This window comes from Nocardia sp. bgisy134, from assembly GCF_965341865.1.
Lineage (GTDB): Bacteria > Actinomycetota > Actinomycetes > Mycobacteriales > Mycobacteriaceae > Nocardia.
This window is the reverse complement of record NZ_CBDQZP010000007.1, coordinates 55,883-112,050: the sequence shown is the minus strand read 5'-3', so window position 1 is coordinate 112,050 and position 56,168 is coordinate 55,883. Positions and strand designations below refer to the sequence as shown.

The 56,168-nt window shown below is 69.3% G+C and carries 54 protein-coding genes (1 of these 54 cut by a window edge); 35 read left to right on the top strand and 19 right to left on the bottom strand.

The annotated features are described in order from the left end of the window. Nucleotides 1-86 precede the first annotated feature (86 nt). A complete protein-coding gene (locus ACRWNM_RS14700) occupies nucleotides 87-833 on the top strand; it encodes a tyrosine-protein phosphatase (protein ID WP_431967651.1) in 747 nt (248 codons plus the stop codon). Between the two features lie 9 nt (nucleotides 834-842). Here the strand turns inward: ACRWNM_RS14700 and ACRWNM_RS14695 are convergent, their stop codons facing one another. Both ACRWNM_RS14695 and ACRWNM_RS14690 read right to left on the bottom strand, forming a co-directional pair. Beyond that, nucleotides 843-2,063: a class I adenylate-forming enzyme family protein gene (locus ACRWNM_RS14695; RefSeq protein WP_431967649.1), complete on the bottom strand. Its 1,221-nt coding sequence runs from the start codon at nucleotides 2,061-2,063 to the stop codon at nucleotides 843-845. 98 nt (nucleotides 2,064-2,161) lie between these two features. Further along, a complete protein-coding gene (locus ACRWNM_RS14690; protein WP_431967647.1) occupies nucleotides 2,162-2,965 on the bottom strand; it encodes an enoyl-CoA hydratase/isomerase family protein in 804 nt (267 codons plus the stop codon). 38 nt (nucleotides 2,966-3,003) lie between these two features. On the opposite strand from ACRWNM_RS14690, the gene ACRWNM_RS14685 reads away from it, so the two are divergent. The 4 genes from ACRWNM_RS14685 (at nucleotide 3,004) to ACRWNM_RS14670 (ending at nucleotide 6,613) form a co-directional block, all read left to right on the top strand. After that, the gene (locus ACRWNM_RS14685; RefSeq protein ID WP_431967645.1) at nucleotides 3,004-4,029 is read left to right on the top strand and encodes a glutathione S-transferase family protein; all 1,026 of its coding nucleotides are present in this window, start codon (nucleotides 3,004-3,006) and stop codon (nucleotides 4,027-4,029) included. Between the two features lie 129 nt (nucleotides 4,030-4,158). After that, complete coding sequence (locus tag ACRWNM_RS14680; protein WP_431967643.1) at nucleotides 4,159-4,890, top strand: hypothetical protein; 732 nt, start codon at nucleotides 4,159-4,161, stop codon at nucleotides 4,888-4,890. Further along, the gene (locus ACRWNM_RS14675; RefSeq protein WP_431967641.1) at nucleotides 4,887-5,837 is read left to right on the top strand and encodes an ABC transporter ATP-binding protein; all 951 of its coding nucleotides are present in this window, start codon (nucleotides 4,887-4,889) and stop codon (nucleotides 5,835-5,837) included. The genes ACRWNM_RS14680 and ACRWNM_RS14675 overlap by 4 nt, the downstream gene beginning before the upstream one ends. Then, nucleotides 5,834-6,613, top strand: a complete 780-nt coding sequence (locus ACRWNM_RS14670) for an ABC transporter permease (protein ID WP_431967639.1) — start codon at nucleotides 5,834-5,836, stop codon at nucleotides 6,611-6,613. Before ACRWNM_RS14675 ends, ACRWNM_RS14670 begins: the two co-directional genes overlap by 4 nt. Here the strand turns inward: ACRWNM_RS14670 and ACRWNM_RS14665 are convergent. Next, on the bottom strand, nucleotides 6,548-6,889 hold the full coding sequence (locus ACRWNM_RS14665) for a hypothetical protein (RefSeq protein ID WP_431967637.1): 342 nt from the start codon (nucleotides 6,887-6,889) through the stop codon (nucleotides 6,548-6,550). The two genes, ACRWNM_RS14670 and ACRWNM_RS14665, sit on opposite strands and share 66 nt — an antisense overlap. A gap of 159 nt (nucleotides 6,890-7,048) precedes the next feature. Here ACRWNM_RS14665 and ACRWNM_RS14660 point away from each other — a divergent pair, with 159 nt between their 5' ends. The 4 genes from ACRWNM_RS14660 (at nucleotide 7,049) to ACRWNM_RS14645 (ending at nucleotide 16,501) form a co-directional block, all read left to right on the top strand. Next, the gene (locus tag ACRWNM_RS14660; RefSeq protein WP_431967635.1) at nucleotides 7,049-10,783 is read left to right on the top strand and encodes an ABC transporter ATP-binding protein; all 3,735 of its coding nucleotides are present in this window, start codon (nucleotides 7,049-7,051) and stop codon (nucleotides 10,781-10,783) included. Between the two features lie 106 nt (nucleotides 10,784-10,889). Beyond that, a complete protein-coding gene (locus tag ACRWNM_RS14655) occupies nucleotides 10,890-14,699 on the top strand; it encodes a multifunctional oxoglutarate decarboxylase/oxoglutarate dehydrogenase thiamine pyrophosphate-binding subunit/dihydrolipoyllysine-residue succinyltransferase subunit (protein ID WP_431967633.1) in 3,810 nt (1,269 codons plus the stop codon). A gap of 251 nt (nucleotides 14,700-14,950) precedes the next feature. Then, complete coding sequence (locus tag ACRWNM_RS14650; RefSeq protein ID WP_431967631.1) at nucleotides 14,951-15,532, top strand: TerD family protein; 582 nt, start codon at nucleotides 14,951-14,953, stop codon at nucleotides 15,530-15,532. 9 nt (nucleotides 15,533-15,541) lie between these two features. Beyond that, complete coding sequence (locus ACRWNM_RS14645) at nucleotides 15,542-16,501, top strand: NAD-dependent epimerase/dehydratase family protein (RefSeq protein WP_431967629.1); 960 nt, start codon at nucleotides 15,542-15,544, stop codon at nucleotides 16,499-16,501. Here the strand turns inward: ACRWNM_RS14645 and ACRWNM_RS14640 are convergent. After that, nucleotides 16,449-17,093, bottom strand: coding sequence for a TetR/AcrR family transcriptional regulator (locus ACRWNM_RS14640; RefSeq protein WP_431967627.1), 645 nt, complete (start codon nucleotides 17,091-17,093; stop codon nucleotides 16,449-16,451). The genes ACRWNM_RS14645 and ACRWNM_RS14640 overlap by 53 nt on opposite strands. 61 nt (nucleotides 17,094-17,154) lie before the next feature. Here ACRWNM_RS14640 and ACRWNM_RS14635 point away from each other — a divergent pair, with 61 nt between their 5' ends. The 4 genes from ACRWNM_RS14635 to ACRWNM_RS14620 all read left to right on the top strand — a co-directional run bounded on the left by ACRWNM_RS14635 (nucleotide 17,155) and on the right by ACRWNM_RS14620 (nucleotide 22,392). Beyond that, nucleotides 17,155-18,678: a flavin-containing monooxygenase gene (locus tag ACRWNM_RS14635; RefSeq protein ID WP_431967625.1), complete on the top strand. Its 1,524-nt coding sequence runs from the start codon at nucleotides 17,155-17,157 to the stop codon at nucleotides 18,676-18,678. 5 nt (nucleotides 18,679-18,683) lie between these two features. Continuing rightward, complete coding sequence (locus tag ACRWNM_RS14630; RefSeq protein ID WP_431967623.1) at nucleotides 18,684-19,514, top strand: SDR family NAD(P)-dependent oxidoreductase; 831 nt, start codon at nucleotides 18,684-18,686, stop codon at nucleotides 19,512-19,514. A gap of 6 nt (nucleotides 19,515-19,520) precedes the next feature. Further along, complete coding sequence (locus tag ACRWNM_RS14625) at nucleotides 19,521-20,438, top strand: alpha/beta hydrolase (RefSeq protein ID WP_431967621.1); 918 nt, start codon at nucleotides 19,521-19,523, stop codon at nucleotides 20,436-20,438. Nucleotides 20,439-20,598: 160 nt separating this feature from the next. Beyond that, nucleotides 20,599-22,392: an AMP-dependent synthetase/ligase gene (locus ACRWNM_RS14620; protein ID WP_431967619.1), complete on the top strand. Its 1,794-nt coding sequence runs from the start codon at nucleotides 20,599-20,601 to the stop codon at nucleotides 22,390-22,392. A 254-nt stretch (nucleotides 22,393-22,646) separates the two neighbouring features. Here the strand turns inward: ACRWNM_RS14620 and ACRWNM_RS14615 are convergent, their stop codons facing one another. Continuing rightward, nucleotides 22,647-23,510 (bottom strand): alpha/beta fold hydrolase, encoded by an 864-nt coding sequence (locus ACRWNM_RS14615; protein ID WP_431967617.1) that lies wholly within the window; start codon nucleotides 23,508-23,510, stop codon nucleotides 22,647-22,649. A gap of 84 nt (nucleotides 23,511-23,594) precedes the next feature. On the opposite strand from ACRWNM_RS14615, the gene ACRWNM_RS14610 reads away from it, so the two are divergent. The 3 genes from ACRWNM_RS14610 to ACRWNM_RS14600 all read left to right on the top strand — a co-directional run bounded on the left by ACRWNM_RS14610 (nucleotide 23,595) and on the right by ACRWNM_RS14600 (nucleotide 26,800). Further along, nucleotides 23,595-24,149: a CGNR zinc finger domain-containing protein gene (locus ACRWNM_RS14610; protein ID WP_431967615.1), complete on the top strand. Its 555-nt coding sequence runs from the start codon at nucleotides 23,595-23,597 to the stop codon at nucleotides 24,147-24,149. 88 nt (nucleotides 24,150-24,237) lie between these two features. Then, the gene (locus ACRWNM_RS14605; protein WP_431967613.1) at nucleotides 24,238-26,073 is read left to right on the top strand and encodes a molybdopterin-dependent oxidoreductase; all 1,836 of its coding nucleotides are present in this window, start codon (nucleotides 24,238-24,240) and stop codon (nucleotides 26,071-26,073) included. Nucleotides 26,074-26,176: 103 nt separating this feature from the next. Next, on the top strand, nucleotides 26,177-26,800 hold the full coding sequence (locus ACRWNM_RS14600) for a Uma2 family endonuclease (RefSeq protein ID WP_431967611.1): 624 nt from the start codon (nucleotides 26,177-26,179) through the stop codon (nucleotides 26,798-26,800). Between the two features lie 37 nt (nucleotides 26,801-26,837). On the opposite strand, the gene ACRWNM_RS14595 is transcribed toward ACRWNM_RS14600, so the two are convergent. The 3 genes from ACRWNM_RS14595 to ACRWNM_RS14585 all read right to left on the bottom strand — a co-directional run bounded on the left by ACRWNM_RS14595 (nucleotide 26,838) and on the right by ACRWNM_RS14585 (nucleotide 30,424). Then, complete coding sequence (locus ACRWNM_RS14595; protein WP_431967609.1) at nucleotides 26,838-28,319, bottom strand: DHA2 family efflux MFS transporter permease subunit; 1,482 nt, start codon at nucleotides 28,317-28,319, stop codon at nucleotides 26,838-26,840. A 49-nt stretch (nucleotides 28,320-28,368) separates the two neighbouring features. Next, on the bottom strand, nucleotides 28,369-29,049 hold the full coding sequence (locus ACRWNM_RS14590; protein ID WP_431967606.1) for a PadR family transcriptional regulator: 681 nt from the start codon (nucleotides 29,047-29,049) through the stop codon (nucleotides 28,369-28,371). Between the two features lie 487 nt (nucleotides 29,050-29,536). Continuing rightward, nucleotides 29,537-30,424, bottom strand: a complete 888-nt coding sequence (locus tag ACRWNM_RS14585; protein WP_431967604.1) for a glycine betaine ABC transporter substrate-binding protein — start codon at nucleotides 30,422-30,424, stop codon at nucleotides 29,537-29,539. A 187-nt stretch (nucleotides 30,425-30,611) separates the two neighbouring features. Between ACRWNM_RS14585 and ACRWNM_RS14580 the strand changes: the two genes are divergently transcribed. The 5 genes from ACRWNM_RS14580 to ACRWNM_RS14560 all read left to right on the top strand — a co-directional run bounded on the left by ACRWNM_RS14580 (nucleotide 30,612) and on the right by ACRWNM_RS14560 (nucleotide 34,767). Continuing rightward, a complete protein-coding gene (locus ACRWNM_RS14580; RefSeq protein WP_431967975.1) occupies nucleotides 30,612-31,544 on the top strand; it encodes an ABC transporter substrate-binding protein in 933 nt (310 codons plus the stop codon). A 31-nt stretch (nucleotides 31,545-31,575) separates the two neighbouring features. Further along, entirely contained in the window at nucleotides 31,576-32,745 is a 1,170-nt protein-coding gene (locus tag ACRWNM_RS14575; RefSeq protein ID WP_431967602.1) for an ABC transporter ATP-binding protein, read from the top strand. Between the two features lie 49 nt (nucleotides 32,746-32,794). Further along, nucleotides 32,795-33,457 (top strand): ABC transporter permease, encoded by a 663-nt coding sequence (locus ACRWNM_RS14570; protein ID WP_431967600.1) that lies wholly within the window; start codon nucleotides 32,795-32,797, stop codon nucleotides 33,455-33,457. Next, nucleotides 33,454-34,158: an ABC transporter permease gene (locus ACRWNM_RS14565; RefSeq protein WP_431967598.1), complete on the top strand. Its 705-nt coding sequence runs from the start codon at nucleotides 33,454-33,456 to the stop codon at nucleotides 34,156-34,158. Before ACRWNM_RS14570 ends, ACRWNM_RS14565 begins: the two co-directional genes overlap by 4 nt. A 183-nt stretch (nucleotides 34,159-34,341) precedes the next feature. Continuing rightward, complete coding sequence (locus ACRWNM_RS14560) at nucleotides 34,342-34,767, top strand: CBS domain-containing protein (RefSeq protein WP_431967596.1); 426 nt, start codon at nucleotides 34,342-34,344, stop codon at nucleotides 34,765-34,767. 81 nt (nucleotides 34,768-34,848) lie between these two features. Here the strand turns inward: ACRWNM_RS14560 and ACRWNM_RS14555 are convergent, their stop codons facing one another. From ACRWNM_RS14555 to ACRWNM_RS14540, 4 genes are all read right to left on the bottom strand, one after another. Next, entirely contained in the window at nucleotides 34,849-36,045 is a 1,197-nt protein-coding gene (locus ACRWNM_RS14555) for an NAD(P)-dependent malic enzyme (protein ID WP_431967595.1), read from the bottom strand. 437 nt (nucleotides 36,046-36,482) lie between these two features. Beyond that, nucleotides 36,483-38,162: an FAD-binding protein gene (locus ACRWNM_RS14550; RefSeq protein WP_431967593.1), complete on the bottom strand. Its 1,680-nt coding sequence runs from the start codon at nucleotides 38,160-38,162 to the stop codon at nucleotides 36,483-36,485. A 51-nt stretch (nucleotides 38,163-38,213) separates the two neighbouring features. Beyond that, nucleotides 38,214-38,453: a hypothetical protein gene (locus tag ACRWNM_RS14545; RefSeq protein WP_431967591.1), complete on the bottom strand. Its 240-nt coding sequence runs from the start codon at nucleotides 38,451-38,453 to the stop codon at nucleotides 38,214-38,216. A 23-nt stretch (nucleotides 38,454-38,476) separates the two neighbouring features. Then, nucleotides 38,477-39,331 carry a PHP domain-containing protein gene (locus ACRWNM_RS14540; protein ID WP_431967589.1) on the bottom strand — a complete coding sequence of 285 codons (855 nt, stop codon included), beginning with the start codon at nucleotides 39,329-39,331 and terminating at the stop codon, nucleotides 38,477-38,479. An 83-nt stretch (nucleotides 39,332-39,414) separates the two neighbouring features. On the opposite strand from ACRWNM_RS14540, the gene ACRWNM_RS14535 reads away from it, so the two are divergent. Next, nucleotides 39,415-40,491: a magnesium and cobalt transport protein CorA gene (locus ACRWNM_RS14535; protein ID WP_431967587.1), complete on the top strand. Its 1,077-nt coding sequence runs from the start codon at nucleotides 39,415-39,417 to the stop codon at nucleotides 40,489-40,491. A 20-nt stretch (nucleotides 40,492-40,511) separates the two neighbouring features. On the opposite strand, the gene ACRWNM_RS14530 is transcribed toward ACRWNM_RS14535, so the two are convergent. The 3 genes from ACRWNM_RS14530 to ACRWNM_RS14520 are packed head-to-tail and all read right to left on the bottom strand — an operon-like array spanning nucleotide 40,512 to nucleotide 42,555. Next, nucleotides 40,512-41,090: a suppressor of fused domain protein gene (locus ACRWNM_RS14530; RefSeq protein ID WP_431967585.1), complete on the bottom strand. Its 579-nt coding sequence runs from the start codon at nucleotides 41,088-41,090 to the stop codon at nucleotides 40,512-40,514. 4 nt (nucleotides 41,091-41,094) lie between these two features. After that, entirely contained in the window at nucleotides 41,095-41,586 is a 492-nt protein-coding gene (locus ACRWNM_RS14525) for a general stress protein (protein WP_431967583.1), read from the bottom strand. 12 nt (nucleotides 41,587-41,598) lie between these two features. Next, nucleotides 41,599-42,555, bottom strand: a complete 957-nt coding sequence (locus ACRWNM_RS14520; protein ID WP_431967581.1) for an HpcH/HpaI aldolase/citrate lyase family protein — start codon at nucleotides 42,553-42,555, stop codon at nucleotides 41,599-41,601. A gap of 26 nt (nucleotides 42,556-42,581) precedes the next feature. On the opposite strand from ACRWNM_RS14520, the gene ACRWNM_RS14515 reads away from it, so the two are divergent. From ACRWNM_RS14515 to ACRWNM_RS14475, 9 genes are all read left to right on the top strand, one after another. Further along, entirely contained in the window at nucleotides 42,582-43,865 is a 1,284-nt protein-coding gene (locus tag ACRWNM_RS14515; RefSeq protein ID WP_431967579.1) for a magnesium transporter MgtE N-terminal domain-containing protein, read from the top strand. After that, complete coding sequence (locus tag ACRWNM_RS14510; protein ID WP_431967577.1) at nucleotides 43,858-44,484, top strand: DUF1003 domain-containing protein; 627 nt, start codon at nucleotides 43,858-43,860, stop codon at nucleotides 44,482-44,484. Before ACRWNM_RS14515 ends, ACRWNM_RS14510 begins: the two co-directional genes overlap by 8 nt. Nucleotides 44,485-44,604: 120 nt before the next feature. Then, the gene (locus ACRWNM_RS14505) at nucleotides 44,605-46,101 is read left to right on the top strand and encodes a lytic murein transglycosylase (protein WP_431967575.1); all 1,497 of its coding nucleotides are present in this window, start codon (nucleotides 44,605-44,607) and stop codon (nucleotides 46,099-46,101) included. A 120-nt stretch (nucleotides 46,102-46,221) separates the two neighbouring features. After that, nucleotides 46,222-47,064, top strand: coding sequence for a lytic transglycosylase domain-containing protein (locus ACRWNM_RS14500; protein WP_431967573.1), 843 nt, complete (start codon nucleotides 46,222-46,224; stop codon nucleotides 47,062-47,064). Between the two features lie 19 nt (nucleotides 47,065-47,083). Continuing rightward, nucleotides 47,084-48,220, top strand: a complete 1,137-nt coding sequence (locus ACRWNM_RS14495; RefSeq protein WP_431967571.1) for an Mrp/NBP35 family ATP-binding protein — start codon at nucleotides 47,084-47,086, stop codon at nucleotides 48,218-48,220. A gap of 87 nt (nucleotides 48,221-48,307) precedes the next feature. Further along, a complete protein-coding gene (locus ACRWNM_RS14490; protein WP_431967569.1) occupies nucleotides 48,308-48,727 on the top strand; it encodes a DivIVA domain-containing protein in 420 nt (139 codons plus the stop codon). Next, the gene (locus tag ACRWNM_RS14485) at nucleotides 48,694-49,359 is read left to right on the top strand and encodes a DNA-3-methyladenine glycosylase I (RefSeq protein WP_431967567.1); all 666 of its coding nucleotides are present in this window, start codon (nucleotides 48,694-48,696) and stop codon (nucleotides 49,357-49,359) included. The genes ACRWNM_RS14490 and ACRWNM_RS14485 overlap by 34 nt, the downstream gene beginning before the upstream one ends. 102 nt (nucleotides 49,360-49,461) lie before the next feature. After that, complete coding sequence (locus ACRWNM_RS14480) at nucleotides 49,462-49,629, top strand: DUF3117 domain-containing protein (RefSeq protein ID WP_011211259.1); 168 nt, start codon at nucleotides 49,462-49,464, stop codon at nucleotides 49,627-49,629. A gap of 19 nt (nucleotides 49,630-49,648) precedes the next feature. Further along, nucleotides 49,649-50,473 (top strand): putative RNA methyltransferase, encoded by an 825-nt coding sequence (locus ACRWNM_RS14475; protein ID WP_431967565.1) that lies wholly within the window; start codon nucleotides 49,649-49,651, stop codon nucleotides 50,471-50,473. 19 nt (nucleotides 50,474-50,492) lie between these two features. On the opposite strand, the gene glgA is transcribed toward ACRWNM_RS14475, so the two are convergent. Beyond that, nucleotides 50,493-51,662: a glycogen synthase gene (glgA, locus tag ACRWNM_RS14470; RefSeq protein WP_431967973.1), complete on the bottom strand. Its 1,170-nt coding sequence runs from the start codon at nucleotides 51,660-51,662 to the stop codon at nucleotides 50,493-50,495. A gap of 137 nt (nucleotides 51,663-51,799) precedes the next feature. Here glgA and glgC point away from each other — a divergent pair, with 137 nt between their 5' ends. Further along, a complete protein-coding gene (gene glgC, locus ACRWNM_RS14465) occupies nucleotides 51,800-53,014 on the top strand; it encodes a glucose-1-phosphate adenylyltransferase (RefSeq protein ID WP_431967563.1) in 1,215 nt (404 codons plus the stop codon). An 83-nt stretch (nucleotides 53,015-53,097) separates the two neighbouring features. Here the strand turns inward: glgC and ACRWNM_RS14460 are convergent, their stop codons facing one another. The 3 genes from ACRWNM_RS14460 to ACRWNM_RS14450 all read right to left on the bottom strand — a co-directional run bounded on the left by ACRWNM_RS14460 (nucleotide 53,098) and on the right by ACRWNM_RS14450 (nucleotide 54,546). Next, nucleotides 53,098-53,307 (bottom strand): hypothetical protein, encoded by a 210-nt coding sequence (locus ACRWNM_RS14460; protein ID WP_431967561.1) that lies wholly within the window; start codon nucleotides 53,305-53,307, stop codon nucleotides 53,098-53,100. Nucleotides 53,308-53,448: 141 nt separating this feature from the next. Next, nucleotides 53,449-53,691, bottom strand: a complete 243-nt coding sequence (locus tag ACRWNM_RS14455; protein WP_431967559.1) for a hypothetical protein — start codon at nucleotides 53,689-53,691, stop codon at nucleotides 53,449-53,451. 222 nt (nucleotides 53,692-53,913) lie between these two features. Beyond that, nucleotides 53,914-54,546, bottom strand: coding sequence for an O-methyltransferase (locus tag ACRWNM_RS14450; RefSeq protein ID WP_067845300.1), 633 nt, complete (start codon nucleotides 54,544-54,546; stop codon nucleotides 53,914-53,916). A 341-nt stretch (nucleotides 54,547-54,887) separates the two neighbouring features. Between ACRWNM_RS14450 and sigE the strand changes: the two genes are divergently transcribed. The 3 genes in view from sigE to ACRWNM_RS14435 are tightly spaced (at most 58 nt apart) and all read left to right on the top strand, a layout consistent with a single transcriptional unit that may run on beyond the window. Continuing rightward, nucleotides 54,888-55,505: an RNA polymerase sigma factor SigE gene (gene sigE / locus ACRWNM_RS14445; protein WP_431967971.1), complete on the top strand. Its 618-nt coding sequence runs from the start codon at nucleotides 54,888-54,890 to the stop codon at nucleotides 55,503-55,505. Nucleotides 55,506-55,563: 58 nt separating this feature from the next. Beyond that, a complete protein-coding gene (locus ACRWNM_RS14440) occupies nucleotides 55,564-55,986 on the top strand; it encodes a hypothetical protein (protein ID WP_431967557.1) in 423 nt (140 codons plus the stop codon). A gap of 10 nt (nucleotides 55,987-55,996) precedes the next feature. Then, nucleotides 55,997-56,168, top strand: the 5' end (the start) of a protein-coding gene (locus ACRWNM_RS14435) for a S1C family serine protease (RefSeq protein WP_431967555.1). 1,391 nt of this gene lie beyond the right edge of the window; the window shows 172 of its 1,563 coding nt (coding positions 1-172); it begins with the start codon at nucleotides 55,997-55,999; its stop codon lies off the right edge, out of view.

Here is a 56,168-nt window from a genome sequence, read left to right as displayed (position 1 = left end):
CTCGCGATGTAACTGGTTCACCCCGTGTTCGGCGTTCGATCCGGGAACGACACCACCGCGATATGGGCGGCCGATAGCCTGGATCGGTGACTCTCCCGCCTCCCGCCGATCAGTTCTTCCTCTCCGGCACGTTCAACTTCCGCGACACCGGTGGTCTGCGCACCGCCGAGGGCGCCAAGGTGCGCCCCGGCGTGCTGCTGCGCTCGGCCCAGCTCAGCGGACTCGATGAGCGCGGCCACCACAGTCTGCGCGAACTGGGCGTGGCCGAGGTCTTCGATCTGCGCGGTATCCGGGAGATCGACCACATGGGGCACGACAACCTGCCCGACGGCGTGCGGCGCAGCGTCACGCCCTTCGACTCGCGGATGGGCGAGGCGCCCCCGCACGAAACGCGCACCGAGTCGGCGTTCGAGCACATGCTCGAGGTCTACCGCGAGTTCCCGGCGCTGCCGGAGGCGAACACGGCGATCACCGCCATCGCGCAATCCATCGTGGACGGCGACGGCGCGGTGCTGGTGCACTGCGCGGCGGGCAAGGACCGCACCGGCTGGGCCGTGGCGACGCTGCTGCGGGCGGTGGACGTGGTCGAGGAGGATGTGCTCGCCGACTTCATGATCAGCAACGAGGCCGTCGAGCCGCTGCGCGCACTGATCGAGCCCACCCTGCCGCCGGGCGCGCGCTTCTCCGAGGACCTGCTCGGCGTGCGCGAGGAGTACCTGGCGATGGCACTGGAATCGGTCCGGCAGTTGCACGGCGACTTCGACCGCTACCTCGAGGTCGTCGGGCTGACATCCGGGCTGCGCGCGCGTCTGCGCGACCGGATGCTGGAATAACCCATCGCCTCAGGCGATTTCGCTCCGGACCAGGCCGTGGTCGTCGATCGAGACCTGGTCACCGGTGTGGAACCAACTGCCCGTGAACCGATGCGCGGTGGTCTCCGGATCGTTCCAGTACCGACGCGTGACATTCGGTCCACGACAGAGCAATTCACCGTGACCCGCCGCGGCCCGCGGACCCCACAGCGCCAATTCGGTACCGCCGAAAGCGAATCCGAGTACGCGGCCCGCGTCGGCGGGCGCTTCGGTGTCGTCCACCGCGAGGCCGATGCCGCTGGTCTCGGTGGAGCCCCACACCGACCAGTGCCTGGCCGAGGGGAACGCCTCGCGCAGCGCGGCGGCGAGATCACCAGGTGTCCGCTCGGCGTGGTGGCCCGCACTGCTGACCCGGCTGATGCCCTCGGTGGGCACGCCGTCGGCGCGCAGCGCGGCCAGCTCGGGGAGCAGTCCGGCGAAGATGCGCGGCGTGCCCGACACCATGTCGACCCGTTCGGCCACAAGGGCTTCCGCGAGTCCGCGGCCGTCCGGTGCGAGCACCACGGTGCCGCCCACCGCGAAGGTGGGCAGCAACTGGTCGACGCACCCGCTGGCGTGCGCCAGCGGCGGCAGCACCAGATTGCGCACGCCGTCGGTGGGCAGATCCAGCGCGGCGACGACCGACCGGACCGCCGAGAGCAGGTTCTCGTTGGTCAGCTCGACGCCCTTGCGAGTGGCGCTGGTGTAACAGAGCAGCGCGAGATCGTTCAGCGCCGCACCGTCATCGATGAACGCGGCGCCGTCCGGCAGCTCGGCCTCGCCGCCGCGAGCGCCGCCGAGCACGAAATCCGCACTGCTGTCGGTGATCACCTGCGCGGCCACCCGCGCGGGCAGCCCGTCGGGCACCAGCACCGGCACCGCGCCGCTGAGCAGAGCGCCGAGGAACGCCTGCACCCAGCGGACGCCCGCCGGCATGTGGATGGCGACCCGGTCGCCGTACCCGACACCGTGTTCCTGCAGGCCGCCCGCGATACGGGAGGCCGAGTGCCACAGCTCCCGGTAGGTGAGCCGGGGCCCACCGAGCTCGACGACCGCCTCGCGCGACGCGAAGGCGTGCACCTGTAGATCGAGTAGCTCGGTGAGCGCCGGGGTGAGGTTGCCGTAGCGCAGCACGCCGTCGGCGCCGCGGGCCAGCGGGTTGCTGCACGCAGGCGAATGAGTGAGGGGGTATTCGACCAAGAGCTGCGACATGTGTCCTCCGCGCGGGTGCCTCTAGCTGCCAGGCACCTGCGACTATATGACGCCGATCACAATTTCGCCGGAATAGTCGATTTACCGTGTCCCCGCCGTCACTGGCCGGTGTACGTCGCCTTGCCCGGACCGACCTCGAGGAAGCTCCGCACGGCGCCGCGCAGATCGTCGGTGGCGAACAGCTCGCCGGACACCTCGGGAGTCACCGAATCGGCGTGCGCCACACCGCCGGAACGCCAGGCCGCGACGATCTGCTTGGTCGCCGCGTGCGCTTTGGTCGGCCCCTGCGCCAGCCGGTGCGCGAGTTCCCTTGCGGCGCTGTCGACGTCCTCGTGCACGGCGTTCACCACGCCCCAGTCGGCCATGGTCTTCGCGTCGTAGAGATCACCCGTCATGACGAACTCGCGGGCGCGGCCCGATCCGGCGCGCTCGGCCAGGCGCTGCGGGCCGCCCATCGACGGGGTCAGTCCGACAACGGTCTCCACCAGACCGAACTTCGCCTTCGGCGCGGCCAGGATGATGTCGCAGGCCAGCGCGATTTCGAAGGCGGCGGTCAGGGTGAGGCCGTGCGCGGCGAACAGCACCGGACACGGCAGCGCCTCCAGCGGGTGGATGATCTGCGCGAACAGCGAGCGCCACAGCTCGGCGCCCTCCTCGGTGGTCAATCCGTCGAATACGTGCACGTCGACGCCACCAGAGACCACCTTGCCCTCGGCGCGCAGCAGCAGCGCGCGCGGCGGGTTCGCGGTCAGTGCGGCGATGTCGTCGACCAGCGCGTCGAACATGGCCTGATCGAAAAGGTTCAGCGGCGGGTTGGCCAGCGTCAGGACGGCTACCTCGGCGCCGCCGTCGGTGGTTTCGCGTTCCAGCCGAGTCGCCTTCGTTTCACTACGTTCGGTCATTGCGTCAGCCTAAGACCTGAATCTGCCAGACTGGCGAGGTGACCAAGGCGGCATCGGAAAGCGGTTCCTACGTCGAACCGGGCGAGTTCAAGCGGGACACCCGTTACATCACCACCCGCATCACGGCCGACGGGCGCGACGGCTACCCGGTGGCGCCCGGCCGATACCGGCTGGTCGCGGCCCGCGCGTGCCCATGGGCCAACCGCACCCTCATCGTGCGCAGGCTGCTCGGTCTGGAGGACGTGCTCTCGCTCGGCCTGTGCGGCCCCACCCACGACAAGCTGAGCTGGACTTTCGATCTCGATCCCGGCGGCGTGGACCCGGTGCTCGGCATCCCGCGGCTGCGCGACGCCTATCTGGCTCGTTTCCCCGACTATCCGCGCGGCATCACGGTCCCCGCCGTGGTCGACATTCCGACCGGCGAGGTGGTGACCAACGACTACGCCAAGATGACGCTGGACTTCTCCACCGAATGGACCGAATTCCACCGGCCGGGCGCGCCCGCGTTGTACCCGGAGCCGCTGCGCGCCGAGATCGACGAGATCAACGACGTCGTCTTCCGCGATGTGAACAACGGCGTCTACCGCTGCGGCTTCGCGGGCGCCCAGGACGCCTACGACGCCGCCTACGACCGGCTCTTCGCCCGCCTGGACTGGCTCTCGGATCGGCTTGCCGGACAACGCTTCCTGGTCGGCGACACGATCACCGAGGCCGATGTGCGGCTGTTCACCACGCTGGTCCGCTTCGACGCCGTCTACCACGGTCATTTCAAGTGCAACCGGCAGAAGCTGAGCGAGATGCCGGTGCTGTGGGCCTACGCCCGCGACCTCTACCAGACCCCAGGCTTCGGCGACACCATCGATTTCGAGCAGATCAAGACCCACTACTACGTGGTGCACACCGACATCAATCCGACGAAGGTGGTGCCCAAAGGTCCCGACCTGAGCAACTGGCTGACCGCGCACGGACGCGAGGAGCTGGGCGGCCGCCCGTTCGGCGACGGCACTCCGCCGCCACCGCCGCCGCTCTCGGAGCGGGTGCCCGCGCTGCGCGGACCGGCGTAACCCGGTCGTTTCGGTCGGCAGGCCCCGGGAACCCGGGAGATGATCCGGTTCGTTGTCGTGTTGGTCCGACGACGGCTCGGTGCCATAGAGTTCTGCCAGCGAAGGCAGAGGACTTAAGGGGTGTTGCCGATGAGGCACGGCGCGTTCGAGAAGACCGTGATCGCCTTGCTCGAGAACGGATCGAAGCTGCAGGCGCCCGCGGTCGAGAAGTACATCGATCGAGTCCGGCGCGCCCATCCCGATGAGACCCCGGCCCAGATCATCGACCGGATCGAGCGGCAGTACCTGCTCGCGGTGACCGGCAGCGGCACAGCGGCGGGCGCGACCGCGGCCATGCCCGGCGTGGGCACGGTCGCCTCGCTGGCGACCATCACCGCGGAGACGGCGTTCTTCCTGGAGGCCTCGGCGCTGTACACGCTGGCGATCGCCGCCGTGCACGGCATCGCGCCGGAGGCCAAGGAACAGCGCAGGGCGCTGGTGCTCGCGGTGGTGCTCGGCGACACCGGCATGGAGATCGTGGAGCGCTCGGTCGGGCAGTCGGCCAAGAACTGGGGCACGCTGCTCGCCAACCGAATTCCCGGCCTGTCCAGCATGAACGACTCGCTGATGAAGCGGTTCCTCGTGCGGTTCCTCACCAAACGCTTGGCGCTGATGGCGGGCAAGGTGATCCCGATGGGCATCGGCGCGGTGATCGGCGGCGTCGGTAACCGTACCCTCGGCAAGACCACGGTCCTCAACGCGCAGAAGGCATTCGGGCCCGCGCCCGCCTTCTGGCCGCTCAACCGGCAGCTGGTCGTCGACGCCGATCCGCTGCCCGCGCTCGACGCCACCCCGCCGCACTTCCCCGCCGGACCGAAATGACCGCAGCCAAGCCCGCTCTGGTCGTGCGCGGCCTGAGCAAGCGGTACGAGCTGGGTCCGGCCGTGGAGAACGTGAACTTCAGCGTCCCGGTGGGCGGCACCGCCGCGCTGGTCGGTCCGGCGGGCGCGGGCAAGACCACGATTCTGCGGATTCTGCTCGGGCTGCTCGAACCTTCTTCGGGGAGCGCGGAGATCGGCCTGTCCCCGGTGGGCGGGATGCTCACGCCGCGCGGACTGCATCCGGCGCGCGCCGCCCGCGATCACCTGCTGGTGTACGCGGCAGCGGCCGGGGTGCCGGACGCGCGGGTCGACCCGGTGCTCGAGTCGGTCGGGCTGGACGCGGCCGCGCGCGTCAAGACGGGTGCGCTCACCGTCGGCCAGCAGACCCGGCTGGCGCTGGCCACCGCGCTGCTCACCGATCCGAGGGTGCTGATCCTCGACGAGCCCACCGAGGGACTCGACGCCGCCGAACGCGGCTGGCTGCACGATTTCCTGCGCAGGCACACGCGCCGCGGCGGCACGGTGGTGCTGTCCAGCGCGAGCCTGGCCGCGGTGGTGGCGATGGCCGATCAGCTGATCGTGCTGAGCGAGGGCGCGGTCGTCTACCAGGGCACTCCGGCGAAACTGCGCCGCCATCACCCCGACCGGCTCGTCGTCGCCGCATCCACTCCGGTGGCGCTCGCCACGATGCTCGCCGCACGCGGCTACACCGACGCGGTGATCCGCCCCGACGGGCGGCTCGCGGTGGCCGAGGCGAGCGAAGCGGAGATCGTCGACGCGGCCAAGGCCGCCGGGGTCCGGCTGGACAGCGTCACGCCGGATCCGATCCACCCCGACCGCGTGCTCGCCTCGCTGACGAAACCGAGCAGAACCGCGGCGCCGATGTTCCCGGCGCCGGGCACGCACGCACCCCATCCGCAGCCGACGCCCTACGGGATTCCGCGATGATCACTCTGCCCCCGGACCTCGTCCCGCCGGTGAACTCCGAGGTGCGCAAGGTCTACACGCTGCGCTGGTGCCTGGCGCTCGGCGTGCTGCTGCCCGCGATCGCGCTGGTCGCCTCCACGGTGACCTCGGTGATGGCCGGGCCCGCGGACCCGGATTCCGCGCTGGCCACCGGTGCCGCGACGATCGGGCTGTATCTGGCGCTCACCGCGACGATCCTGGCCGCCGCGGTCTTCGGCGCGGCGGGCGCGGGCGGCGAGTTCCGTTATCGGACGATGCCGGTGACCTCGCAGTTCACCGCCGACCGTGATCGGCTGGCAGCGGCCAAACTGCTGGTCACCGGTGGGTACACGCTCGCTGTCGCGGTACTGGTCGAGCTCGTCGCGTTCGGCTGCCTGCTGGCCTTCGGCCGCGGCAAGTTCGAGTTCGGCACGCGACTGCTGACGGTGTTCGGCACCGGCCTGCTCGCGGCGGTCTGCTGGTCGCTGCTCGGCGCCGGACTCGGGCTGCTGCTACGCCAATCGACCGGCGCTGTCGCGCTGATCCTCGGCTGGCTGCTCGTCATCGAGCCGCTGATCTGGTTGGTGGCCAACGGCATCGGGCTCGGCGGCGTGGTCACCTTGCTGCCCGGGTCGGCGACCGTCGCCACGGTGGCGGCCGACTCCTTCCCGGACAGCGACATCCTCGCCCCGGCCCCGGCCGCCTTCGTCGTGCTACTGCTGTGGACGATCGGAATCGCCGGCGCGGGCTGGTGGCAACTGCGCAGCCGCGACATGTGATCCGCGGCCGTCACCGGCGGGCGTGATCCCGCGCCCGCCCCGCAGCATCCGGAGAACCTCCGCGACGCCGTGCTCGATCTGGTTCAGCCGCGAATCCATACCGTCCAGCCGCGAATCCACCATGTCGAGCCGCGCCTCGATCTTGCAGAATCGCTTGTCGACCTTGCGGAATCCGTGGCGTACCTGGCGTTGCAGTTCGCCGACCTGTTCGTAGACGTCGTCGACGTCGTGTCGGAGCTGGTGAAAGCGACGTGTGAAATCCCCCTGCGTTGTCATGGCGGCGAGATTAGAACCGCGGCGAAGGACGCGCCAAGCGCCGCGGACAGACTCCGGGAACAAGCGGTGTGTCGCCGCGCGTCATTACCTTCGAAGGCGTACCTCCGGCCGTGCGCAGGCTGACGAGGGAGTTCAAGGAGCGGACGGTGAACAGCGCAATTGACTGAGCGGAGCACGACGGGGCGGGGTTGGATACGGCGGCTGTGGGACGAGAGCAGGTCGCATCCCGGCACCATCGCGGGCGTCCTGGCCGCGGTGTTGGCGGGCGCGCTGGTGGAGGTGACCGCACCGCTGCTCACCAAGCGCGCGGTCGACGCGGCCGGCGTCGGCGACACCGGGGTGATCGGGGTGATCGCGGCCCTGCTCGCGCTGCTCGCCGCCGGACGGTTCGGCGCCGCGTTCGGCAGGCGGCTGCTCGCGGGCAGGCTCTCGCTCGACGTCCAGCACGGCCTGCGGGTGCGGTTGCTCGGTTCGCTGCAACGACTGGACGGCGCGGGTCAGGACGCGCTGCGCACGGGACAGGTGGTCTCCCGGTCGATCACGGACCTCCAGTTGGTTCAGGGGCTGCTCGCGATGGTGCCGCTCTCCGGGATGGCGCTGTTGCAGTTCCTGCTCGCCGCAGGCGTGATGCTGTGGCTCTCGCCGCCGCTGGCGGTGGTCGCCCTGCTGGTGGTGCCAGGCATCGCCGCGGTGGTGTACCGGATGCGGCCGCGGCTGTTCGCGGCGACCTGGTCGGCCCAGCAGCGGGCCGCCGACCTGGCCCAGCACGTCGAGGAGACGGTCACCGGGGTGCGGGTGGTGAAGGGCTTCGGGCAGGAAGCCCGAATGGTCGACGTGCTGGAAGGACACGGCCGCAAGCTCTACGCCGAACGCATGCGCGCCGCGCGGGTGGATGCCCGCTTCGCGCCGGTGGTGGCCGCGATTCCGCAGGCCGGGCTGGTCGGGGTGATCGCTTTCGGCGGGTGGCTCGCGCTCGAGGGCTCGATCGGGCTCGGTACTTTCCTCGCCTTCGCCGCCTACGTGGCCACCATGACCTCGGCCACCCGCGCCATGTCCTCGGTGGTCATCCTGGCGCAACTCACCCGGGCCGCCGCCGAACGCGTCTTCCAGGTCATCGACACCGCGCCGGTGATCGCCGACCCGCCCGCACCCGCCGCGCTGCCGGACGGCCCACTGGGCGTCGAGATCGACTCGCTCACTTTCGGATTCGACCCCGGCTTGTCGATCCTGCGCGATCTCGACCTGACCGTGCGCCCTGGCGAGACGGTCGCGATCATCGGCCCGGCGGGTTCGGGCAAGACGACCCTGTCGCTGCTGCTGCCGCGCTTCTACGCGCCCGACGCCGGACGCATCCGGCTCTTCGGAGCCGGACCCGCCGAGTCACCGGTGGACATCGCCGACGTCGCCGCCGCCGACCTGCGCGCCGCCGTCGGCGTGGTGTTCGACGACCCGTTCCTGTTCTCCGACACGATCGCCGCCAACATCGCGCTCGGCCGGACGGACGCCACCGACGCCGAGATCAGGCAGGCCGCCAAGCTGGCCGCCGCCGACGAGTTCATCGGCGAACTGCCGGATGGATACGACACCGTCGTCGGAGAGCGCGGCCTCACCCTTTCCGGCGGCCAGCGCCAGCGCATCGCGCTGGCCAGGGTGCTGCTCGCCCGCCCGCGCGTCCTGGTCCTCGACGACGCCACCTCGGCGGTGGACGCGGTCACCGAAGCCGCCATCTTCGACACGCTGCCCGACCGAGGCGGCCGCACCACGATCATCCTGGCGCACCGCGAATCGACGCTCGCCCACGCCGACCGGGTGATCCGCCTGCCCGCGCCGGCCCAGCCGCCACCCGCGACGGACGAACCCGGCGAATCGGCCCGCGCACCCCGGGTCGCGGGCCGGATGGGCGGCGGCTTCGGCGCGGCGGCCGACTTGGCCGAAACCCCCGAGTTGCGCCGGACCATCGAGCTGTTGCCGCCCGCCACCGAAGAACCCGGCCTGGACGACCGCGAGTTGCGCGAGCCCGATCCCGGTTTCCGTTTGGCGCGACTGCTGCGCCCGGTCCGCCTCCTGGTGCTGACCGTGGTGAGCCTGCTCGCACTGGACGCGCTCGTCGGCGTCGCCTTCCCCGCGCTGGTGCGCTACGCCATCGACACCGGCGTGAGCGCCGGGCAGCCCGACGCGCTGCGGATCGCGGGGGCGCTCGGCGTCGCGCTGGTCGCGGCCGGTTTCGCGGTCGGCGCCACGACTATCGTGCTCACCTCGCGCACCGGCGAGCGCGTCCTCTACGGCCTGCGCGTGCGCAGCTACGCGCATCTCCAGCGGCTCGGCCTCGACTACTACGAGCGGGAACTGTCCGGCCGGATCATGACCAGGATGACCACCGACGTGGACGCGCTGTCCAGCTTCCTGCAGACGGGCGTGGCCACCACCCTCATCGGCGCGCTCACCCTGCTCGGCATCGTGGTGGCGCTGCTGGTCATCGACGTCTCGCTGGCCGTGGTCGCGCTGCTGGCGCTGCCGCCGCTGGTCGTGACGACGGTGTTGTTCCGGCGCGTCTCCTCCACCGCGTACACCGTGTCACGGGAACGCGTCTCCACGGTGAACGCCGATTTCCAGGAGAACGTCACCGGCCTGCGCGCGGTGCAGGCCAACCGGCACGAACCCCGCGCCGCGCGGCGGTTCGCCGAATACTCCGAGCGCTATCGCAATGCCAGGATGCGGGCGCAGCGGGCGATCGCTCTGTACTTCGCCTTCGTCATCGCCTGGGCCGATCTGGCGCTGGCCGCGGTGGTGTTCGTCGGCGCACGCGAGGTCGCGGTGGGTGCGACGACGGCAGGCACGCTGGTCGCTTTCGTGCTCTACCTGGAACTGATGTTCGGGCCGATCACGCAGCTGTCCCAGGTCTTCGACGGCTACCAGCAGGCCAGGGTCGGTCTGCGCCGGATCGGCGAGCTGCTGCGCACCCCGTCGTCGATCGCGGCGGATCCGCCGGACGCCGTGGCGATCACCGACGGTCTGCGCGGCGAGGTCGCGCTCGATCACGTGCACTTCCGTTATCCGGGGACCGAGAACCCGGCGCTGCACGATATCGACCTGCGCATTCCGGCCGGGTCCACGCTGGCGCTGGTCGGGCCGACGGGCGCGGGCAAGTCGACGATCGTCAAGCTGCTGGCCCGCCTCTACGACCTGCCGCGTTCGACTCTCGACGCGGGCACGGAATCCGCCGCCGCCTCCGCCGCCGCGCCGAGCGATGCCGGGCTCACCGAAGAGAGGTCGCGAGGGGCGATCGTCGTCGACAGCGTGGACATCCGCGAATACCGCCTCGCCGACTACCGTTCCCGGCTCGGCATCGTCCCCCAAGAAGCTCACCTCTTCACCGGCGACGTCGCCAGCAACATTGCATTCGGACAACCTTCCGCAACAGAGGCGGAGATCCGCGCCGCGGCCGCGGCTGTTGGCGCGACCGACATGATCGCCGCGCTGCCCCTCGGACTGCGGCAACCGGTCGGCGAACGCGGGCGCGGGCTGTCGGCGGGACAGCGGCAGTTGATCGCGCTGGCCCGGGCCGAACTGGTCGGTCCCGACTTGTTGCTGCTCGACGAGGCCACCGCGACGCTTGACCCGGAGACCGAGGCGTCCGTGCTGGTAGCGAGCAGATCGCTGACCCGAGGACGCACCACGGTGGTCGTCGCGCATCGTCTCGGCACGGCCGCGCGGGCCGATCGGATCGCGGTCGTCGAGCGCGGCCGGATCACGGAATTCGGCACCCACGCGGACCTGCTCGCGGCCGGCCGAACTTATACCCGACTCTGGACGGCGGCCCGCGAGACCGGAGGAATATTCTCGGACCCGGACGAGTCTGCACAGAAGAGTTTGGGTCTGTCCGGTGGTGGGTAGCTTCGTCGATTTGCTGCTGGGCATATCCTCGACAGAGGGTCCATCGGCGCGCATCCGCTGATCCCCATGCCGGGCACGTCACAAACGTCGCAGCGCGAAGAACGAAATGAGGCGAACACCTGCTGTGAGCAGCTCAACTTCCCAGTTCGGACAGAACCAGTGGCTAGTCGACGAGATGTATCTGAAGTACAAAGAGGATCCATCGTCGGTCGATGAGAGTTGGCACGAGTTCCTCGCCGACTACACCCCCGAAGCGAGCGGCGAAGCCACCAACTCGCAGTCCGCCGCGCCGACCTCGAACGCCGCCCCGGCTCCCGCGACGCCCGCCCCGGCTCCCGCGCCTGCCCCGGCCGCGAAGCCCGCCCCGGCCGCCGCCAAGCCCGCGCCCGCACCGGCTCCCGCTCCGGCCGCCAAGCCCGCGGCTCCGGCCGCCAAGCCCGCGGCTCCGGCCAAGGCCACCGCGCGCGCCCCTCAGACCACTCCGGCGCCGACCTCGAACGCGGCGCCGACCTCCGGCGGCCCCAAGCCCGCCGAGGCGGCCGACGAGGCGAAGGTGCTGCGTGGCGCCGCCGCCGCGGTCGCCAAGAACATGGCCGCCTCGCTGGCCATCCCGACCGCGACCTCGGTGCGCGCCATCCCGGCCAAGCTGATGATCGACAACCGTCTGGTCATCAACAACCACCTGGCCCGCACCCGCGGCGGCAAGATCTCCTTCACCCACCTGCTCGGCTACGCCATCGTGCAGGCGGTCAAGGCGTTCCCGAACCTGAACCGGCACTTCGCCGAGATCGACGGCAAGCCGAACGCGGTCACCCCCGCGCACACCAACCTCGGCCTGGCCATCGACCTGCCGGGCAAGGACGGCAACCGCTCGCTGGTCGTCGCGGCCATCAAGGGCACCGAGGAGATGACCTTCGGGCAGTTCCACACCGCCTACGAGGACATCGTGCGGCGCGCCCGCGAGGGCAAGCTGACCGCCGAGGACTTCTCCGGCGTCACCATCTCGCTGACCAACCCGGGCACCATCGGCACCGTGCACTCGGTGCCCCGCCTGATGAACGGTCAGGGGGCGATCATCGGCGCGGGCGCCATGGAGTACCCGGCCGAGTTCCAGGGCATGAGCGACGAGCGCGTCGCCGACCTCGGCGTCGGCAAGCTGATGACGCTGACCTCCACCTACGACCACCGCATCATCCAGGGCGCGGAGTCCGGCGACTTCCTGCGCACCATCCACCAACTGCTGATCTCCGACGAGTTCTACGACGAGATCTTCCACGGCCTCGGCGTGCCGTACGAGCCGGTGCGCTGGCGCAAGGACATCAAGGAGCGCGGCGTCGACAAGAGCTCGCGCGTGCTCGAGCTGATCGCGGCCTACCGCAACCGCGGCCACCTGATGGCCGACACCGACCCGCTGCGCCTGATCAAAGACAAGTTCCGCAGCCACCCGGACCTCGACGTCACCCAGCACGGCCTCACGCTGTGGGACCTGGACCGCGAGTTCGCCGTCGCGGGCTTCCACAGCGAAGAGCGGATGAAGCTGCGCGACGTGCTCTCGGTGCTGCGCGACGCCTACTGCCGCCACATCGGCGTGGAGTACATGCACATCCTGGAAACCGACCAGCTGCAGTGGATCCAGGAGCGTGTCGAGCAGAAGCACGTCAAGCCGACTGTCGCCCAGCAGAAGTACATCCTGAACCGGCTGAACGCGGCCGAGGCCTTCGAGACCTTCCTGCAGACCAAGTACGTCGGCCAGAAGCGCTTCTCGCTGGAAGGCGCCGAAGCGGTCATTTCGATGATGGACGCGGTCATCGACCAGAGCGCCGAGCACTCGCTCGACGAGGTCGTCATCGGCATGCCGCACCGCGGCCGCCTCAACGTGCTCGCCAACATCGTCGGCAAGCCGTACTCGAAGATCTTCACCGAGTTCGAGGGCAATATGAACCCGGCGGCCACGCATGGCTCCGGCGACGTGAAGTACCACCTCGGCGCGCGCGGCACCTACCTGCAGATGTTCGGCGACAACGAGATCGAGGTCTCGCTGACCGCCAACCCGTCGCACCTGGAGGCGGTCGACCCGGTGCTCGAGGGTCTGGTCCGCGCCAAGCAGGACCTGCTCGACAAGGGCGACGGCCCCGAGGGCTTCTCCGTCATGCCGCTGATGCTGCACGGTGACGCCGCGTTCGCGGGCCAGGGCGTGGTCGCCGAGACGCTGAACCTCTCGGGTCTGCGCGGCTACCGGGTCGGCGGCACCATCCACATCGTGGTGAACAACCAGATCGGCTTCACCACCTCGCCGGAGAACAGCCGCTCCACCGAATACTCCACCGACATCGCCAAGTTCATCGGCGCGCCGATCTTCCACGTGAACGGCGACGACCCGGAGGCCTGCGACTGGGTGGCGCGTCTGGCGGTCGACTTCCGCCAGAAGTTCCGCAAGGACGTGGTCATCGACCTGATCTGCTACCGCCGTCGCGGCCACAACGAGGGCGACGACCCGTCGATGACCCAGCCGTACATGTACGACGTCATCGACACCAAGCGCTCGGTGCGCAAGAGCTACACCGAGAGCCTGATCGGCCGTGGCGACATCTCCATCAAAGAGGCCGAGGACGCGCTGCGCGACTACCAGGGCCAGCTGGAGCGCGTGTTCAACGAGGTCCGCGAACTGGAGAAGTTCCCGCCCGGGCCGAGCGAGTCGGTCGAGGACGACCAGAAGGTGCCCGCGACCGTGCAGACCGCGGTCGACAAGGCCGTGCTGCAGCGCATCGGCGACGCGTTCCTCAACGTCCCCGACGGCTTCAACGTGCACCCGCGCGTCAAGCCGGTGCTGGAGAAGCGCCGCGAGATGGCCTACGAGGGCAAGGTCGACTGGGCCTTCGCCGAGCTGATGGCCTTCGGCACGCTGATCGACGAGGGCCGCGCGGTGCGCCTGACCGGTCAGGACTCGCGCCGCGGCACCTTCACCCAGCGGCATTCGGTGATCATCGACCGCAAGACCGCCGAGGAATACACCCCGCTGCACAACATCGGCAGCGAGAAGCCCGGCTGGTTCGCGGTGCACGACTCGGCGCTGAGCGAATTCGCCGCCGTCGGTTTCGAATACGGCTACTCGCTGGGCAACCCGAACGCGCTGGTGCTCTGGGAGGCGCAGTTCGGCGACTTCGTCAACGGCGCGCAGTCCATCATCGACGAGTTCATCTCCTCCGGTGAGGCCAAGTGGGGCCAGCTCTCCGACGTGGTGCTGCTGCTGCCGCACGGCCACGAGGGCCAGGGCCCCGACCACACCTCGGGCCGCATCGAGCGCTTCCTGCAGCTGTGCGCGGAGGGCTCGATGACCGTCGCGGTGCCGTCCACCCCGGCGAACTACTTCCACCTGCTGCGCCGCCACGCGCACGACGGCATCCGTCGTCCGCTGATCGTCTTCACCCCGAAGTCGATGCTGCGCAACAAGGCCGTGGTGTCGGACCTCAAGGACTTCACCGAGTCCAAGTTCCACTCCGTGTTCGACGAGCCCACCTACGAGCAGGGCGTCGGCGATCGCGCCAAGGTGAAGCGAGTGCTGATGACCAGCGGCAAGCTCTACTACGAGCTGGTCGCCGAGAAGACGAAGCAGAAGCGCGAGGACATCGCCATCGTGCGGATCGAGCAGCTCTACCCGCTGCCCAAGTTCCGCCTGAACGAGGCGCTCGAGGGGTACCCGAACGCGACCGACATCGCGTGGGTTCAGGAGGAGCCGGCCAACCAGGGCGCCTGGCCCTTCTTCGGCCTCAACCTCCCCGAGCTGCTCCCGGAGCGTCTCGGCAAACTCCGCCGCATCTCCCGCCGCGCCATGTCGGCCCCGTCCTCGGGTTCGTCCAAGGTGCACGCCGTCGAGCAGGCGGAGATCGTCGGGGAGGCGTTCGCGCCCACCAGCTAACCTCTAGCTGCCTCGCACGCCGGGTGCGAAACCGCTGGTCCCCCAGCCGGTTTCGCCCCGGCGTTCGCCGTTTCCCGGCCACTCGGCGGCCGGAGTTCCGCACCTGCGCTCCGCCTCGTCCGTGCCGGACCAGTAGCGCGGCCCGACGAACAGGACCGCGGATGACCGGGACACGTGGTCGGACGAAATGGCGCTCTGGCACCGGAGCGGATGTGGCGATGCAGACACGCGTCAGCTCCTAGGGTGGTGGCGTGGCGCGAGGGGCGCGCCGTGGAAGGGATCGGTGCGAAGTGGTTCCGAATTCGGGTGGGGATTCCCTGGCTGTCGTACAGATGGCTGCCGGATGGGATCCGGCGGCCAAGCGGCGGTGGTTGCCGGGGAAAACGAAGGACATCGACTTGAACGCGTCGGCGCTGCTCTTCGCGGGGGACGCGATCGTCGACGTGGTGTACCACGAGCAGCTGACCTCGCAGGACGGGTCGGTCCGCCTCCTCGGCGACAACACGACCGGCGAGGGTGACGGCGACGACGAGATCATCACGCTCGACCTGACCAGGATCTCCCCGCAGGTCACCACCGTGTTCTTCCTGGTGACCTGCTACACCGGCCAGACGTTCGAGAAGATCGAGAACGCCTTCTGCCGCGTCGTCGACGGCATGACGAAGACCGAGATCGCCCGCTACGACCTCAGCAAGATCCACGCGCACACCGGTTTTCTCGCGGGCAAACTCGTTCGCGCGCACCAGGGTTGGGAGTTCCGTTCGATCGACGAGGAGATCCAGGCCGAACACCCCGTCGAGGCGGTGCCGCAGCTGGCGCCGTTCCTGGCCTGAGGGGGCGGCGTGCGGATTCTGGTCACGGGCGCCAACGGCTACCTGGGCAGCGCCGTCACCGCGCGGCTGCGCCGGGACGGACATCAGGTCGTCGCGCTCGTCCGTCGCGAAAGTGTCCGCGCGCCAACGGAAGCGGCAATCCGGGTAGCGGATCTTCTAGAGCCCGAATCGCTTACGGTCGCGGTCCGCGGCGTCGACGCCGTCTGTCATCTGGCCGGGCTCACCCGCGCCAGGGACTCCGTCGCCGACCCGCTGCCGTATTTCCAGGTCAACGTCGGCGGCACCGTGGCACTGCTGGACGCTATGGCGCAGGCGGGCATCGAGAAGCTGGTCTTCGCGTCGACCGCGGCGATCTACGCCACCGATGTCCAGCCGATGACCGAGGACGTCCCCGACGCGCCGCCGCACCCCTACGCCGCGAGCAAGCAGGCGGCGGAATCCGCCATCGCCGCGCAAGCCGCGTCGGGCCGCCTGGCCGCGACCGTCCTGCGCCTGTCCAACCTGGTCGGCGGCGCCGACACCGACGACACACGCATCCTTTCTCGGCTGCGGGCGGTGGCGACCGGGGCGAGCGATCGGCTGCGCGTGTACGGCGACGGCAGCGCGACGCGCGACTACCTGCACATCGAGGACGCGGCCCGAGCCGTCGCCGCGGCGATCGCGCACCTGCCCGGCCTCGGCGTCTGCCGCCGGTACAACATCGGCAGCGAAATCGGTACCAGCGTGGCCGAATTGGTGGCTCTCACGTCCCGCATCACCAGCCGCGCCATCCCGGTCGAACATCTCCCCGCCGCCCAGGAGCCGCCGACACTGGTGTGCGACAGTTCCCGCGCCGCAAAAGAACTCGGCTGGCGGCCGACCTGGGACATCGAAGCGATAGTGCGCGAGATGTGGACCGGCCGAATCGCCTCCCCACTCACCCCTGCAATGCCGCCGCGAGCTCCGGGTTCAGGGCAAGGGCCAGCGTGAGCAGGGATTCCACCAGCAAGTCGATCAGTTCCTCGCGGGTGATCGGCTCGGTGCGCAGCCAGGTGAGGGTGGTCTCCTCCACGAAGGCGACCCACCCGCGCATGCCGAGCATGAGCCGCGGGTTCGCGGCGGGGTCGACGGAAGTCGGCGCCTCGGCGAGGATGATGCCGATGATTGCGTCGCGGGTCTGGTCGACCAGCGGCACCAGGTCGGGGCTGACGCTGGTCGGGCCACGCAAGAGCGCCAGGTAGGACGTGCGGTTCTCGCTGACGTAGTCGACGTAGCGCTCGATCGAATCGCGCAGCATGTCGAAGATGCTCAGCGACCGGTCCGGCGCCACCCGCTCCAGCAGTTCGGCGTTGGCGTGCCGGACGACCTCGCGCTGGAAGTCCTGCTTGGTCGGGAAGTAGTGGAACAGCAGGCCGCGTGAGATCCCCGCCTGGGCCGCGATCTCGCTGACCGAGAGTTCCTCGATCGTGCGTTCACCGAGCATCTTGGCGCCGAGCGCGAGCAGCTGCTGGCGGCGTTCATCCGGGCTCAGCCGGGTCCGCTTGCCGTTTGCACCGGAGCTTTTGCTGGTCACGGCACTCATGTTACTGAACGCGGTTCAATTGCTGTTGACTGCTGCTCAATAAGACCGTAGTCTCCCTTACATGAGTCGCAAGGTTACAGACAAAGCTGTCGGCGACCGGTCCGTCCGCCATGCCAAGACGATCATCATCGGCAGCGGTTTCGCCGGTCTGGGTCTCGCCATCCGGCTGAGTCAGCAGGGTCGCAACGACTACCTGGTCCTGGAGCGCGGCGGCGATGTCGGCGGAACCTGGCGGGACAACACCTACCCCGGCGCCGCGTGCGACGTGCCCTCGCACCTGTACTCGTATTCCTTTGCGCTCAACCCGAATTGGTCGCGCTCGTTCTCCCGGCAGGGCGAGATCCAGTCCTACATCCAGGGCGTGGCGAAGAAGTACAACGTGCTGGACAAGCACATCTTCGACTGCGACGTGACCGGCGCCCGCTGGAACGACGACACCGCGCGGTGGGAAATCACCTCCAGCAAGGGCGATTTCACCGCCGACACGGTCGTCTCCGCGGTCGGCGCGCTGTGCGAGCCGAACCAGCCGGACATCAAAGGCATCAACACCTTCGAGGGCGAGATCTTCCACTCGGCCCGCTGGAACCACGACGCCGACCTGAACGGCAAGCGGGTCGCCATCATCGGCACCGGCGCCTCGGCCATCCAGATCATCCCGTCCATCGCGCCGCGGGTCGCCAAGCTGGACGTCTACCAGCGGACCGCGCCGTGGCTGCTGCCCCGCATGGACCGCCCGTACCTGAAGGCCGAGCAGCTCGCGTTCAAGTACCTGCCCGGCGTGCAGCGGCTGTCCCGCGCGGCCATCTACGCCGCCCGGGAGACCCAGGTCGTCGGCCTGGCCAAGTTCCCCGCGCTGATGCAGGGCTTCCAGCTGCTGGCCAAGGCCAAGCTGCAGTACGAGGTGCGTGACCCGGAGCTACGCAAGAAGGTCACCCCGGACTTCCGCATCGGCTGCAAGCGCATGCTCATCTCCAACGAGTACTACCCCGCGCTGAGCCGCGACAATGTGGACGTGGTCACCGACGGCATCGCCGAGATCCGCGCGGGCTCGATCGTCACCAAGGACGGCACCGAGCGCGAGATCGACGCGCTGATCGTGGCCACCGGCTTCCACGTCACCGACTCGCCCACCTACGAGACCATCACCGGCCTCGACGGCCGCACGCTGAGCGAGGTCTTCGACGAGATCGGCCAGCAGGGCTACAAGGGTTCGGCGGTCGCCAACTTCCCCAATATGTTCTTCCTGCTCGGCCCGAACGTCGGTCTCGGCCACACGTCGATGGTGTTCATGATCGAATCCCAGATCAACTACATCTCCGACGCGCTCACCACCGTCGACCGTCTCGGCCTGCGCAGCGTCGAGGTGCGCCGCGAAGTGCAGGACGCCTACAACAAGGACCTGCAGGCCAAGCTGAGCAAGACGGTGTGGAACACCGGCGGCTGCGCGAGCTGGTACTTGGACAAGCACGGCAACAATACGACGCTGTGGCCCGATTTCACCTTCCAATTCCGTAGGCTGACAAAGAATTTCGACGTCTCCGCCTACGCGACGACAACCGCGCCCGGCGAACTGAAAGTGGTGTGATCCCCGTGAGCAACGACGCTTACTTCAAGAACAAGGTCTGTGTCATCACCGGAGCGGGCTCCGGCATCGGCCGCGCGCTGGCCGAGAACCTGGCCGCGCGCGGCGCCGAGCTCGCGCTCTCCGACATCGACACCGACGGCCTCGCCGAGACCGTCCGTCGCTGCGAACAGCTCGGGGCGAAGGTCAAGTCCGATCGGATCGACGTGGCAGAGCGCGAGGCGGTGCTGCTCTACGCCGACGCGGTGAAGGCGCACTTCGGTGTGGTGCACCAGGTCTACAACAACGCGGGCATCGCGTTCCACGGCGAGGTCATCCGCTCGGAGTTCAAGGACATCGAGCGGATCATGGATGTCGACTTCTGGGGCGTCGTCAACGGAACTAAGGCGTTCCTGCCGATGCTCATCGAGTCGGGCGACGGCCACGTGGTCAATGTGTCCAGCCTGTTCGGCCTGATCGCCGTGCCGGGCCAGAGCGCATACAACGCAGCCAAGTTCGCGGTGCGCGGCTTCACCGAATCGCTGCGCCAGGAGATGCTGGTCGGCAAGCACCCGGTCAAGGTGACCTGCGTGCACCCGGGCGGCATCAAGACCGCGGTGGCCCGCAACGCCACCTACGCCGAGGGCATCGACGGCAAGTCGGCCGCGTCCATGTTCGACAAGAAACTGGCCATCCACACCCCGGAGATGGCCGCGCAGACCATCACCGAAGGCGTGCGCAAGGGCCACGGCCGGGTGCTGATCGGCTGGGAGGCGAAGCTGCTCGACGTGTTCGTGCGGGTCACGGCCTCCGGCTACCAGCGCATCGCCGCCGCGGTCAACCGGCCCTTCCTCCCCTGAACGACCATGCGTGAATTCGACATTCCGCTGCCCGTCGGCCGCGTGCTGCTGAAGCCGGTGTTCCGGTTGATGCTCAACGCTCGACTGCCGTTCACGGTGCAGCGCAAGCTGATGGATCTCGGCGCGCCGCTGCAACCGATGCCCTCCGGCGTCACGGTGCGCAAGACGCGACTCGGCGCTCGTCCGGCCGAACTGCACATCGCGGACTCGACCAACCCCACCACCGCCGTGCTCTACCTGCACGGCGGTGGCTACGCGGTCGGGTCGATGGCCACCCACCGCTCGCTCGCGGCGCGGCTGGCCCGCGACACCGGCAGCGCGGTGTACGTCGTCGACTATCGGATGGCGCCGGAGCACCCGTTCCCCTCGGGTCTGGACGACGCCGTCGCCGCGTTCCTGGAACTGGTGTCCGAGAAGGGCTTCCGGCCCGATCAGATCGCCGTCGCGGGCGACTCGGCGGGCGGCGGCCTGAGCTTGGCCACTGCGCAGCGGCTGATCGCCGAGCACGGGATCACCCCTGCGGCGCTCGGCCTGATCGCACCGTGGAGCGATCCCAACGAGATCCCCGATCGCGACAGCGACACGGTGATCAACAAGCCGTGGTCGCGCGCCTGCGCCGCCGCCTACCTCGGCGAGGGCGACGGGAACGATCCCGGCTACGCGCCGCTGCGCGGGGTCCTGCACGGACTGCCGCCGACCTATGTCCAGGTCGACGTCAGCGAGCTGCTGCACGCCCAGTGCGTCGCACTGGTCGCGGCGCTGCGCGGCGCGGGAGTGCACGTGCAGTTCACCGAGAGCCGGGGCCTATGGCACGTCGCCCAGTTGCAGGCCGGATTGTTCCGCCCCGCCGCGGTGGCGCTGCGCGAACTCTCCGATTTCCTGCGCGATGCCGTCCAGCCGGTGCGCGCGAGCGACCTAGGATGAGTGCGTACCTCCGCCTGCGCTCCGGCCGTGCAGAAAGATGGCAAACGAGTCCGGATCGGGCGGCCGATTACCGAGCGGCGAGATTTTCGGTAGTCGATCGCACGGACCGGCACAAGGTGTCGTAGATTACTGGCGAGTAAACCCACGTGGAAGGGCACTGATGCGAGAGTTCGAAGTCCCGGCTTCCTACACCATCCCGGATGACGCGAACAATTCCGACAACGTCTTCCGCCACGCCGAGCAGGCGCCGAACGCGGTGCTGTTCAACGTGCCGAACGGCAGCGGCGGTTGGCGGGACGTCACGGCGGCGGAGTTCGCCGAAACCGTCACGGGCGTGGCCAAGGGCATCATCGCCTCCGGCATCGAACTCGGCGACCGCGTCGCCATCATGGCCCCCACCCGCTACGAGTGGGCTGTGCTCGACTTCGCCATCTGGGCGGCGGGCGCCTGCACCGTCGCCATCTACGACAGCTCCGCCGCCGAGCAGGCCAAGTGGATCCTGCAGGACTCTGCGACCAAGCTGCTCGTCGTCGAAAACGACAAGCACCGCGCCACGATCGACGAGATCGAGGCGGGCTCGCTGCCCGAGCTGAAGGAAACCATCCAGATCGACAAGGGCGCCATCGACGAGCTGCTCGCCCGCGGCGCCGAGCTGGACGATCAGGCCGTGCACGACCGCCGCGCGCAGGTCGGCGCCGCCTCGCCCGCCACCCTGATCTACACCTCGGGCACCACGGGCCGCCCCAAGGGCGTCATGCTCAGCCACGCGAACCTCTACGCGGAGTCGAAGTCCGACCGGATCGCGCTGAGCAAGTACGTCACCGAGGGCAAGAAGACCCTGATGTTCCTGCCGCTGGCGCACGTGTTCGCGCGCGCGGTGGCGCTGGCGGCCTTCGACGCCAAGGTGATCGTCGCGCACACCTCCGACTGGTCCACCCTGGTCGACCAGTTCGGCAGCTACAAGCCGCACTTCATCCTCTCGGTACCGCGCGTGTTCGAGAAGGTGTTCAACGCGTCGAAGCAGAAGGCGCACGACGGCGGCAAGGGCAAGATCTTCGACGCCGCTGCCGACACCGCCATCGCCTACAGCGAGGCGCTGGACAACGGCGGCCCCGGCCTCGTGCTCAAGCTCAAGCACACGGTGTTCGACAAGCTGGTCTACAGCAAGCTGCGGGTCGCGCTCGGCGGTCAGTGCGAGGCGGCCGTCTCCGGCGGCGGCCCGCTCGGCGCGCGCCTCGGCCACTTCTTCCGCGGCGTCGGCGTGACCATCTACGAGGGCTACGGCCTCACCGAGACCACCGCGGCCATCACCGTGAACACCCCGGAGAAGATTCGAGTCGGTTCGGTCGGCCGCCCGATCGAGGGCCACGCCGTCAAGATCGCCGAGGACGGCGAGCTGCTGCTGCGCGGCTCGGTCGTGTTCGGCGGCTACTGGGGCAACGCGGAAGCCACCGAGGACGCCTTCGACGACGGCTGGTTCAAGACCGGCGACCTCGGCGCCATCGACGCCGACGGCTTCGTCACCATCACCGGCCGCAAGAAGGAAATCATCGTCACCGCGGGCGGCAAGAACGTCTCGCCCGCGCTGCTCGAGGACTCGCTGCGGTCGCACCCGCTGATCAGCCAGGTGATGGTGGTCGGCGACGGTCAGCCGTTCGTCGGCGCGCTGATCACCCTCGACCCGGAGGCGCTGCCCGGCTGGAAGGAACGCAAAGGGCTGCCCGCCGAGACCGCGATCGAGAAGCTCATCGAGCACGCCGACCTGGTCGCCGAGATCGATGCCGCCATCGCCGACACCAACAAGAAGGTCTCGCACGCCGAGCAGATCAAGAAGATCCGCATCCTCGCGGTCGACTGGACCCAGGAGGGCGGCGAGCTCACCCCGAAGATGTCGCTCAAGCGCGCCGTCGTGATGAAGCAGTACGCCTCCGAGGTGGAGAAGATCTACAGCTAGTAGCTGGTCGAAAGGCGCTGTCCGCGGGTTCGTTTCGCGGGCAGCGCCTTTCGCGTTTCTGCGGATTCTCGCCCGGCTGCGCCATTCGCGTATCAGGTCCTGGACGCAGCCTGCGCACGCGGTCGGGGCTCCGACGAGTGGCGGCTCGGTAGAGAGCGGTCGCGCCTGTCCGCACCATTCGCGTGCCAGGTCCTGCGCGCAGCTTGCACGCGCACCTGCGGCTTCCTCTTACGGCGGCTCGGTTCGCAGCCGGCTCAGAGCCGGTCGAGGAACTTCGCGATGAGCGGAGCAATCTCCGGCAGGTGGGTTTCCAGGGCGAAGTGGCCGGTGTCGAAGAGGTGCAGTTCGGCGTCGGGGACGTCGGCGAGGTAGGCGTGGGCGCCCGGCTCGGGGAAGAACGGGTCTTCGGCGCCCCACACGACGAGCGTGGGCGGGGTGTGCTCGCGCAGCCACCGCTGCCATTCCGGGTAGGCGTCGACGTTCGACTGGTAGTCGAAGGCCAGCGCGACCTGCGCCTCCTTGCGGCCGGGCAGCTCGAGGAAGTGCTGATCGAGCAGCCAGCTCTCGGGCGCGAGCACCGACGGATCGGGCACGCCGTGCTCGTACTGGCCGCGGGTGCCCTCGAGGGTGAGCAGTCCGCGGATGGTGTCCTCGGCGCCCTCCTGTTCCGGACGCAGCGCGACGAATTCCTTGGCGCCCTCGGAAAGTCCGGCCTCGTAGGCGTTGCCGTTCTGCACCACCAACCCGGCGATCCATTCGGGGTGGCGCAGGGCCAGCCGAAAGCCGATCGGGGCGCCGAAGTCGAAGACGTACATCGCGAACCGGCGCAGATCGAGGGCCTGGACGAAACCCTCCACCACATCGGCGAGGCGATCGAAGCTGTACTCGAAATCGGCGGGGGCGCTGGTGCGTCCGAAGCCAGGGTAGTCGGGGGCGATCAGCCGGTAGTGGCCGCCGAGCGCCTGCAGCAGCGCACGGAACTGGTGTGAACCCGAGGGAAAACCGTGCAGCAGCAACAGGATCGGCGCGTCGGGGCGCGCCGGGATCGATTCGCGGTAGAAGACCTCGACGCCGTCGACCTCGACGGTGCGGTGCTGAACGCGGGGCAGCTCGAACATTTCACATGCCTTATCTACGTGGTGATGCATTAGTTCTAGCGCATCGTCTTCTAATGTGTCAACTCGGAGATGTACCATTAGAAGGTGACCGATACGACCCCGCTGATCGGCGAGCCCTTGGCGCTGGACCTGGTCAACACCCGACCGCTCGGCACGGATCTGCTCGCCACCACCGAACAGTTGGCGGACTGGCTCGCCCGCCAATCCGACCGCCACCCCGAGCTGGCGCTGGACCGACCCGCCCCCGCTGACCTGGCCGCCGTGCACGACGTGCGCGACCACATCGCCGCCGCCCTCGACGCGGTGCTGCACGGCCAACCCCCGCCCGCCGCGGCGCTGCGCGCGCTCACCACGGCGCAGGCCGCCGCCCCTGCCGTCCGCCGCCTGCACTGGGACGGCGCCGCCGTCGTCGCCACCCCGCACCGCGACGGCCCGTCCGCCACATGCCTGTCGGCCGTCCTCGCCGAAGCCGCGGCCGACCTGCTCACCGACCCTGCCCTCGCCAAACTCAAACGCTGCGAGGCCGACGACTGCGTGCTCCTCTTCCTGCCCGCCCACCCCAAACGCCGCTGGTGCTCCCCCGAACGCTGCGGCAACCGGGTCCGCGTGGCGCGCTACTACCGGAAGCACAAGGAGTAAGCGGACGCGAGAGGGAATCGACGGGAGAGAAATGGTGGTTTGCACTTCGGGGCGGGCGCGGGCCGGGTGGGCGCAGTAGGCTCGCGACATGGCCGTACTGCGGTGGCGGGTGGGGGCTGGAATCGTGTCCGCCGGGCTGGCGCTCGGGGTGGCGCAGCTGCTTGCCGCGTTCATCCGGTCCGAGAGCGCGCCGATCTACGTGCTCGGTGCGGCGGTCATCGACCACACCCCCGACGGCCTGCGCGAATGGGCGATCAGCACGTTCGGCACGGCCGACAAGACGGTGCTGTTCCTCTGCATGGCTGTCGTCGCGGTCTTCGTCGCGGGTCTCGCGGGCGCCCTCGAACGCGTCGACCGCGCGACGGGCTCCACCCTGCTCGTCTTCTTCGGCTTGCTCGCCGCGTTCCTGGCCGCCGAACGCTACGGCGTCCTCGCCGCGATTCCCACCGTAATCGGCGTCGCCGCAGGGATATACGCGCTCCGCGTACTGACCGAGCAGATCACCGAAGCGTTTCCCGGCACAGCATCCGAACAGCCGCCACCGAACACGCCGCCTTCCGATCACACGACTCCCGCCACGGCATCGGCACAGGTTCACCCCGCCGACTCCCCTGTTGCACCGGAAACCCCTGGCGCGCAGCCTCACTCGGGTGCGGACGCAAGTAGTCGCGCCGATCGAGTGCAGGCGGATGGTTCGACGCATCCCGAAGCCGACACCGCTGCGCGCGCCGACACTGCCATCGAGCCGCGGACCGGCGCCGACGCGACCGCGGAATCATCCCGAAGCGCCGCCGACCTGCGGACCGAAGTGGATGCGGGGACGGGTTCGACCGGCTCAGGGGGGATCGCGGCGGGCCCGCAGCGGCGAGATCTGTTGCGGGGCATGGCGATCACGGGCGGCGTGGCCTTGCTGGCCGGCGCAGGTGGGCGGCTGTGGGGTGCGCGGCGCGGGGACGTCTCGGGCGAGCGCGCGGCGGTCACGCTGCCGCAGCCGACCGAGCCCGCGATCTCGTTGCTGCCCGATGCCGATCTGCGGGTGCCGGGGCTGACGCCGTATCTCACTGCCAACGACGACTTCTACCGGATCGATACCGCGCTCTTCCTGCCGCAGGTCTCGATCGACGACTGGTCGCTGCGCATCCACGGCATGGTGGATCGCGAGATCACCATCGGCTGGGCCGATCTCGCGCGGCGGCCAGTGGTGGAACGGCTCGTGACGCTGGCCTGCGTGTCGAATCCCGTGGGCGGCGATCTCATCGGCAACGCGCTGTGGCGCGGCTACCGTCTCGTCGAGCTGCTCGCCGAGGCCGGACCGCATCCCGACGCCGATATGGTGCTCTCCCGCAGCAAGGACGGCTGGACGTCGGGAACCCCGCTGGCCGTTCTCACCGACGGCCGCGACGCCCTGCTCGCGGTGGGCATGAACGGCGAACCGCTGCCGGTGGCGCACGGTTATCCGGCCCGGCTGGTGGTGCCCGGCCTGTACGGCTATGTCTCGGCCACCAAATGGGTGACCGAACTGGAGGTCACCCGGTTCGACCGCGCCACCGCCTACTGGACCCGGCGCGGTTGGTCGGCCCTCGGCCCGATCAAGACCGGCACCCGCATCGACACCCCGCGCGGCCGGGTCCGCAGACCACCCGGCCGCATCCCCGTCGCGGGCGTGGCCTGGGCCCAGCACCGCGGCATCACCGCCGTCGAGGTGCAGATCGACGACGGCGACTGGCGTCCGGCCCGCCTGTCCACCGAACAGTCCATCGACACCTGGCGCCAATGGGTCTACGACTGGGACGCCACCCCCGGCACCCACACCCTCCGCGCCCGCGCCACCGACGGCACCGGCGAAACCCAAACCGCCGAACGCCGCGACGTCATCCCCGACGGCGCCACCGGCCACCCCACCCTCACCATCCAAATCGGCTGACGCCGGGCACGACGCCCGGGATATTCATCGAATGCGATAGCGTTCGCCGAATGCATCCGGATAGGGTCTGAGCAGGTAGTTGGCCCGATCCCAAGGAGCGCACATGTCCGCGATCTTCGACTGGGCGAAGTCCGAGAACCTGCAGCCGGAGCCGATCACGCTGGACATCTGGCGCGAACTGCCCGAAGACTTCTGCCGCCAGGTCGAATTGGTCAACGGCGAGGCGGTGCGCGCCGAATCGCCGAATCGGCAGCACCAGAAGGCCGCTCGACGACTGGCCGAATTGCTCGAAACGGCCGCCGAACAGCACATGGACCGATACCAGGACGGCTGCCTCGATGTGGACACCGACTTCGATGTCGCGCTGTGGGAGCTTCCGAAGGCTACGGTCCGCCGGCCCGATGTTGCCCTCTACGAATGCGCCCCCGATGAATTGCGGCCGCGACCGGCGTCCATGCTGCTCATCGCGGTCGAAGTCGTGTCACCGGGCAGCGAGAAGATCGACATCGCTCAGAAGAAGGCCGATTACGCGCTGGCGGGAATTCCCTGGTACTGGATCGTCTGGATCGCCGACAACCGCGTCGATTCGATCGAAGTCTTCGTACTCGATCACGCACTGACGCAGTACCGTCCGCACGTTGTGCTCGAGCCGGGCGGGGCCGAGATCGTCGATATGCCGGTGCGGTTGAAGGTCGATTGGGACCGGCTCTCCGGACTCGTGCGCTGAGGCCGCATCCCCGGGTGGGGATGCGGCCGGGCGGCGATCAGGCCGAGACGCTGTCGGCCTTGGCGAGTTTGTCGGCGGGGCCCGCGGGGGTGGGGGTGCCGTGGCGGACGAAGAGGGCCGAGGCTACGACGCCGATCAGCAGGATGGCGGCGGGCAGCAGGATGGATTCGCCGAGGGCGGTGCTGAATTCGCCGAGGATCTGCGGCGGGAGGGGGCCTTGGCCGACGCCTTCCCCGGTGGGTGCGCCGCCCACGAGACCGTTGGCGGACATCCGAGAGGCGATCAGCGCGCTGATGGCCGCGCTGCCCAGCACCGAACCGACCTGACGGGTGGTGTTGTAGACGCCCGCGCCCGCACCCGCCTGGTGCACGGCCAGGTTGTGGGTGGCGGTGGAGGCCAGCGGCGCCCAGATGCAGGCGTTGGCGAAACCGGCCAGCGCCGCGGACGCCAGGAACCACGCGATGTTGGAATCCGGCGTCATGATCGCCGACCACCAGAAGATCGACACCGCGAACAGCGCGAAGCCGGTGGTCGGGACGATGCGCGGATGCAGCCGATCGGCGAACTTGCCGACGAGCGGCGCGGCGAAACCGGTGACGATCGCCATCGGCGCGAACACCAGTGCCGACCTGGTCGGCGACAGCTCGCGCACCGCTTGCAGATAGAAGTACGAGGGCACCATCACCGAGGTGACCGTGGCGCCCATCGCGGCGATGGCCACGTTCGACAGCGCGAAGTTGCGGTCGCGGAACAGACCGAGCGGCACCAGCGGCTCACCGGTGTTGCGCGCCTGGTTCACCGCGAACACGCCGAGCACGACCAGACCCGCGGCGATCATCAGCCAGATGCGCGCCGACCAGTCGTAGCTGTTGCCCTCCTGAATGCCGAACACCAGCAGGAACATGCCGATGCCGCTGAGCACCACGCCGGGGATGTCGAACTTGTGCGGGTGCGTGGGCAGCGCGGGCACCAGCCAGACCGCCAGCGCGAAGGCGACGATGCCGACCGGCACGTTGACGATGAAGATCCACTCCCAGCTCAGCCCGTCGACCAGCACGCCGCCCAGGATCGGGCCGACCAGGGTGGCCAGACCCGCCACGCCGCCCCACAGACCCATGGCCGCGCCGCGCCGGTCCGGCGGGAAGGTGCGGGTGATCACCGCCATGGTCTGCGGCGTCATGAGCGCGGCGCCGAGGCCCTGCACGGCGCGCGCGGCGATCAGCATGCCGATGCTCTGCGACAGCCCGCACCACAGCGACGCGGCGGTGAAGACCGCGAGACCGATGAGGTAGATGTTCTTGGGGCCGTAGCGATCACCGAGCCTGCCGGTGACGAGCAGCGGAACGGCATAGGTGAGCAGGTAGGCGCTGGTGACCCAGATGACCTGGGAGATATCGGCCTGCAGGTCCCGCATGATCGCGGGGTTGGCGACCGCGACGATGGTCATGTCGAGCAGGATCATGAAGAAGCCGACGACCAGCGCGGACAGCGCTAGCCACGGATTGCGTTGGGTGGGCATAGGGATGTCGTTCCTATCCGAGAAGATCGGTGTGAGTGATCGGAGGCGGTCACGGCGCCGCTGCCGTCGAGCGGCGCGGCATGGGCGGCGGCTCCGGGTGGTCGTCGTCGGCCCAGGGATGTTCGGGTCCGGCCAGCCGGATGCCGGTGTGCGGGTCGAACTCCTCCCACTCCAGTGCGCCGCTTGCCAATTCGTCGAGGAAGCCGGTCAACCAGGTGAGCTCGGCCGCGAATGTGGTGCGCAGATAGGTCAATACGACCCAGTAGCGGCGTTCCACCTCGTGGGTACGGGCCCAGTCGGTCATCGTGTCGAGGTCTTCGAGATCGCGCTCGAGGTGGGCGACGCGTTCGCGCACCAGCGCGAGCACGTCCTCCTTCGGCAGGTTGTGCGCTTCGGCCAGCGCGACGGGGAACAGCGGGTATTCCCGCTGCGGATAGCGCAGGAGCTCGGCGAGCCTGGCCCGCAGCGCGTCCCTACCGGACGCGGTGATCCGGTAGGTGGTGCGTTCGGGGCGGTTGCCCGCGCGGTCGACGCCCTCGGCGCGCACCAGTTCTTGATCGGCCAGCCGGGTGACGGTGTGGTAGAGCGAGCCGGGCCGCAGCTTGACCAGCAGATCCTCGCCCCGCCGCAGCAGCAGCTGAAACATCTCGTACGGATGCATCGGCCGCTCCTCGAGCAGCGCGAGTACGGAGACCGCCAACGCGGTCAACGCCGGACGCGCCTGCCCCATGCAATCACCTCCCGTGGAAATCACCCCCGCCACACCGCGGGAGCCGGGTTGCCGTACCCCTTCGACCGCGAAACGGTAGTCGCGGGTACCGACATACTCCGTACCAAATACTCCACGTGGAATATACGGCTCAGAATTGCGGCGGGACAAGGGTGTGCAGTCAGCGCGTGACGAGCACCACCATCAGGACCCCATGGCAATCACGAACCCTTCGACGCACCTTCGACTTCCGGGCACCGACCCGGCGCTATGCGGACCGAACGGCATTGCGTCCGAACAGCTCTCGCGACCACCGACCCGGCTCAGGCCGAGGCCGAGGCTCGTCCGGCATCGCGATCGGCAGCCCGTGGCGGCAAGCGAACCGGACGGCATATCCGGTCGACAGCGGATCACCCCAGAGGAACGCGACGTTCGGAACACCGCCGGACGCGGCAGGCTCCGGCATCGTCCGCACGTGGCGCGCCGATGGACGACCTCGCCCCGGAACCTACAATCCGTGCGTGTCCAGCCAGGCGCGCGCGACCTCACCGGCCGCGGCGCCGTCGCGGACGCGGCGGATCATCTCGACCAAATCGTCCGTCGTCAGTTCGCCCGCAACGTAATTCAGCTTCCGGATGCGCTGGTCGTCGAGCAGCCCCTTGCGGAACACCGGGATCACGTTCTCGGCGCGCAACGCGTACTCACGGTCGGTCAGCACCGTGAGCCCCTCGGTGGCCGAGGAGGTGAGCGCGGAAGGACCGCCGATCACTCCGGCTTGAACCGAGTTGTCCAGCAGGGCATTCCGCAGCGCGGCCGTATCGGGCAACGGCGTCTCCCCCGCGAAGTCGCAGACGGTCACCGGTGCGGCGCCGGGGGCACGGAGCGCGTCCGGCGCGGGAGCCAGTCCGGCGCGGAGTTCTCCGCAGCGCGGGGCGAGTTCGGCGACCGAATCCAGATCGTCCCGGCGCGCGGCCTCGGCGGCGACCAGCACCCGTGGCCGCAGATCGGTGCCGTCGGCCGGATCCGAGACGACCAGCCCCTCCGGCAGCGAGCGGTTCAGATCCTGGACCACGGCGGATGGCGTGCGCGCCGCGGACCGGCTGTCGTAGAAGGCCAGCAGTGCGCCGGTGTGCTCGCCGACCAGCGCGACCCGGCCCGCGTCGAGCGCGGCCAGATAGTCGGCCCGCTGCCCGAGCTCCGGCTGCACGGCGACCCGCAGCCCGGTCCTGGCCAGCGCGCCCGCGTAGACCTCCGCGAGCACCCGCGATTCGATCGCGTCACCCGCGCCGACCACGAAGGCGGGGCCGGGATCGTCGTTTCCGCAGGACACGACCGCGGCCGCGGCCGCGGCGACCAATATCCGGGCCAGCACCCGCCTAGACGCGGCCAACACCATCCGGCGACACCAACTCTCCGAAGACGACTACAGCCGACAGAAATACCCAGTTGCGGGCAGTATGGACAACCAGAATGTACCGGTGCCGCTTCGGCCTCGGCCGCACGCACCGTCCGCATCCGCCGGAAGGACCCCCGTGAAGACCACGATCACCCCCGCTGCCGGGCGGTCGGCGCTGCGGCTCGCACTGCGCGCCTCCCGGCTCCTCGCCGCCGCGACACTGCTCGCCGTCGGCATGATCCTGTCGGCCTGCGGCAATTCCGATCCACTCGCCGCGGACGGCGACTGTGCGGGTGAGAGCCTGATCGTCGGCTCGGCGAACTTCCCGGAGTCCGAGACGGTCGCCAACATATACGCGGAGGTGTTGCGGGTCAACGGCTTCCAGGTGGACACCCGGCTCAACATCGGCAGCCGGGAGGCCTACATCCCGGCGCTACGCAAGTGCGCGATCTCGGTGATCCCGGAGTACACCGGCAATCTGTTGCAGTACCTGGACAACGACGCGACCGCGACCAGCGGCGCCGACGTCGAGGCCGCGCTGGCGGGCGCGCTCGGCTCCCAATTGGCCACCGCGGCGCCCGCACCCGGCCAGGACTCCGACGCGGTGGTGGTCACCCGTGCCACCGCCGAGCGCTGGAACCTGCGCACCATCGCCGATCTCGCGCCGCATTCGGCCGAGGTGAAGCTCGGCGCGCCCGCGGAATTCCAGGAGCGCCAGGGCGGACTGCCCGGCCTGAAGGAGAACTACGGCCTGGACATCGCCGCCGCCAACTTCGTCCCGCTCGCCGACGGCGGCGGTCCGGCCACCGTACGCGCGCTGGTGGAGGGCCAGGTCACCGCCGCCAACATCTTCACCACCTCCCCCGCCATCGCCGAGAACGATCTCGTCGTACTCGCGGACCCGAAGCACAACTTCCCGGCGCAGAACGTGATTCCGCTGTTCAACGCCGCCAAGAAGTCCGACAAGGCGATCGCCGCACTGAACGCGGTCTCGGCGAAGCTCACCACCGAGCAGCTGATCGAGCTGAACAAAGCGGTGTCGGGCAGCAGCAAGACCGAGCCCGCGGCGGCCGCCAAGGCGTGGGTCGCGGCACAGGGGTTGAACACGCCGGTCGGGTGATCCGGCGCGGGTGATCGCAGGGAGGGCAGCGGTGTCGGACATCGAGTTCCACGCAATCAGCAAGACCTATCCGGACGGCACGCACGCCGTCACCGATCTGGATCTGCGCATCGAGTCCGGTTCGTTCACCGTGTTCGTCGGTCCGTCCGGCTGCGGAAAGACCACGTCGATGCGGATGATCAACCGGATGATCCGGCCCACCTCGGGCACGATCACCATTGCCGGACAAGACATCTCGACGGTGGATCCGGTCCGGCTGCGGCTCGGCATCGGCTACGTGATCCAGAGCGGCGGCCTGCTTCCGCACCGCACCGTGCTCGACAATGTCGCGACCGTGCCGGTACTGCGTGGCGATTCGCGGCGCGCGGCGCGCAAGGCGGCGCTGGAAGTCCTGGACCGAGTGGGCCTGGATCGTGGTCTGGCCGCTCGCTACCCCGCCCAGTTGTCGGGCGGTCAGCAGCAGCGGGTGGGCGTGGCGCGGGCGCTGGCCGCCGACCCGCCGATCCTGCTGATGGACGAGCCGTTCAGCGCCGTCGACCCGGTGGTGCGGGCCGAGTTACAGATCGAAATGCAGCGGCTGCAAGCGGAATTGCACAAGACCATCGTCTTCGTCACCCACGACATCGACGAGGCGGTCACCCTCGGCGACCGGGTCGCGGTGTTCGGCCGCGCGGGCGTGCTCCAGCAGTACGATGCGCCGCAGCGCGTCCTGTCCGGGCCCGCGACGAATTTCGTCGCCGAGTTCGTCGGGCGCGATCGCGGCTATCGCGGCCTCTCCTTTCGCTCCGCCGATGACGTTCCGCTGCACGAGATTCCGACCGCTACCGCGGGCGCGGTGGGTGCGCTGCGGTTGAAGCAGGGCGAGTGGATTCTGGTGGTGGACGATACGGTCAAGCCGCTCGGGTGGGTCGACGCGACCGGCGTGGCATCCCGGCGCGCGGGCTGGCCGCTGGAGGACTGCATGGCGGCGGGCGGATCACTGTTCACACCCGCGGGCGACCTGCGCCAGGCATTGGACGCCGCGATCTCCTCGCCATCCGGAATCGGTGTGGCCGTGGACGATTCCGGACGCGTGCGGGGCGGCGTGCTGGCCACCGAGGTGATCGCCCAGCTGGCCGAGCAACGCGGCGCGGAAGACGCCGAGCGCAACCGGCTCGCTGGTGAACAGGGCCGCTCCGACGGCGACGGGGCCGGTTCGTGATCGGGGGCGGCTCCGCCACGGCGCCGCGCCGCGACGGGCGGGAGACCGCGTGCGATACCTGATCGACAACCTCTCCGACATCCTCGCCATCACCAGGACGCACCTGTATCTGGCGTTGACGCCCTTGCTGTTCGGCCTGGTGATCGCGATTCCGGCGGGCGCGATGATCCGGCGAATCCCGTGGCTGCGGCGCATCACCGTGACCGTGGCGAGCCTGGCCTACACGGTGCCCTCGCTCGCGCTGTTCGTGATCATCCCTCCGCTGGTGGGCATTTCGACGATCGATCCGTGGAACGTGATCATCGCCTTGACCATCTACTCGACCGCGCTGCTGGTGATCGCGGTGCCGGTGGCGCTGGATTCGGTCCCCGCCGCCGTGGTCGACGCCGCCGACGCCGTCGGTTTCGGACCGCTGCGGCGCACACTGACCGTCGACATGCCTTTGGCCATACCGGTTTTCGTGTCGAACCTGCGCGTCGTGGTGGTCACCGACATCGCCATGGTGTCGGTCGGCGCGCTGATCGGCGTCGGCGGACTCGGCAAGCTGTTCACCCAGGGCTATCAGCGCGACTACCCGGACGAGATCGTCGCGGGCATCATCGTGACGCTGGCGCTCGCGCTGCTCTTCGACCGGCTGGTGTACCTGCTCGGCCGGTGGGCGACGCCATGGACCAGGGCCGACGAGCGAACACGACGAGGAGCGAGCGCGTGAACCTCTTCGTCGACGCTTGGCGTTATTTCACCGACAGCGCCAATTGGGGCGGGCCCACCGGCATCGAATACCGACTGGCGCAACACCTTTGGTACACCGTGCTGGCGGTGGCCGGGTCGGCCGTGATCGCGGTGCCGCTCGGCCTGGCCATCGGCCACCGACGGCGCGGCGCCGCGGCGCTGGTCGGTTTCGCCAACGCGATGCGCGCGCTGCCCACCCTCGGCCTGCTCACGTTCCTGGTGCTGTTGCTCGGGCTAGGGCTGATCCCGCCGCTGCTCGCGCTGCTCACCGTCGGCGTCCCGCCGCTGCTGGCGGGCGCGTACGCGGGGGTGGCCAACGTGCCCGCCGACGTGGTCGACGCCTCCAGGGCCGTGGGTATGACCGAGCAGCAGATCCTGTTCCGGGTGGAAGTGCCCAATGCCATGCCGATCCTGGTGAACGGCCTGCGCGGCGCCACCCTCCAGGTGGTGGCCACCGCGACCATCGCGGCGTACGTGAACCTCGGCGGGCTCGGCCGCTATATCTTCGACGGCCTCGGGCTGCACCGCTACGACCGGGTGCTGGTGGGCGCGCTGCTGGTGGCGGCGCTGGCGATGCTGCTGGATGGACTGCTCGCACTCGTCGTGTGGGCGACGACGCCGGGCACCGGCAGGCTGCGCCGGTCGTCGGCTCCGGTCGACGTACCGCAAGCCGCGCGCTGACCTCGTCCGCTCCACTCGGCCCGTCCACGCCCATTGACCACTGGTGTGATCTAGGTCACTATTGCAAGTGGCCGTAGGAGTCGTCAGCCGTGCGCGCTCGACGCAACTGTGGCACGCCGTGTCGAGACCTGCGCATCCTCGAGTCCTGCGGGCACCGAACCCGAGACAAGGAGGATTGCGAGCATGAACGCACCGATGAAGGCACGTGACATCATGCACGCCGATGCCACGTGCATCCCCGCGGACGAGACGATCGACCGCGCCGCTCAGATGATGCGCAACATGGACGTGGGTGCGCTGCCGATCTGCCACAACGACCGCCTTGTCGGCATGCTGACCGACCGTGACATCGTTGTGCGCTGCATCGCCGAGGGACACAACCCGGGCCGCATCCGCGCGGGCGATCTCGCCAAAGGCACACCGCGCTGGGTCGACGCCGACGCCGACCTTCAGCAGGTGCTGGAACTGATGGAGCAGAACCAGATCAAGCGACTGCCGGTCATCGAGAACAAGCGCCTCATCGGCATGATCTGCGAATCCGATCTGGCCAAGAACGTCACCGACGCCCAGCTGGCCGAGTTCATCTCGGCCGTCTCCGTGCCGCACTGACCGCCGCTCCCGCTACGGGAACGACGCAGGGCGCCTCGTTCGTCGTTGAACGGGGCGCCCTGTCTATTGCGTAATCAGTTGTTACGCAACGCCCTCCGCACGCGCGGCGGCGGCGACAGCCTCGGCGACGGCCGGGGCGACCCGCGGATCGAGCGGGCTGGGGACGATCTTCTCAGGGCCGAGCTCGTCGGCGACCACGCCCAGGATGGCGTTCGCCGCGGCGATCTTCATGCCCTCGGTGATGCGCCGGGCGCCCGCGTCGAGCGCGCCCTTGAACACACCGGGGAAGGCGAGCACGTTGTTGATCTGGTTCGGGAAGTCGCTGCGGCCGGTCGCGACGATCGAGGCGTACTTGCGCGCCACGTCCGGGTGGATCTCCGGGTCCGGGTTGGACATGGCGAACACGATCGCCTCCGGCGCCATCGAGGCGATGAGCTCCTCGGCGATCAGGCCCGCCGACAGACCGAGGAACACGTCCGCGCCCGCGAGCGCCTCGGCGGCGGCGCCGGTGAGGCCGCGCGGGTTGGTGCGCTCGGCCAGTTCGGACTTCACCTCGTTCAGGTCGGCGCGATCGCGGCTCACGATGCCCTTCGAGTCGAGCACGGTGACATCGCGGACGCCCGCGGCGAGCAGGATGTTGGTGCACGCGACACCGGCCGCGCCCGCACCCGACACCACGACCTTCAGTCCGTCGATGTCACGACCCTGCACCCGGGCCGCGCCGTTCAGGGCGGCGAGCACCACGATCGCGGTGCCGTGCTGGTCGTCGTGCATGACCGGGCAGTCCAGCGCCTCGATGACACGCTTCTCGATCTCGAAGCAGCGCGGCGCGGAGATGTCCTCCAGGTTGACCGCGCCGAAGCTCGGGCGCAGCCGGATCAGGGTCTCGACGATCTCGTCGACGTCCTTGGTGTCCAGCACGATCGGGATGGAATCCAGGCCGGCGAACTTCTTGAACAGCGCGGCCTTGCCCTCCATCACCGGCAGCGAGGCGCGCGGGCCGATGTCGCCGAGGCCGAGGACGGCGGTGCCGTCGCTGACCACGACCACCAGGCGGTCGGTCCAGGTGTAGCGCTTGGCCAGCGTCTCGTCCTGAGCGATCGCACGGCTGACCTGAGCGACGCCGGGGGTGTACGCGATCGAGAGGTCACGCTGAGTGTCCAGCGGAGCCGAGAGCTCGACCGAGAGCTTGCCGCCGAGGTGTCCAGCGAAGATTTCGTCGTTTGTGATCTCGGACAAACTCGCGGTGGCATTCGGTGCGTCAGTCACAGGTGACACGATTTCACTCCTGCTCGGGTCGGGCTGAACCGGGGGACGGTTACCGCCGGGTAATTCGTAATAGGTGATTCGTACCGCTCATCGAGTGCGCTGACATGGACGTTTCGAGTCGGGGCGGGTGTGTCGAAACCCGACGATGAGCTCTAGACGTGGCGCTGCACTGATCCGCAGAGCGGGGGCCGGACGGGTGGGTCCGGACAGAACATGCGGGGCGATCCTCGGGGGCGCGACGGTACGTTGCGCGGCGCGGAGCACCGTTATTCCCGAACCCGGCGGTGGCGTAGGAGGGGAATCCGCAACATTCTGCCAGCCGGTCCGATGACTTGCCAAACCGGTGTGTCGGATCCCGGTTGCGCGTCATATTCCGAGGGTAGGTCCCCGGAATTACCCCGAAGTTAGGGGAAACTCGCATCCGCACATCGCACGGCGGTGAGTTCTCACATCGCCAGGCGGTCCGGTGGTGTGAGGTCCGGGTCTTGCCGGTCGGGCACGATTCTAGGGGTCTCCCGCACCGTGGGCGCGGGCTCCAATCCGACCGGCACCTGGCCGCGCGCGACGGACGGGCCGCGCACGGCGGGTGGCGGTTCCGACGTTACCCGCCGCAATCGCTCGGTGCCCACCCAGACGCTGTCCAGCCCGCCCGTGGTCAGGCGGACCCGCCACTCGTCCCCCGCGTCGGGGTGATCGGTGCGCCGATGCATGCCACGGGTCTCGGTGCGCGCCAGCGCGCTGTGCTTGGTCCATCTGGCCACCGCGAGCAGAGCCGCCGCCTGCCTGGCGCGTAGACGCTCGGCGCCGACGCCGCCGAGGGCGAACGCCGCGCCCGGCCACAGGGCGTCGAGTTCGGCGATGCTGTCGCGCAGGCTGCCCGCACTGCGCCAGTAGCTGCGCCGCAGCGGCAGGGTGTGCTCCTGCACGAGTCCGACGATCGCGCGGGGATCGATGCGCGCCCGCGCGGCGAGGCCGGCGCCGGGCACCGGACGCACCGGGCCCACCGCGCCTCTCGTCCGCGCGAAGCGGGCAGCGCTCTTCCCCGCCCAGACGCCGGACGCGATGGCCCAGGCTCCGCTCTGCCCGCCGAAGCCGCTCGCCGCGCCCGTGATCGGCTCGCGGCTCACCGCGTCGCCAGCGCCGAACAGCCCGGCCACCGTGGTCGCGCCGTCCGGACCGGCAAGCGCCAATCCGCCTGTGCCACGCACCGTCCCCTCGAGCACCGGTCGCAGCGGCACCCGCCCGGATCGATCGACCGCGCCCTGCCTGGTGAGCCAGTGCCGGACGACTTCCGGCATGTCGGCCACGGACGCGGACACCCGCCGCCCGTCGGCGATGGCTGCGAACACCGAGTGCCGATCGCCCTCGAAGACGGCGGCGCTCTCGTCGTAGAGCGCCGCGCCGCGCAGCGCGAGGCCAGGCGCGAAACTCGGATGCATCGCCGGAGTCATCGCGTGCAGCGCGGGCGCGAGGCCGTAGGCGCTGGAGAATTCCATGCCGGACAGCCGCGCACCCGCCTCGGCGGCGAGCAGCAGACCGTCGCCGGTCGCCACGTCGGTGCCCGCGCCGCCGGAGAGGAAGGCACAGCCGCCGGTGGCCACCACCACCGCGCCCGCGCGGACCATCCACGCGCGAAAGCCATCGTGCTGCTGCACCCCGGCCGCGCCGGAGACCACACCGTCGCCGTCACGCAGCAGCTGCAACGCGGGATGGTGATCGAGGACGCGCACCCCCGCCTCGATCACGGTCCGCCGCATCCGGCGCAGGTAGCCCGCGCCGTCCAGGCGGACCCGCTGCGAGCCGGATCGCGAGTCGTCGGGGAACCGGTAGCCCCAGCCCACCAGCTGCTCGATCCGCCGATGCGTCTCGTCGAGCACGCGGTGCATCCAGTCCGGATCGCCGAGGTATCCGCCGTCGGCGTGCGATCGGCGCACCGCCTCGTTCCTGGCCGCGCCGGGCGGGATGTTCCACACCGTCGTGCTCCCGAACGCACAAGGCCCGCTGCTCCCGCAGCGGGCCTTGTCGACGAGCACCACCCTCGCCCCTCCGGCGGCAGCCGAGACGGCCGCCCAGGTTCCGGCGGGGCCGCCGCCTAGAACCAGCACATCCGTCTCGATGTCGATCACAAGAAAAGATGTTCGTCCACAATTCACCCGGCCGCAACCAGTACCGGACGATCAACCCCACCACTGTGTCCAGAGCAATACACCGGTGACGAAGAAAACAACCGCGGATCCGGAAAAGGCGAGAAAACCCCGATGCCTGTCCGAAAAGATTTGCGCCCCAACGACAGTCGCCGAGGCCACCAGATGCCAGGCCACCGACTCCGCGCCCGGACCGGGGAAACCACGCCGCGCGCCGATCGCCGCCGCGCCGACGACGACGAGCGTCAACAGCACCGTGCCCGCCGCCACCACGCCGCTGAGCGCGCGCAGGTATCTCACGAGACGATCACGGGCACACCCGTCGCCTTACCCGCGAGCTCCTCGAATTGCGCCGGGTCGGTGGTGAACTCGCCGAGGCGGATGGTCTTGTTGGCGCCGTGGTAGTCCGACGAGCCGGTGGTGAGCAGACCCAGTTCGTCCGCCAGAGCGGTGAGCACGGCGCGATCGGAGGCGGAATGGTCGGGGTGGTCGACTTCCAGTCCGCCCAATCCGAGGGTGGCCAGTTCCCTGATGTCGTCCACGGCGAGCAGCCGTCCCCGCTTGCGCGCCCTGGTGTGGGCGAGCACGCTGACCCCGCCCGCGCCCGCGATCATCTCGACCGCGCGGTGCAGCGGCGTGTCGGCCTTCTCCGCGTAGTACGGACCGCGCGGTGCGAGCAGCTCGACGAAGGCGGCGTCCACGCTCGGCACCACCCCGGCCTCGACCAACGCCCGCGCCAGGTGCGGCCGCCCGGCCGACGGTCCGGCGGAGGCGAGCACCGCGTCCGGGTCGATCGGCAGTCCGTCGGCGGCCATCAGCTCGGCCATCGCGCGCAGCCGGTCCACCCGCTCGGCGCGCAGCCGCTCGCGCTCCTCGGCGAAACCGCGGTCGGCCGGATCGAACAGGTAGGCGAGCAGATGCACCGGCACCGGCCAGCCGTCCTCGCCGAGCCCGACGCACGACATCTCCATCCCGCGCACCAGGGTCATGCCCTTCGGTAGCGCGTCGACCGCCTCCGCCCACCCGGCCGTGGTGTCGTGATCGGTGATCGCGACGATGTCGAGACCGGAGGCCGCCGCGTTTCGCACCAGCTCGGCGGGGGTGTCGGTGCCGTCCGACGCGGTCGAGTGGGTATGCAGGTCGATGCGCACGTCCTCCAGTCTTACAGTGCGCGATCTCCGGTCGGCACGGCAGCCGACGGCTCGGTCCGGCGACGGCATCTAGCATCGTCGTCGTGCCGTCCATACCGCCGTTGCCGTCTTTCCGCGGGCAAGGCCGCGCGACGCTCCCGCGCCCACGCATTCCGGTTCCCACCGCGCGAGCCGTGGTCGACTGTGCCGTCTACGTCGACGGGCTCCGGCTGCCCGGTCGATTCACCCACTCCGAAGCGCTCGCCGAGGTCCGCTCGCGCGGGACGGGCTTCGTCTGGATCGGGCTGCACGATCCGGACGAGACGCAGATGGCCGACATCGCCTCGACCTTCGACTTGCATCCGCTCGCCGCCGAGGACGCGGTCAAGGCCCACCAGCGGCCCAAGCTGGAACGCTACGACGACACGCTGTTCCTGGTGCTGCGAACGGTGTCCTATGTCCCGCACGAGATGGACAGCGTCAGCGAGATAGTCGAGACGGGCGACATCATGGTGTTCACCGGGGCCGACTTCGCGGTGACTGTCCGGCACGGCGAGCACACCGGTCTGGCGGGGGTGCGCCGCGAACTCGAGGAACGTCCCGAGCAGTTGAGGCACGGCCCGTACGCCGTGCTGCACGCGGTGGCCGACCACGTCGTCGACTCCTACATCGAGGTGGCCACGCTGGTGGAGAACGACATCGACGAGATGGAAGAGCAGGTCTTCACCCCGCGCAATCACGTCACCATCGAGTCGATCTATCAGCTCAAGCGCGAGGTGGTGGAACTGCGGCGCGCGGTCAATCCGCTCGCGGTGCCGCTGCAATTGCTCGGGCACAAACCGGATCTGCCGGTGCCCAAGGAGATTCAGCGCTATCTGCGCGACGTGGCCGACCACCACACCGCGGTGGCCGAGCGCATCTCCGATTTCGACGAGTCGCTCAGCGAGATGGTCAGCGCGGCACTGGCCAAGATCAGCGTGCAGCAGAACACCGATATGCGGAAGATCTCCGCGTGGGTGGCCATCGCGGCGGTCCCGACCATGGTCGCAGGCATCTACGGGATGAACTTCGAGCACATGCCGGAACTGAAGTGGACCTACGGCTACGGCGGGGTTCTGCTGTTCATCGCGACGGTGTGCGCCGGCCTGTTCATCACGTTCCGCCGCAACGACTGGCTCTGAAACGCCACGCGGCACCGGCGCTACAGCGTGGCCGCCCCGCGACCGGGGTCGCGCACGTCGATGCCCGCTTCCGTCCACGCCTCGCGCAGCGCCTGCGCGCCGCGCACCCGCACCCACGCCGCTTCGGTGGCGGTCACCGGCGTCACCGTCAGATACCTGACCGGCTCGGCGGGGTCGGGCAGCGGAATCTCCGGAATCTCGCTGTCGCCGAGCAGCGCCGCGGTGAACGCCGCGCCCTGCCACAGCGGCTCGCCGAGATCGAGCAACGCGTCGGCTTGCAGCACAACGCCTTCCACGGAGGGCGTGGCGACCAGAATGCCCAGCGCTTTGGGCAGGCCGGGCATGGCGGTGCCGGAGCGCAGCGTCAGCACCAGCTCCGCGCGCGGGCCGCGCACCGGATCGGCGTGCAGGTCACCGGGATCGCCCATCGGATGACGCGAGCCGCCGAGCGTCACGTAGTGCACGACGTCGCCGTCGACGATCCGCAGGATCTCGATCGGCTCCAGCCCGAGGAAAGTCACCGAGGCCGAATCCACGCCCGTCGCGGGCACACCGTAGTGGTCCAGCACCCCGGTGCGGACGGTGTCCATCATGTCCATGCGGTCAGATCGCCAACCGCGCGAGCATGTCCCGCGCCTGCTCGGCCGACTTCGGGTCGCACAGCACGTCGTAGCGGCCCGCCACCAGCTGCATGGTGGAGGCGAAATCGCGCTGCCCCCTGGTGGCCGCGTACGGAATCGAGGTCGAGATGACGCCGAAGATGATGCCGCCGACCAGGCCGACCAGCAGCGGACCGAACGCGCCGCTGGTGGTGAACAGGCTCAGCAGCAGACCGAGGAACAGACCGAGCCAGGCGCCGGAGACCACGCCGCCGCCGATCACCTTGCCCCAGTTCAGGCGGTAGAGCACGCGCTCGACCTGCATCAGGTCGACACCGACGATCGTCACGTCCTGCACCGGAAACTGGTTGTCGGCCAGGTAGTCGACCGCCCGCTGCGCCTCGGCGTAGGTCGGGTAGGAGCCCACCGGCCAGCCCGACGGCGGGGTCGGCAACCCCTGGCGGGCACGGTTGGGATTCCCCAAGGGATTCGTCATGACTCCATTCTGCTATTCCGCGCGGCCGTTCGGTGCTGTGAAACGCGTGGTGCGCGTCATGCCCGCGGCCCGGCCCTTGTCCGCCACCACCTGCGCCATCTTCGCGCTGGCCTCGTCGATCATCTCGTCGCCGAGCATGACCGCGCCGCGCGCGCCGCCCTCGGCGGAGGTGTGGAAGGCGTAGGCGTCCAGGATTTCCTCGGCCCGGTCGTAGTCGGCCTGGCGCGGGCTGAAGATCTCGTTGGCCGCGTCGATCTGGCCGGGGTGCAGCACCCATTTGCCGTCGAAGCCGAGCGCCGCGGTGCGCGCGGCGGCCCTGCGGAAACCGTCGACGTCGCGAATCTGCAAGTAGGGGCCGTCGATCGCCTGGAGGCCGTGGGCGCGCGCGGCGAGCAGGATGGTCATCAGGATGTGGTGGTAGGCGTCGCCGGTGTCGTACCCCTCCGGCTGTTCGCCGACCACGAGGGTGCGCATGTTGATGCTGGCCATGAAATCGGCCGGGCCGAAGACCAGCGCCTGGACCCGCGGGCTCGCGGTGGCGATCTCGTCGATGTTGCGCAGGCCCATGGCGTTTTCCAGCTGCGGTTCGATGCCGATCCGCCCGACCTCGAGCCCGTTGGCCCTCTCGACCTGGGTGAGCAGCAGATCCAGCGCACGCACCTGGCCCGCGTCGGTGACCTTCGGCAGCAGGATCGCGTCGATCTCGCGGCCTGCTCCCTCGACGACGGTGATCACGTCGGCGTAGGTCCACGCGGTCGTCCAGTCGTTGACCCGCACCACGCGCAGTTGCGAACCCCAGCCCGGCTGGTTCAGCGCGGCCACGATGTTGGCCCGCGCCGCGGCCTTGGCCACCGGCGCCACCGCGTCCTCCAGATCGAGGAAGACCTCGTCGACCGGCAACCCCTTGGCTTTCTCGATCATCTTGGGGTTGCTGCCTGGCACGGCGAGCACAGATCGGCGCGGCTTCATGGAGCCTCCTGTCTAGTCTGGCAAGCATGGCAGCTACCAGGGTGTACGTCGCCAGGCTCGCCGGCCTGGCGGTGCTGGGACCGGACGGGGAGTCTATCGGCCGCGTGCGCGACGCGGTCGTGGCGATCCGCTACGACCGTCAGGTACCGCGCGTGCACGGCCTGGTCGTCGAATTGCCGAGCAGGCGCCGGATTTTCGTGCCGATGTTGCGGGTGACCTCGGTCGAACCGGGCATGGTGACGCTCAACACCGGCACCGTGAGCCTGCGCCGTTTCCAGCAACGACCGGGCGAAATGCTGGCGCTGGCACAGATCGTGGATTCCAAGGTGCGCGTGGACGATCCGGACCTGCCCGACCTCGTGGACGTCGACCTGTTCGTCGTCGATCTCGGCATCGAACTGACCAGAACCAGGGATTGGCGGGTCTCCCGCGTCGCGGTGCGGGGGCACCGGCGGATCGGGCGGCGGCGCACGGTGCACGTCGTCGACTGGACCACGGTGTCGGGGCTGACCCCGTACGAGATCGGCAGGCCCGGCCAGGACGTCACCCAGCTGCTCGAACAGTTCGAGGGTCTGCGCCCCGCCGACGTGGCGCACCTGCTGCGCGAACTGCCGGAGAAGCGCCGCATCGAGGTCGCCGAGGCCCTCGACGACGAGCGGCTCGCCGACGTGGTGCAGGAACTCCCCGACGACGATCAGATCGACCTGCTCGGCCACCTCGAGGTGCGCCGCGCCGCCGACGTACTCGAGGCGATGGACCCCGACGACGCGGCCGACCTGCTCGGCGAACTCCCGACCGGGGAACGCGAATCGCTGCTCGCGATGATGGACCCCGAGGAATCCGAACCGGTGCGCAGGCTGCTCGCGCACTCCCCCGACACCGCAGGCGGCCTGATGACGACCAAGCCCGTGGTGCTGACCCCGTCGACCACGGTCGCGGAGGCGCTGGCCAGGGTGCGCAACCCGGATCTCACGCCCGCGCTCGCCTCCATGGTGTTCGTGGTCCGCCCGCCGACCGCGACGCCCACCGGGCCCTATCTCGGCTGCGTGCACATCCAGCAACTACTCCGCGAACCACCGGCGCACCTGGTCGGCGGCATCATCGATGCCGATCTCGCGCCGCTGCGGGCCGAGGTGCCGCTGTCCACGGTGACCAGGTACTTCGCCACCTACAACCTGGTGTGCGGGCCGGTGGTGGACAACGAGAACCATCTACTCGGCGCGGTCAGCGTCGACGACGTGCTCGACCATCTGCTGCCGGAGGACTGGCGCGAAGAAGAGCAGCCCGAAGGGATTCCGGCGCATGACTGACAAGAATCCGGCGGCGGGCGTCAGCAGGGTCGGGATGAGCTCCGCCCGGCAGCGATTGGAGATGCCGGTCGAGTCCCGGTTCCGATTCGACTGGGACGCAGAGGCATTGGCGCGCAGCTCGGAGCGGGTGGCCCGATTCCTCGGTACCGGAAGGTATCTCGCGCTGCAGACGGTTCTGGTGATCGTCTGGATCTTTCTCAACGTCTTCGTGGTGGCGCTGCGCTGGGACCCGTATCCGTTCATCCTGTTGAACCTCGCTTTCTCCACTCAGGCCGCGTACGCCGCGCCGCTGATCCTGTTGGCGCAGAACCGTCAGGACAACCGCGACCGGGTGGCGCTGGAAGAGGATCGGATGCGCGCGGCACAAACCAAGGCCGACACCGAATTTCTGGCCCGCGAACTCGCAGCGCTCCGCCTCGCGGTCGGCGAGGTGGCGACTCGCGACTATCTGCGCCGCGAATTGGAGGAGATGCGTGAGGTTCTCGACCGCATCGAGGCGGCGACAGGCCCGGAAGTCGACACGCCGCGTGAGGTCAAGCCGGGCAAGGCGAATCGCAAGAAATCCTCCGGTGGAAAGCAGTCCCACCTTCAGGTTTCACCGCCCGTTGCTGACGATTGACCGGAAATGCTCAACAACCTACTGACCGCTGGGTAACCTGGACAACGTTGTCCTGAGCGGGGCCCGGGCTCAGTACGTCCCGGACACCGTTCCCACGACGTAGAGGATTGGTGTGGCCGAATGCGAGTTTCCGCTCCGATAACCATGTCGGCCCTCGTTGTCGCTGGTCTGGTCGCTACCGGATCGGCGGCGCACAGCACTACCTCGAGCGCGCCGCCACAGGCCCCGGAAGCGCTGCTGGCCGCGTCCGCCGGGCGCGGCGGCACGGGCAACGGCACGGACACCGGACCCGAAGACACTTTGTCTCGGACAGTAGGGCTGCTACCGGTCGCGCCGGACTCTCCCCGCAAACTTCGAGCTATGACTCCGCCAACCGATGGGATGCCGCTTTTCGGCGGGAGGGTCCCCCTGCACGACGTCACGTTGCCCTCGGTCGGCGGGGCGCTCGGCATTCCCGAGATCGTGCTGGCCGCGTACCGGAACGCGGAGCTGGCGCTGGAGTCTTCGATGCCCGGGTGCGGCTTGCCGTGGAATCTGCTGGCGGGCATCGGGCGGATCGAGTCCGCGCACGCGGGCAACGGTCGCACCGACGCGGCGGGCACGACGGTGACCCCGATCTTCGGCCCCGCGCTGGACGGCACGTTGCCCGGCAACGAGATCATCAAGGCCGCGGACGGCAGGTACGTGCGGGCGATCGGCCCGATGCAGTTCCTGCCCGGCACCTGGGGTCTCTACGCCGCCGACGGCAACGGCGACGGCGTCGCCGATCCGCACAACGTCTTCGACGCCACCCTGGCCGCGGGCAAATACCTGTGCTCGGGCGGCCTGAACCTCCGCGATCCCGCGCAGGAGCTCCGCGCGGTGCTGCGTTACAACAACTCGATGTCCTACGCGGCCAACGTGTTGAGTTGGTCGGCGGCCTACCGCACCGGCGGCAGCCCGAGCCAGGTCAACATCTCCCCGGAACTCATCCCGCCCGGCTCGGCGCCGATGATCACGGTGGGCCCGGACGTGTCCGCGGTGCAGACGACCCTGCCCACCACCACGTCGCCCGCGGATCGGCCGTCGGCGCCGATTCCGCTGGCTCCGGCGCCGACCCAGGTGATGATCACCATCCCCGGATTGCCGCCGATCCCGTGCGGCATCTTCTGCCCGGCACCGCCGCCGCCCGCCAACCCGTGCGAACAGGTCGCGGTGCCCGCGCCGATGCCGCGGCCGGGCGAGCCAGGGCGCCCGCTCGGGCCTGGCCAGGAATTCGGTGCGGAGCCTCGCGACCCGAACGCCCCGGCCGAGGCCAGGGAACCGCTCGACCCGAACGATCCCGTCCGCGTCGAGAAACCGCAGCCGAATCCGGTGTGCACGCCGCAAGCGCAGGGCCAGCCCGCACCCCAGGCGAGTCAACCCCAGGCGGGTCAGCCCGCGCCCCAAGCGGGCCAGCCCGCGCCCGCGCCTGCTCCCGCCGAGGAGCAGCCGAACCCGGAGCCGGAGGTCGCCAAGACCCCCGAACCCGCGCCCGCCGAGCAGCCGACCGTCGCTCCCGCCCCGACCCAACAGCCCGGCATCACACTGCCGTTCGGCATCGTCATCCCGTTGCCGCCTGCTCCGCCACAAGGCTGAGACCAAACCTCGGGACAGATCACGAAGCAGTAACAAAAAGATCTCGAATGCGGTAATCTCTCCTTCGTCCACGAAGGGCTCGTCAGCGGGCCTTTGTGCAACGAGGAGGGTCACCACACCGTGGGGCGTCACCGCAAGCAATCGCCTGCTCCTATCAAGCGCGGCTCCGTAATCGCACTGACCGGATTGGTTCCCGCCGGATTCGTGGCCTGCGCCGCGGCGTCCGATCTGGATTCCGATCAGGCCGCCGTTCAACTGCTCCCCGGCGACGATCAGGACGCGCTCGGCGTCAGATCCGCCGATTCGATCGAGTTCGTCGCGCACGCCATGGCCGAGCAGCGCACGGCCGTCCCGCCGGTCGTGAAAACCGTTGCGCTGCCCGCCGATCGGGTGAAGTCCGACCTGCCCGCCGGACAGCTCGGCGTGCCCGGCGTCGCGATCGCCGCCTATCAGAACGCCGAGCGCAGGCTGGACGCGGAGAACCCGGTCTGCGAGATGCCGTGGACGCTGCTGGCGGGCATCGGGCGCGTCGAGTCCACGCATGCCTTCGGCGGCAAGGCCGACGCCGACGGCAACCCGCTGAGCCCGGTCTACGGCCCGGTCCTGGACGGCTCGCTCGCGGGCAACAACGTCATCAACGACAGCGACGACGGCGCGCTCGACGGACTCGCGGGCTACGACCGCGCCGTCGGCCCGATGCAGTTCCTGCCCCAGACCTGGAAGCGCTACGCCGCCGACGGCAACGGCGACGGCATCGCCGACCCGCAGAACCTCTTCGACGCCGCGCTGACGGCCGGTAAGTATCTGTGCGACGGCGGATTGAACATGCGTGACCTGGCTCAGCAGTCGCGCGCCATTCTGCGCTACAACAACTCCATGGCCTATGTGGCGAACGTCATGGCATGGTCGAATTCCTACGGCAACGGGGTCGCACCCAAGCCCGCGCAGCTGCCGCGGATCTGATCCGCCTAAAATTTCCGTTATGCCAGTGGTAACGGAATCGGACGTGCGGGGTGCGCTCGCGAAGGTCGACGACCCGGAGATCCGGAAGCCGATCACCGAACTGGGCATGGTGAAAAGCGTCGCGATCGACGCCGGAAGCAATGTCCACATCGAGGTCTACCTGACGACGGCGGGCTGCCCGCTGCGTACCGAGATCACCCAACGGGTCACCAAGGCGGTGGCGGACGTCCCCGGCGTCGGCGCCATCTCCGTCGACCTCGACGTGATGAACGACGAGCAGCGCACCAGCCTGCGCAAGCAGCTGCGCGGCGACTCGGCCGACCCGGTGATCCCCTTCGCTCAGCCGGGCTCGCTGACCCGCGTGTACGCGGTCGCCTCGGGCAAGGGCGGCGTCGGAAAATCCTCGGTCACCGTCAATCTCGCGGCCGCCATGGCCGCGCGCGGCCTGTCCGTCGGCGTGCTCGACGCCGACATCTACGGCCATTCGGTGCCGCGCATGCTCGGCACCGCGGCCAGGCCGACCCAGGTCGAGCGGATGATCATGCCGCCCGTCGCGCACGAGGTGAAGGTCATCTCGATCGCCATGTTCACCCAGGGCAACACGCCCGTGGTGTGGCGCGGCCCGATGCTGCACCGCGCGCTCCAGCAGTTCCTCGCCGACGTGTTCTGGGGCGATCTGGACGTCCTGCTGCTCGACCTGCCGCCCGGCACCGGCGATGTGGCCATCTCCATCGCCCAGCTGATCCCCAATGCGGAGATCCTGGTCGTCACCACCCCGCAGCTCGCCGCCGCGGAGGTGGCCGAGCGGGCGGGGTCGATCGCGCTGCAGACCCGTCAGCGGATCGCGGGCGTGGTGGAGAACATGTCCTGGCTGGACCTGCCCGACGGCAGCCGGATGGAGCTCTACGGCTCGGGCGGCGGTCAGCGAGTCGCCGACAGCCTGACCCGCGCGGTCGGCGCGACCGTGCCGCTGCTCGGTCAGATCCCGATCGAGCAGGCGGTGCGCGAGTCGGGCGACGAGGGCACGCCGATCGTGCTGCGCGATCCGGCGAGCGCGTCGGCCAAGGCGCTGGTCGAGGTGGCCGACAAGCTCGCGGTACGCCGCCGCGGCCTGGCGGGCATGTCGCTCGGCATCGACACCACGCGGCATCTGTAGCGTCCTCGCGAAATCGGTTCCCGCCCGGGCGATCGCCTGTGCTCGGTCGTGAACAAGCATGTCGGAGGGGCGGAATAAGCTCGTGTCATGCTCACGCTGCTGTTGTACGTGCTGATCGTCGGCCTGGTGGCCGCGGTGCTGTTCCTGCTCGCGAGTGCGATCTTCGGGCGCGGCGAGGAACTCGGCCCACTGCCCGAGGGCACGACGGCCACCGTGCTGCCCGCCGAGGGCATCACCGGAGCCGATGTGCGCGCCTTGCGCTTCCAGCAGGTGGTGCGTGGCTACAAGGCCGGCGAGGTGGACTGGGCGCTGGCCAGGCTCGCCGCCCGGATCGACGAGCTCCAGCTGGAACTCGCCCATGCTCGCGGTGACGCGGCGGCCCGCGGCCTGACCGTCGAGAAAAGCGCGGACAGCGCGGCGCGCCAGGACACCGCCGCGGCGCCTCGCCACGACACCGGGCGCACGGCGTCGCCATGGCCCGCCCCGAGCACCCCCGAACAGCCGTGACCACCCCGCTCGCCGACGACGGCATGATCCGCTGCCCGTGGGCGGAATCGTCTCAGCTCTATCGCGACTACCACGACTTCGAATGGGGCGAACCGCTGCGCGGCCCCGACGCCATGTTCGAGCGGGTCTGCCTCGAGGCGTTCCAGTCGGGCCTGTCCTGGATCACGATCCTGCGCAAGCGCCCGGCCTTCCGTTCCGCGTTCGCCGAATTCTCGATCGACCGCGTCGCCGCGTTCGGCGACGCGGACGTCGCCCGCCTGCTCGCCGACGCAGGCATCGTCCGCAACCGCGCCAAGATCGAAGCGGCGATCGCCAACGCGAGGGCAGCCCAGGCGCTCGACCGCGGCCTCGACGAGTTGATCTGGTCGTTCGCGCCGCCGCCGCGCCCGCGTCCGCGGACCATCGCCGACGTGCCCGCGACGAGTCCCGAATCCATAGCTCTGGCAAAAGAATTGAAGCGGCGCGGGTTCCGTTTCGTCGGGCCGACGACCGCCTATGCGCTGATGCAGGCAACCGGAATGGTCGACGATCACCTAGCCGATTGCTGGGTCGGAAGTGACCCGCACAACACCGCTCGAGCGGTCACATTTCGAACTCAGGTATCCGTCCACAACGGCGATAGGGAAGAATAGGACCGGTGTAGCTCGCCAAATGCCGGTGAGCTACCTGGTTGGTGACAACTGTAGTTCCAAGAAAGTGCGCAGAAAACCGCGCAGATCTGGAGGGAGCAGAGGATGGCGGCCATGAAGCCCCGCACCGGGGACGGTCCCCTCGAGGCAACCAAGGAAGGGCGTGGAATCGTTATGCGGGTTCCACTCGAGGGTGGCGGGCGTCTGGTCGTCGAACTCACGCCGGATGAAGCAGCGGCGCTTGGTGACGAATTGAAGAGTGTCACCAGCTAGTCCCTCGGCACTCGCTGATGTGGCAGGTCTGCTGGCCTGCCCGGAATGCCGTCTCCCGCTGGAGGCGGTGGACCGGGCGCTGCGCTGCGGTCGCGGCCACAGTTTCGACATCGCCAAACAGGGCTACGTCAGCTTGCTGACCGGTGCGTCGACCAAGATGTCGGGCGACACCGCGGCCATGCTGGACGCCCGCGCCGCCTTCCAGGGCGAGGGGCATTTCGCGGCCATCGCCGCCGCGGTGGCCACCGCGGTCGGCCCGGTCGGCGATCGGGCCGCGACCCTGCTGGAGGTCGGCGCGGGCACCGGCTACTACCTGGCCGCGGCGCTCGACGCCGCACCCGGGGCCCGTGGCATCGCGCTGGACGTGGCCAAACCCGCCGCCCGCCGCTGTGCGCGCACCCATCCTCGCGCCGCAGCGGTGCTCGCCGACGCCTGGCGCGGCCTACCGGTTCGTGACGGTGTGCTGGCAGGAGTGCTTTCGGTGTTCGCGCCACGCAATCCGGCGGAAGCGGCCAGGGTGCTCGACGCGGACGGCCGCTTCGTCGTCGCCGCGCCGACCGCCCGTCATCTGGCCGAGTTGATCGATCCGCTAGGGATGGTCACCGTCGACCCGGACAAGGATCGCCGCATCACCGAGTCCATGTCGGGCTTGTTCGAAGAAGTCGATCGGGCCGTCGTCGAGTATTCGATGAAGCTCGAACGCGCCGAGGTGGCCGATGTCGTCGGAATGGGTCCCTCGGCGCATCACGCCGAACAGGCCCGCGATCCCCGCCTCGCGGCGCTGCCGGAGCACATGGAGGTCACCGCTTCGGTCACGGTGTCGACCTATCGTCGCCGTCGCTGACCACGCGCCACAGCCCGTTTCACGGCTTGAGCACGTGCTCGTACACCTCGACGGTGCGTTCCGCGATCCGCGACCAGTCGAATTCCGCGATGGCTCTTGCCCGTCCGGTCGCGCCGAACTCGGCGGCGAGGATCGGGTCGCCCGCGACCTCGTTGACCGCGGCCGCCAAGCCCCGCTCGTACTCCTCGGCCGCGCCTGCGTCGTAGTGCACGAGCCTGCCGGTGCCGCCGTCGACGACGACCTCGGGGATGCCGCCGACGTCGGAGGCGACGACCGCGGTCGCGCAGGCCATGGCCTCCAGGTTCACGATGCCGAGCGGCTCGTACACCGACGGGCAGACGAACACGGTCGCGGCCGCGAGTATCTGCCTGATCTGCTCGGTGGGCAGCATTTCCCGCACCCAGAAGACGTTCCCGCGCTGCCGCTGCAACTCGGCGACCGCGGCGGCCGTCTCGTCCTCCAGTTCCTTGGTGTCGGGCGCGCCCGCGCAGAGCACCAGCTGGATCTCCGACGCGAACTCGCGCGCGGCGGCGAGCAGGTGGCCGACGCCCTTCTGCCGGGTGATGCGGCCGACGAAGGCGACGATCGGCCGGTCGGCCGCCACCCCGAGCTCGTCGAGGATCGGACGTTCGCCGGTGGCGGGCGGACTCGGCCGCCACAGCGTCGCGTCGATGCCGTTGTGCACCACGTGCACCCGGCTCGGGTCGATCGCCGGGTAGGCGTCGAGCACGTCTTGGCGCATGCCCTCGCTCACCGCGATGACGGCGTCGGCATGCTCCATGGCGTTGCGCTCCGACCACGAGGACAGCCGATAGCCGCCGCCGAGCTGTTCGGCCTTCCACGGCCGCCGCGGCTCGAGCGAGTGCGCGGTGAGCACGTGCGGAACGCCGTACAAGGTGGCGGCCAAGTGTCCGGCGAGACCGGTGTACCAGGTGTGTGAGTGCACCACGTCCACATCGCCCGCCGCGTCGGCCATTCGCAGCTGCGCCGACATCATCTGCAACGCGGCGTTGGCGGCGTAGAGCGTCGAGTCCGGCTGGTGCACGACGGCGTCGGTGCGCTCGGCGCCCATACAGTGCACGGTCACCTCGCAGAGCCTGCGCAATTCGGCGGTCAGCTGGGTGACGTGTACGCCCGCGCCGCCGTACACCTCGGGTGGGTATTCGCGGGTCAACATCGCGACGCGCAACCGGTCCCGGATGTCCTCCGGCTCGCCGGATCCCGTCGCCGAGCGCCCGTCGTCCGTGCCGAAACTCACCGATCCAAACTAGACGCTCGGCTCGGCGGGAGCCACCCGCGCCATGACTTCACGGTAGTTTGGGCACTGTGAGGAGCCAGCCGCACGTACTCGGGATCGTGCTCGCCGGTGGCGAGGGAAAGCGCCTGTTTCCACTCACCGCGGACCGCGCCAAGCCAGCGGTCCCCTTCGGCGGCGCCTACCGCCTGATCGACTTCGTACTCAGCAACCTGGTGAACGCGGGTTACCTGCGCCTGTGCGTGCTCACCCAGTACAAATCGCATTCGCTGGACCGGCACATCTCCCAGACCTGGCGACTGTCGGGATTCGCGGGCGAGTACATCACCCCGGTGCCCGCCCAGCAGCGCCTCGGCCCGCGCTGGTACACCGGCAGCGCCGACGCGATCATGCAGTCGCTGAACCTGATCTACGACGAGGACCCGGACTACATCGTGGTCTTCGGCGCCGACCACGTGTACCGGATGGACCCGGAGCAGATGGTCTCCCACCACATCGATTCCGGCGCTGGCGTGACCGTGGCCGGCATCCGGGTGCCGCGCAGCGAGGCCAGCGCGTTCGGCTGCATCGATTCCGACGAGTCCGGTCGCATCATCCAGTTCCTGGAGAAGCCCGCCCATCCGCCCGGCACGCCGGACGACCCGAACGTGACCTTCGCGTCGATGGGCAATTACGTCTTCACCACCAAGGTGCTGGTCGATTCGATCCGCGCGGACGCCGAGAACTCCGATTCCGATCACGACATGGGCGGCGACATCATCCCCGCGCTGGTCGCGGCGGGCCAGGCCGCGGTCTACGACTTCGCCGACAACGAGGTGCCCGGCGCCACCCAACGCGACCGCGGCTACTGGCGCGATGTCGGGACCATCGACGCCTTCTACGACGCGCACATGGACCTGGTCTCGGTGCACCCGGTGTTCAACCTCTACAACAAGCACTGGCCGATCCGCGGCGCCGCCGAGAACCTGCCGCCCGCCAAGTTCGCCCAGGGCGGGCTGGCCCAGGAGTGCATCGTCGGCTCGGGCAGCATCCTGTCCGCCGCGACGGTGCGCAATTCCGTGCTGAGCTCCAATGTGATGGTCGACGACGGCGCCACCGTCGAGGGCAGCGTGCTGATGCCGGGCGTGCGCATCGGCCGTGGCGCGGTGGTGCGCCGCGCCATCCTCGACAAGAACGTGGTGGTCGGCGAGGGCGAGATCATCGGCGTCGATCTGGACCGCGACCGCGATCGTTTCGCGGTGAGCAAACGCGGCGTGGTGACCGTCGGCAAGGGCGTCTGGGTCTGAGATTCCCTGCGAACGCAGGTGATTCGCTATGACCGGCGGCGATGCGAGGCCCGCGGCTCCGGTTCACGCGGCGCGGCTCCGGTTCACGGTGACGTGGGCGGTGCGGTGCAGAACGGCTGACAGGAACCGGGCGTGCGCGGTGTCGTCGGCCGCGACCGGTCGCCGAAATCGGCGGTGTTGACCAGGATCGCGAGCACGATCGCCAGCACGAGCAGGATGCCGAACACCACCGTCGCGCCCGCCCACTCCTCCGTGCGATTCCTCGGTCGGTCGTCGTCGTCGTTCCAGAACATCGGCTCGTCCTCCGCGCTGCCCCGGGCTCACCCAAACACACCGCGGGCCGCTCGGCTATCGAAATCGCGAACAGCACGCGGAATTCGACGCTGCGCGTCAGGGCATTCGGCGCTGTGAGTCAGAGCATTCGGGCCCGCGCGTCAGGGCGCGGGCGGGGGCGGCGTCGCCGGGCAGAATGGCTCACAGGGTCCGGTGGTCGGCACCACCTTCGCGGGACCGGTGTCGAAATCGGCATTGCTCACCACGAGCAGTACCAGCACGACGAGCAGAATCGCGACCGCGAAAAAGCCCAACCCGGCCAGAACCCAATTCACCGAACCCTTTTCCTTGACCACATGTCCGACATGGCCGTAATGGACGATTTCCGCGGCGTGATCCCACATCGCCAGACCTCCGAATTCGCTTGCGGCGCCGGGGGTTTTCGGACGCGAGTCGCGCGATGACGCACGGGGTCGCCCGCACCCCGGCTGATCTCCGGATACCCGGGACGGACGCGCTGAATCATCGAATGCCGGTGGATCAGGCGGCGTTCGTGGTCGATCGGATTCGCCACGGCGGCATGCTGTTCTGTCGTCGCGCCGCGAACGGCATCGCGCGCGTGCGCGCTATCCGCGTGAGGCGCAGAGCAATCCGTCGCCGACGGGGATCAGCACACAAGTCAGTTCCGGATCCTCCGCGATGGCGCGGGTGGCCGCGCGCACCGCCTGGGTCGCCGGGTCGCGCTGGCTCGGGTCGGGGACGCGGCCGCCGAGCAGCGCGTTGTGCAGGATGATGGCGCCGCCGTCGCGCAGCAGCCGCACGGCTTGGGCGACGTACTGCGGATGCTCGAGCGGCGCGGCATCGATGAAGACCAGATCGTAGGCGCCGTCGGCGAGGCGGGGTAGCACGTCGAGCGCGCGCCCGTTGATCAGCCTGGTCCGCGCGGGCGGGATGTCGGCGGCGCGGAACGCGTCCTTGGCCGCGCGCTGATGCTCCGGCTCGGAATCGATCGTGGTCAGCGTGCCGTCCTCGCGCATGCCGTCGAGCAGCCACAGTCCGCTGATGCCCGCGCCGGTCCCGACCTCGACCACCGCGCGCGCACCGAGCAGCTGGGCGTACATGCTCAGCAGGGCCCCGACCGACGGCGGCACCGGTGCCGCGCCCAGCTCGGTGGCCCGTTCGCGCGCGCTGACGAGGATCTCGTCCTCCACGACGGATTCTTCCACGTAGGAGAGATTTCGCTCCAGGTTCGATGCCACGCCTAAGAGGCTAATGCGGGGCGGGTTGTCTCGGCGTTCCGACAACACGCTTTCTCCAGGGATCCGTTTTCTCAGGTGTCCCTCAGGATCTCCATATCCCCGCCATATCGGGACAGGAAAGAGTAAGGGCACGCAAGACCAGCCGACCGCGATACGCGGGACGCGGGAACAACGACATACAGGTGTCGGTTGTATTCCGTACGCGACGGTTCGAGACCCGAACCGAAACGGGAGTCCCGAGTTTACGGTCCCGAGCAGGAGGTAGCCCCATCCACATGGTCAAAGGTTCGTTTGCGGCTCCGCATGGGCACTCCGAGTACGCCACCCTCCCCGACCACATCATGCCGTTCGAGGCCGAGCAGGCCGAGGACCTCGATATCGAGCTGACCGGCACCGCCGCGTTCGACGCGACCGGCGATCGCTCGGTGATGCCGTCCTGGGACGAGCTGGTCCGCGAACACGCCGACCGGGTCTACCGGCTGGCCTACCGCCTGTCCGGCGACGCGCAGGACGCCGAGGATCTCACCCAGGAGACCTTCATCCGCGTGTTCCGTTCGCTGTCGAACTACCAGCCGGGCACCTTCGAGGGCTGGCTGCACCGCATCACGACCAACCTGTTCCTGGACATGGTGCGCCGTCGCAATCGCATCCGCATGGAGTCGCTGCCGGAGGACTACGACCGCGTGCCCGCCGAGGGCCCCGGCCCCGAGCAGGCCTATCACGACGCGCGCCTCGATCCCGACCTGCAATCCGCCCTCGACGCGCTGGCGCCGGAGTTCCGCGCCGCCGTCGTGCTGTGTGACATCGAGGGTCTGTCGTACGAGGAGATCGGCGCTACGCTCGGCGTGAAGCTGGGCACCGTGCGCAGCCGGATCCACCGCGGCCGTCAGGCACTGCGCGAGCACCTTGCGCATAATGGATCTCAGCAGCGGTTCGCCGCTGACGCGAACATCGGGTGATTCGCCGGGCACCGGCGACGCCCGGGCCAGAGGATGTCGTTGGAAGGGTGAGCACCGCATGAGTGGCGAGTCCAGCACGTCCGGTCGTCCCACGAATGGGGCGGACCGCCGGACGCCAGGCAGGTCACCGCGCTTCGCGCCCACCGAACACCTGGCCAGCGAGGCGATCGTCGCCTTCGTCGACGGCGAGCTGCGCATGAACGCGTATCTGCGCGCCGCCCAGCATCTTTCGGTCTGTCCGGAGTGCGCGGCCGAGGTGGACGCGCAGCAGCAGGCGCGGATCGCGCTGCGCCAGTCCGGCCCCATCTCCATCCCCACCGGCTTGCACGACAGCCTGACCCGTATTCCGCTCGCCGAGTTGCCCGGCGGCGCGTCGAACAACCCGGGTCAGCCGTCCGGGAACGCCCGCAGCGAGGCAGTTTTCGGTTTTCTGCCGGATTCGTTCACCGCGACCCGGTGGACCACGTGGTGGCGCAAGTAGAGTTTGGCGCGTGACCACCGAATCGACGAACACCGGATCTGTGTCGGACTCGCGGCCCACCGCCAGTGACACCTCCGATTCGGCGGCCAACAGGGGGAACCTGAGGCCGTCGGACGCGCCCGTGCTCGGGCCGCGACCGGTCGTCAGACCCCACGTCGACACCCACACCGCGCGCGCCTTCC

What these genes read in the sequence shown, in the direction of transcription:
- ACRWNM_RS14485 (WP_431967567.1), top strand. Translation starts at nt 48,694, where the DNA reads ATGGCCCGCCCCGAGCACCCCCGAACAGCCGTGACCACCCCGCTCGCC.
- ACRWNM_RS14530 (WP_431967585.1), bottom strand. Translation starts at nt 41,090, where the DNA reads ATGGACATGATGGACACCGTCCGCACCGGGGTGCTGGACCACTACGGT.
- ACRWNM_RS14460 (WP_431967561.1), bottom strand. Translation starts at nt 53,307, where the DNA reads ATGTTCTGGAACGACGACGACGACCGACCGAGGAATCGCACGGAGGAG.
- ACRWNM_RS14590 (WP_431967606.1), bottom strand. Translation starts at nt 29,049, where the DNA reads ATGGGGCAGGCGCGTCCGGCGTTGACCGCGTTGGCGGTCTCCGTACTC.
- sigE (WP_431967971.1), top strand. Translation starts at nt 54,888, where the DNA reads ATGCCGTTCGAGGCCGAGCAGGCCGAGGACCTCGATATCGAGCTGACC.
- ACRWNM_RS14520 (WP_431967581.1), bottom strand. Translation starts at nt 42,555, where the DNA reads ATGAAGCCGCGCCGATCTGTGCTCGCCGTGCCAGGCAGCAACCCCAAG.
- ACRWNM_RS14490 (WP_431967569.1), top strand. Translation starts at nt 48,308, where the DNA reads ATGCTCACGCTGCTGTTGTACGTGCTGATCGTCGGCCTGGTGGCCGCG.
- ACRWNM_RS14690 (WP_431967647.1), bottom strand. Translation starts at nt 2,965, where the DNA reads ATGACCGAACGTAGTGAAACGAAGGCGACTCGGCTGGAACGCGAAACC.
- ACRWNM_RS14670 (WP_431967639.1), top strand. Translation starts at nt 5,834, where the DNA reads ATGATCACTCTGCCCCCGGACCTCGTCCCGCCGGTGAACTCCGAGGTG.
- ACRWNM_RS14620 (WP_431967619.1), top strand. Translation starts at nt 20,599, where the DNA reads ATGCGAGAGTTCGAAGTCCCGGCTTCCTACACCATCCCGGATGACGCG.
- ACRWNM_RS14585 (WP_431967604.1), bottom strand. Translation starts at nt 30,424, where the DNA reads ATGGTGTTGGCCGCGTCTAGGCGGGTGCTGGCCCGGATATTGGTCGCC.
- ACRWNM_RS14480 (WP_011211259.1), top strand. Translation starts at nt 49,462, where the DNA reads ATGGCGGCCATGAAGCCCCGCACCGGGGACGGTCCCCTCGAGGCAACC.
- ACRWNM_RS14625 (WP_431967621.1), top strand. Translation starts at nt 19,521, where the DNA reads ATGCGTGAATTCGACATTCCGCTGCCCGTCGGCCGCGTGCTGCTGAAG.
- ACRWNM_RS14600 (WP_431967611.1), top strand. Translation starts at nt 26,177, where the DNA reads ATGTCCGCGATCTTCGACTGGGCGAAGTCCGAGAACCTGCAGCCGGAG.
- ACRWNM_RS14675 (WP_431967641.1), top strand. Translation starts at nt 4,887, where the DNA reads ATGACCGCAGCCAAGCCCGCTCTGGTCGTGCGCGGCCTGAGCAAGCGG.
- ACRWNM_RS14695 (WP_431967649.1), bottom strand. Translation starts at nt 2,063, where the DNA reads ATGTCGCAGCTCTTGGTCGAATACCCCCTCACTCATTCGCCTGCGTGC.
- ACRWNM_RS14455 (WP_431967559.1), bottom strand. Translation starts at nt 53,691, where the DNA reads ATGTGGGATCACGCCGCGGAAATCGTCCATTACGGCCATGTCGGACAT.
- ACRWNM_RS14505 (WP_431967575.1), top strand. Translation starts at nt 44,605, where the DNA reads ATGCGAGTTTCCGCTCCGATAACCATGTCGGCCCTCGTTGTCGCTGGT.
- ACRWNM_RS14605 (WP_431967613.1), top strand. Translation starts at nt 24,238, where the DNA reads ATGGCCGTACTGCGGTGGCGGGTGGGGGCTGGAATCGTGTCCGCCGGG.
- ACRWNM_RS14515 (WP_431967579.1), top strand. Translation starts at nt 42,582, where the DNA reads ATGGCAGCTACCAGGGTGTACGTCGCCAGGCTCGCCGGCCTGGCGGTG.
- ACRWNM_RS14495 (WP_431967571.1), top strand. Translation starts at nt 47,084, where the DNA reads ATGCCAGTGGTAACGGAATCGGACGTGCGGGGTGCGCTCGCGAAGGTC.
- ACRWNM_RS14560 (WP_431967596.1), top strand. Translation starts at nt 34,342, where the DNA reads ATGAACGCACCGATGAAGGCACGTGACATCATGCACGCCGATGCCACG.
- ACRWNM_RS14680 (WP_431967643.1), top strand. Translation starts at nt 4,159, where the DNA reads ATGAGGCACGGCGCGTTCGAGAAGACCGTGATCGCCTTGCTCGAGAAC.
- ACRWNM_RS14635 (WP_431967625.1), top strand. Translation starts at nt 17,155, where the DNA reads ATGAGTCGCAAGGTTACAGACAAAGCTGTCGGCGACCGGTCCGTCCGC.
- ACRWNM_RS14510 (WP_431967577.1), top strand. Translation starts at nt 43,858, where the DNA reads ATGACTGACAAGAATCCGGCGGCGGGCGTCAGCAGGGTCGGGATGAGC.
- ACRWNM_RS14525 (WP_431967583.1), bottom strand. Translation starts at nt 41,586, where the DNA reads ATGACGAATCCCTTGGGGAATCCCAACCGTGCCCGCCAGGGGTTGCCG.
- ACRWNM_RS14640 (WP_431967627.1), bottom strand. Translation starts at nt 17,093, where the DNA reads ATGAGTGCCGTGACCAGCAAAAGCTCCGGTGCAAACGGCAAGCGGACC.
- ACRWNM_RS14665 (WP_431967637.1), bottom strand. Translation starts at nt 6,889, where the DNA reads ATGACAACGCAGGGGGATTTCACACGTCGCTTTCACCAGCTCCGACAC.
- ACRWNM_RS14615 (WP_431967617.1), bottom strand. Translation starts at nt 23,510, where the DNA reads ATGTTCGAGCTGCCCCGCGTTCAGCACCGCACCGTCGAGGTCGACGGC.
- ACRWNM_RS14655 (WP_431967633.1), top strand. Translation starts at nt 10,890, where the DNA reads ATGAGGCGAACACCTGCTGTGAGCAGCTCAACTTCCCAGTTCGGACAG.
- ACRWNM_RS14595 (WP_431967609.1), bottom strand. Translation starts at nt 28,319, where the DNA reads ATGCCCACCCAACGCAATCCGTGGCTAGCGCTGTCCGCGCTGGTCGTC.
- ACRWNM_RS14440 (WP_431967557.1), top strand. Translation starts at nt 55,564, where the DNA reads ATGAGTGGCGAGTCCAGCACGTCCGGTCGTCCCACGAATGGGGCGGAC.